This window comes from Chryseobacterium sp. S0630, from assembly GCF_024158915.1.
Lineage (GTDB): Bacteria > Bacteroidota > Bacteroidia > Flavobacteriales > Weeksellaceae > Chryseobacterium.
On record NZ_JAMZGF010000024.1, the window covers coordinates 1 to 57671 of the forward strand.

Annotated in this window: 52 protein-coding genes (1 of these 52 running past the window's edge); 9 read left to right on the forward strand and 43 right to left on the reverse strand. The window is 36.8% G+C overall.

What is annotated here, in order from left to right:
• Window positions 1–247: 247 nt before the first annotated feature.
• Genes NK356_RS12305 through NK356_RS12315 form a run of 3 tightly spaced genes read right to left on the reverse strand, consistent with a single transcriptional unit; the run spans window position 248 to window position 2042 of the window.
• Complete coding sequence (locus NK356_RS12305) at window positions 248–781, reverse strand: hypothetical protein (protein ID WP_253317101.1); 534 nt, start codon at window positions 779–781, stop codon at window positions 248–250.
• Between the two features lie 37 nt (window positions 782–818).
• Window positions 819–1121 (reverse strand): chaperone modulator CbpM, encoded by a 303-nt coding sequence (locus tag NK356_RS12310; protein ID WP_079242769.1) that lies wholly within the window; start codon window positions 1119–1121, stop codon window positions 819–821.
• A 3-nt stretch (window positions 1122–1124) separates the two neighbouring features.
• Window positions 1125–2042: a DnaJ C-terminal domain-containing protein gene (locus NK356_RS12315; protein WP_253317102.1), complete on the reverse strand. Its 918-nt coding sequence runs from the start codon at window positions 2040–2042 to the stop codon at window positions 1125–1127.
• Between the two features lie 93 nt (window positions 2043–2135).
• On the opposite strand from NK356_RS12315, the gene NK356_RS12320 reads away from it, so the two are divergent.
• Together NK356_RS12320 and NK356_RS12325 are read left to right on the forward strand one after the other, a co-directional pair.
• A complete protein-coding gene (locus NK356_RS12320) occupies window positions 2136–3335 on the forward strand; it encodes a dicarboxylate/amino acid:cation symporter (RefSeq protein ID WP_253317103.1) in 1200 nt (399 codons plus the stop codon).
• 28 nt (window positions 3336–3363) lie between these two features.
• Window positions 3364–3876: a hypothetical protein gene (locus NK356_RS12325; RefSeq protein WP_253317104.1), complete on the forward strand. Its 513-nt coding sequence runs from the start codon at window positions 3364–3366 to the stop codon at window positions 3874–3876.
• 29 nt (window positions 3877–3905) lie between these two features.
• On the opposite strand, the gene NK356_RS12330 is transcribed toward NK356_RS12325, so the two are convergent.
• The 3 genes from NK356_RS12330 to NK356_RS12340 all read right to left on the reverse strand — a co-directional run bounded on the left by NK356_RS12330 (window position 3906) and on the right by NK356_RS12340 (window position 7220).
• Window positions 3906–4289: a DUF779 domain-containing protein gene (locus NK356_RS12330; RefSeq protein WP_062674311.1), complete on the reverse strand. Its 384-nt coding sequence runs from the start codon at window positions 4287–4289 to the stop codon at window positions 3906–3908.
• Window positions 4290–4447: 158 nt separating this feature from the next.
• Window positions 4448–5482 (reverse strand): alcohol dehydrogenase AdhP, encoded by a 1035-nt coding sequence (gene adhP / locus NK356_RS12335; protein WP_034695142.1) that lies wholly within the window; start codon window positions 5480–5482, stop codon window positions 4448–4450.
• A gap of 208 nt (window positions 5483–5690) precedes the next feature.
• The gene (locus tag NK356_RS12340) at window positions 5691–7220 is read right to left on the reverse strand and encodes an aldehyde dehydrogenase family protein (protein WP_034695141.1); all 1530 of its coding nucleotides are present in this window, start codon (window positions 7218–7220) and stop codon (window positions 5691–5693) included.
• Window positions 7221–7403: 183 nt separating this feature from the next.
• On the opposite strand from NK356_RS12340, the gene NK356_RS12345 reads away from it, so the two are divergent.
• Window positions 7404–8327: an AraC family transcriptional regulator gene (locus NK356_RS12345; RefSeq protein ID WP_051934302.1), complete on the forward strand. Its 924-nt coding sequence runs from the start codon at window positions 7404–7406 to the stop codon at window positions 8325–8327.
• A gap of 67 nt (window positions 8328–8394) precedes the next feature.
• Here the strand turns inward: NK356_RS12345 and NK356_RS12350 are convergent, their stop codons facing one another.
• From NK356_RS12350 to NK356_RS12400, 11 genes are all read right to left on the reverse strand, one after another.
• Entirely contained in the window at window positions 8395–10074 is a 1680-nt protein-coding gene (locus NK356_RS12350; RefSeq protein WP_034695138.1) for a RagB/SusD family nutrient uptake outer membrane protein, read from the reverse strand.
• Between the two features lie 12 nt (window positions 10075–10086).
• Entirely contained in the window at window positions 10087–12939 is a 2853-nt protein-coding gene (locus tag NK356_RS12355) for a SusC/RagA family TonB-linked outer membrane protein (RefSeq protein ID WP_034695136.1), read from the reverse strand.
• Window positions 12940–13563: 624 nt separating this feature from the next.
• A complete protein-coding gene (locus NK356_RS12360) occupies window positions 13564–14892 on the reverse strand; it encodes a hydroxymethylglutaryl-CoA synthase family protein (RefSeq protein ID WP_253317105.1) in 1329 nt (442 codons plus the stop codon).
• Window positions 14893–15061: 169 nt separating this feature from the next.
• On the reverse strand, window positions 15062–17572 hold the full coding sequence (locus tag NK356_RS12365) for a M1 family metallopeptidase (protein WP_253317106.1): 2511 nt from the start codon (window positions 17570–17572) through the stop codon (window positions 15062–15064).
• A 24-nt stretch (window positions 17573–17596) separates the two neighbouring features.
• Window positions 17597–17815 carry a hypothetical protein gene (locus NK356_RS12370; protein ID WP_253317107.1) on the reverse strand — a complete coding sequence of 73 codons (219 nt, stop codon included), beginning with the start codon at window positions 17813–17815 and terminating at the stop codon, window positions 17597–17599.
• 227 nt (window positions 17816–18042) lie between these two features.
• Window positions 18043–18837, reverse strand: a complete 795-nt coding sequence (locus NK356_RS12375) for a thymidylate synthase (RefSeq protein WP_253317108.1) — start codon at window positions 18835–18837, stop codon at window positions 18043–18045.
• Window positions 18838–18972: 135 nt separating this feature from the next.
• Window positions 18973–19413 (reverse strand): hypothetical protein, encoded by a 441-nt coding sequence (locus NK356_RS12380; RefSeq protein ID WP_034695125.1) that lies wholly within the window; start codon window positions 19411–19413, stop codon window positions 18973–18975.
• A 122-nt stretch (window positions 19414–19535) separates the two neighbouring features.
• Window positions 19536–20885: an alpha-amylase family glycosyl hydrolase gene (locus NK356_RS12385; RefSeq protein WP_253317109.1), complete on the reverse strand. Its 1350-nt coding sequence runs from the start codon at window positions 20883–20885 to the stop codon at window positions 19536–19538.
• A 195-nt stretch (window positions 20886–21080) separates the two neighbouring features.
• Complete coding sequence (locus NK356_RS12390) at window positions 21081–21680, reverse strand: hypothetical protein (RefSeq protein WP_034695121.1); 600 nt, start codon at window positions 21678–21680, stop codon at window positions 21081–21083.
• Window positions 21681–21814: 134 nt separating this feature from the next.
• Window positions 21815–22846, reverse strand: coding sequence for a cell wall metabolism sensor histidine kinase WalK (locus NK356_RS12395; protein WP_034695119.1), 1032 nt, complete (start codon window positions 22844–22846; stop codon window positions 21815–21817).
• A 48-nt stretch (window positions 22847–22894) separates the two neighbouring features.
• Window positions 22895–23569, reverse strand: coding sequence for a response regulator (locus tag NK356_RS12400; RefSeq protein ID WP_002977493.1), 675 nt, complete (start codon window positions 23567–23569; stop codon window positions 22895–22897).
• A gap of 325 nt (window positions 23570–23894) precedes the next feature.
• On the opposite strand from NK356_RS12400, the gene NK356_RS12405 reads away from it, so the two are divergent.
• Entirely contained in the window at window positions 23895–26684 is a 2790-nt protein-coding gene (locus tag NK356_RS12405; protein ID WP_253317110.1) for a TonB-dependent receptor, read from the forward strand.
• 44 nt (window positions 26685–26728) lie between these two features.
• The gene (locus NK356_RS12410; RefSeq protein WP_034695116.1) at window positions 26729–28138 is read left to right on the forward strand and encodes a hypothetical protein; all 1410 of its coding nucleotides are present in this window, start codon (window positions 26729–26731) and stop codon (window positions 28136–28138) included.
• Between the two features lie 476 nt (window positions 28139–28614).
• Here NK356_RS12410 and NK356_RS12415 read toward each other — a convergent pair whose 3' ends face one another.
• The 7 genes from NK356_RS12415 to NK356_RS12445 form a co-directional block, all read right to left on the reverse strand.
• Window positions 28615–29853: an amidohydrolase gene (locus tag NK356_RS12415; RefSeq protein WP_253317111.1), complete on the reverse strand. Its 1239-nt coding sequence runs from the start codon at window positions 29851–29853 to the stop codon at window positions 28615–28617.
• Between the two features lie 79 nt (window positions 29854–29932).
• The gene (locus NK356_RS12420; protein WP_253317112.1) at window positions 29933–30778 is read right to left on the reverse strand and encodes a helix-turn-helix domain-containing protein; all 846 of its coding nucleotides are present in this window, start codon (window positions 30776–30778) and stop codon (window positions 29933–29935) included.
• Window positions 30779–31018: 240 nt separating this feature from the next.
• Window positions 31019–32350, reverse strand: coding sequence for an amidohydrolase (locus NK356_RS12425; protein ID WP_253317113.1), 1332 nt, complete (start codon window positions 32348–32350; stop codon window positions 31019–31021).
• A 445-nt stretch (window positions 32351–32795) separates the two neighbouring features.
• Window positions 32796–34085, reverse strand: coding sequence for a glutamate-1-semialdehyde 2,1-aminomutase (gene hemL, locus NK356_RS12430; protein ID WP_253317114.1), 1290 nt, complete (start codon window positions 34083–34085; stop codon window positions 32796–32798).
• Window positions 34086–34159: 74 nt separating this feature from the next.
• Window positions 34160–35218, reverse strand: a complete 1059-nt coding sequence (locus NK356_RS12435) for a glucosaminidase domain-containing protein (protein ID WP_253317115.1) — start codon at window positions 35216–35218, stop codon at window positions 34160–34162.
• A 15-nt stretch (window positions 35219–35233) separates the two neighbouring features.
• Window positions 35234–36142, reverse strand: a complete 909-nt coding sequence (locus tag NK356_RS12440) for a 1-aminocyclopropane-1-carboxylate deaminase/D-cysteine desulfhydrase (protein WP_253317116.1) — start codon at window positions 36140–36142, stop codon at window positions 35234–35236.
• Window positions 36143–36490: 348 nt separating this feature from the next.
• Window positions 36491–36817 carry a hypothetical protein gene (locus tag NK356_RS12445; protein WP_034695097.1) on the reverse strand — a complete coding sequence of 109 codons (327 nt, stop codon included), beginning with the start codon at window positions 36815–36817 and terminating at the stop codon, window positions 36491–36493.
• A 40-nt stretch (window positions 36818–36857) separates the two neighbouring features.
• On the opposite strand from NK356_RS12445, the gene NK356_RS12450 reads away from it, so the two are divergent.
• The 3 genes from NK356_RS12450 to NK356_RS12460 all read left to right on the forward strand — a co-directional run bounded on the left by NK356_RS12450 (window position 36858) and on the right by NK356_RS12460 (window position 39710).
• Window positions 36858–37037 (forward strand): DUF5522 domain-containing protein, encoded by a 180-nt coding sequence (locus NK356_RS12450; protein ID WP_034695095.1) that lies wholly within the window; start codon window positions 36858–36860, stop codon window positions 37035–37037.
• A 5-nt stretch (window positions 37038–37042) separates the two neighbouring features.
• Window positions 37043–37570: a DUF4136 domain-containing protein gene (locus tag NK356_RS12455; RefSeq protein WP_034695094.1), complete on the forward strand. Its 528-nt coding sequence runs from the start codon at window positions 37043–37045 to the stop codon at window positions 37568–37570.
• A gap of 349 nt (window positions 37571–37919) precedes the next feature.
• The gene (locus tag NK356_RS12460) at window positions 37920–39710 is read left to right on the forward strand and encodes an endonuclease (RefSeq protein WP_051934300.1); all 1791 of its coding nucleotides are present in this window, start codon (window positions 37920–37922) and stop codon (window positions 39708–39710) included.
• Window positions 39711–39894: 184 nt separating this feature from the next.
• Here the strand turns inward: NK356_RS12460 and NK356_RS12465 are convergent, their stop codons facing one another.
• The 17 genes from NK356_RS12465 to namA form a co-directional block, all read right to left on the reverse strand.
• Window positions 39895–40614, reverse strand: a complete 720-nt coding sequence (locus tag NK356_RS12465) for a hypothetical protein (protein WP_253317117.1) — start codon at window positions 40612–40614, stop codon at window positions 39895–39897.
• Between the two features lie 106 nt (window positions 40615–40720).
• Entirely contained in the window at window positions 40721–41374 is a 654-nt protein-coding gene (locus tag NK356_RS12470) for a hypothetical protein (RefSeq protein ID WP_034695091.1), read from the reverse strand.
• 17 nt (window positions 41375–41391) lie between these two features.
• Complete coding sequence (locus NK356_RS12475; RefSeq protein ID WP_034695089.1) at window positions 41392–41769, reverse strand: hypothetical protein; 378 nt, start codon at window positions 41767–41769, stop codon at window positions 41392–41394.
• Window positions 41753–42226 carry a LemA family protein gene (locus NK356_RS12480; RefSeq protein WP_253317118.1) on the reverse strand — a complete coding sequence of 158 codons (474 nt, stop codon included), beginning with the start codon at window positions 42224–42226 and terminating at the stop codon, window positions 41753–41755. Before NK356_RS12480 ends, NK356_RS12475 begins: the two co-directional genes overlap by 17 nt.
• Before the next feature lie 86 nt (window positions 42227–42312).
• The gene (locus NK356_RS12485; RefSeq protein ID WP_034695085.1) at window positions 42313–43095 is read right to left on the reverse strand and encodes a hypothetical protein; all 783 of its coding nucleotides are present in this window, start codon (window positions 43093–43095) and stop codon (window positions 42313–42315) included.
• A 68-nt stretch (window positions 43096–43163) separates the two neighbouring features.
• Complete coding sequence (locus NK356_RS12490; protein WP_034695083.1) at window positions 43164–43934, reverse strand: hypothetical protein; 771 nt, start codon at window positions 43932–43934, stop codon at window positions 43164–43166.
• Between the two features lie 3 nt (window positions 43935–43937).
• A complete protein-coding gene (locus tag NK356_RS12495; protein ID WP_253317119.1) occupies window positions 43938–44525 on the reverse strand; it encodes a hypothetical protein in 588 nt (195 codons plus the stop codon).
• A 10-nt stretch (window positions 44526–44535) separates the two neighbouring features.
• The gene (locus tag NK356_RS12500; RefSeq protein ID WP_034695080.1) at window positions 44536–47328 is read right to left on the reverse strand and encodes an OmpA family protein; all 2793 of its coding nucleotides are present in this window, start codon (window positions 47326–47328) and stop codon (window positions 44536–44538) included.
• Between the two features lie 11 nt (window positions 47329–47339).
• Entirely contained in the window at window positions 47340–47828 is a 489-nt protein-coding gene (locus NK356_RS12505; RefSeq protein ID WP_034695078.1) for a DUF4280 domain-containing protein, read from the reverse strand.
• 29 nt (window positions 47829–47857) lie between these two features.
• Window positions 47858–48901, reverse strand: coding sequence for a hypothetical protein (locus NK356_RS12510; RefSeq protein ID WP_253317120.1), 1044 nt, complete (start codon window positions 48899–48901; stop codon window positions 47858–47860).
• A gap of 57 nt (window positions 48902–48958) precedes the next feature.
• A complete protein-coding gene (locus NK356_RS12515) occupies window positions 48959–50371 on the reverse strand; it encodes a DUF2235 domain-containing protein (protein WP_253317121.1) in 1413 nt (470 codons plus the stop codon).
• Between the two features lie 34 nt (window positions 50372–50405).
• A complete protein-coding gene (locus tag NK356_RS12520) occupies window positions 50406–51380 on the reverse strand; it encodes a DUF2931 family protein (RefSeq protein WP_253317122.1) in 975 nt (324 codons plus the stop codon).
• A gap of 61 nt (window positions 51381–51441) precedes the next feature.
• Window positions 51442–51612, reverse strand: coding sequence for a hypothetical protein (locus NK356_RS12525; protein ID WP_156106421.1), 171 nt, complete (start codon window positions 51610–51612; stop codon window positions 51442–51444).
• Between the two features lies 1 nt (window position 51613).
• Window positions 51614–53545, reverse strand: coding sequence for a type VI secretion system Vgr family protein (locus NK356_RS12530; RefSeq protein ID WP_034695071.1), 1932 nt, complete (start codon window positions 53543–53545; stop codon window positions 51614–51616).
• A 147-nt stretch (window positions 53546–53692) separates the two neighbouring features.
• Complete coding sequence (gene tssD / locus NK356_RS12535; RefSeq protein WP_034695070.1) at window positions 53693–54097, reverse strand: type VI secretion system tube protein TssD; 405 nt, start codon at window positions 54095–54097, stop codon at window positions 53693–53695.
• Window positions 54098–54380: 283 nt separating this feature from the next.
• The gene (locus NK356_RS12540) at window positions 54381–54656 is read right to left on the reverse strand and encodes a DUF2752 domain-containing protein (protein WP_034695069.1); all 276 of its coding nucleotides are present in this window, start codon (window positions 54654–54656) and stop codon (window positions 54381–54383) included.
• A 29-nt stretch (window positions 54657–54685) separates the two neighbouring features.
• On the reverse strand, window positions 54686–55738 hold the full coding sequence (namA, locus tag NK356_RS12545) for an NADPH dehydrogenase NamA (RefSeq protein ID WP_253317123.1): 1053 nt from the start codon (window positions 55736–55738) through the stop codon (window positions 54686–54688).
• A gap of 100 nt (window positions 55739–55838) precedes the next feature.
• Between namA and NK356_RS12550 the strand changes: the two genes are divergently transcribed.
• Window positions 55839–56321 carry a cytidine deaminase gene (locus tag NK356_RS12550; RefSeq protein ID WP_034695067.1) on the forward strand — a complete coding sequence of 161 codons (483 nt, stop codon included), beginning with the start codon at window positions 55839–55841 and terminating at the stop codon, window positions 56319–56321.
• Window positions 56322–56916: 595 nt separating this feature from the next.
• On the opposite strand, the gene NK356_RS12555 is transcribed toward NK356_RS12550, so the two are convergent.
• A complete protein-coding gene (locus tag NK356_RS12555) occupies window positions 56917–57228 on the reverse strand; it encodes a barstar family protein (protein ID WP_034695066.1) in 312 nt (103 codons plus the stop codon).
• On the reverse strand, window positions 57225–57671 hold the 3' portion of the coding sequence (locus tag NK356_RS12560; RefSeq protein ID WP_253317124.1) for a Zn-dependent protease. 177 nt of this gene lie beyond the right edge of the window; the window shows 447 of its 624 coding nt (coding positions 178–624); its start codon lies beyond the right edge, outside the window; it ends in the stop codon at window positions 57225–57227. Before NK356_RS12560 ends, NK356_RS12555 begins: the two co-directional genes overlap by 4 nt.

The following is a 57671-nucleotide window of genomic DNA, read 5'->3' on the forward strand; positions in this document are numbered from 1 at the left end:
GGCTTCTTATCCCGATTTATTTTTCATGCAGGAGTTTTTAGATCTGTTATGATTTATAAACCTAACAGGTTTTTAAAGCCTGTTAGGTTTAATTTATTCAACCCTGTTATGCAGTTTCTGTTGAAAATTCCTCATACCCAATTCATACATTCAAAATTTCTGTTTTTTATAGAGATGAACCTTAAATTTCAACCTGAGAATTTCTCGCATAAAAAAAGACTGCCCTTTTGGGACAGCCTCTTTGTTTTTATTGATCGATGTTCACTCTCTCTTTCAATGTATTCTTGAGAAAACTGTATTCTTTCTCATTCATTGATTTTCTGGGAAACATATAACTGTATTTTCCTTCCAGAGAAATAAATTCATGGGTGCTGTCGAAATATTCAAAATCTTTCCATTCGCTGGTTTCTTTTTCGCCATCAATATTCACTGTGAAAAAGTTGTTATCAAATCTTATCTCGTATACTTTACATCTTTCAAGTGTGCTCAGATAATGATTCACCTGTTTTTTCCATCTTGAAACTTTATTAACGCTTACAGATAAGAAAACAGCACAAAGCAAAAATATAAAACTCAGGAAGTATAAAACGCCTGCGTTTTCTTTACTCATAAAGTCTTTTAATAGAAAAACAATGAAAACGATGACTGCAGCAGCTATGGTAATGATAGTTTTACTTTTCGTAGTAGGTGAAAAAAGCAGACTTCCCTGATTACCGCTAAAATAAATATCTTCAAAAATCTTCCTGTCCGGTTTTAGTGTAATCACCTTTTCTTCATTCATAATTATAGAGTTTGCTTTAAAAAGCTACAAAACTAAACTAAATATCTTCATATTGATCACTTATGGCAGAAAGTTTATTCATCAGTTCTCTGTTTCTTCGGTTCAGGGCATCCAGTTTTTTCAGCATATTATGAATCACTTCCAGGCCAGGTAGATTAATTTCAAGATCATAATGCCAGTTGGCAAATTTTTCCAGATCGGGCAGATCTTCATACATCAGATAATGAATATTATTTTCAATCTGAATATTCAGCAGCCCATAGTCTACAAGCTCATCAAAAAAAGTAATTTCTATATTATAGATTTTTACGAGTTCTTCCCGTGATATTCTTTCACTCATAGCTTAGGAATTTTTTAGTTGTTCAAAAAGTTCTTTCTGCTTTTCGGTAAGATTGGTTGGCAGTTTCACTTCATAGGTTACAAAAAGATCACCGTGTTCTCCTTCTTTTTTATAGACAGGAAAACCTTTTCCTTTGAGTCTTACCGTCATTCCGGTTTGGGTTTCCGGTTTCACTTTAAGGTTTACACTTCCATTGAGAGTATGTACTGTTACTTCGCCACCTAAAACGGCTGTATACAGATCAATAGTCACTTTGGTCTTCAGATCATCACCTATTCTTTCAAAATCCGGATCAGCAGGAATATTAAAGGTGATATATAAATCTCCGTTCGGCCCGCCATTTACTCCGGGATTTCCGTGTCCTTTTAATTTAATCTGCTGTCCGTCATACACCCCTGCAGGAATGGTGATTCTTACTTTCTTTCCATTGATTTCAAAAGTTTGCGGATGGGTTGTTGCAGCGTCTCTTAAATTGAGATTCAACTCGGCAGTTATATCCTGCCCTTTGAATTTACCGGAAGCTCTTCCTCTCGAACTTTTACCAAATCCACCGCCTGCACCGCCAAACATATCCTGGAAGAAATCTGAGAAATCTTCACCTCCACCAAAGTCTGCCCCGGAATATCCTCCGTTATAACTACTTTGCTGTTGATACTGTCTTTGCTGTTGCTGCTGGGCTTTTTCGTATTCTTCGCCGTGCTTCCAGTTTTCTCCGTACTTGTCATATTTTGATCTGTTTTCCGGATTACTCAGAACTTCATTAGCTTCATTCAGTTCTTTGAATTTCTTTTCTGCTTCTTTGTCTCCGGGATTGAGATCGGGATGATGTTTTCTAGCCAATTTTCGGTAGGCTTTTTTAATATCATCCTGTGTTGCGCTTTTATCTACGCCTAAAATTTTATAGTAATCTATATAAGCCATAGAAATGAGGTTTACCCAAATTTATGAATTTTAGGTCTGAAAATTGTATAACAGAATGTTAAAAATAAACCTATCTTTGATAAAAAGCCATACATGAAAGATGTATTGAAAAACTACTCCGGAATCATATTTTTACTTTTGGGAATCACTATTGGAAGCATCATTGGAATTGTTGCACCTGGTATTGTGGAATACATTAAACCTTTGGGAGATATTTTTCTGAATCTTCTTTTTGTGAGTGTAGTTCCTTTGGTATTTTTTGCCGTTTCCAATTCTATTGCTTCTCTGGAGCAGCAATCAAAATTCGGTAAAATCATTCTTGTAATGGCACTTACCTTTTTGTTCTTTATTCTTACGGCAGCAGTCTTTACGATCTGTGCTGTGTATCTTTTTCCTGTTTCCGGGGTCTCAGGAAGTTCTGAGATGATTGCAGAAGCAGCCAATGAGGATACATGGGGCAACAGGATTGTAAGTTTCTTTACCGTGGGAGAGTTCACGGAGCTTTTCTCAAGAAGAAATATGCTGGCACTTTTGGTATTTGCTTTTCTGACAGGATTTGCAGCCCGAAAAACAGGAGAAAAAGGACAGCCTTTCAGAGTTTTTATTGCTTCGGGGTATGAAGTGATGAAAGAGCTTCTTTTGCTGGTGATGAAGCTTGCACCCATTGGTTTGGGAGCGTACTTTGCATATCAGGTAGCGACTTTAGGACCACAGCTTTTTGGATTTTATGCTAAACCGTTGGGGTTATATTATATTGCTGGAGTTATTTATTTCCTGGCGTTTTTTTCTATCTATGCATTCATGGCGAATGGGCAAAAAGGAGTTAAAAGTTTCTGGACGAATGCCATTTACCCAACTTTAACTGCAATAAGTACCTGCAGTAGTTTTGCAACAATGCCAGCTAATTTACAAGCTGCTTCTAAAATCGGGATTCCGAATTCTATTGCCAATCTGGTGATTCCTATCGGGACTACTTTGCATAAAAATGGATCTTCAATGTCTTCTATTATTAAGATCTATGTGGCTTTTTTAATTATTGGAAAAGATTTTTTTGATCCTGCCAACCTGCTTTTAGCTTTAGGTATTACAGTCTTTGTGAGTATTGTGGCTGGTGGTATTCCTAATGGTGGATATATTGGGGAAATGCTGATGATTTCTGTTTATAAACTTCCTCAGGAAGCTATTCCTGCCGTGATGATCATCGGGACTTTGGTAGATCCTCTGGCTACCGTTCTGAATGCTGTGGGAGATATCGTTGCCGCTATGTTTGTCAACCGGTTTGTGAAAGTCTGATTACAGTTTAACTATCTTCTTTTAACCCATGAACTCATTTTTTAAAAGCATTGGCTTATACAACAGCCTCATTATTGATCTCAATATCAATAGTGCAGAACTTGTACAGAGATTAATGAAAGTAACTTATAAAACCAATACCACTTTCATCTCATTAGAAAAAGACAGTACAATTCCTACTCGGTTTGAATACCGGGGAATGATCGATGCAAACAGTTTTACAATCAAAAGAAGAGGAAGGCTGTTTGATATGAACAGAAGTAATCCTGTGTTTCATGGAACTATTTCTGACAAAAATGGGATATCATCTGTAGCGATAGAATTTTTTCCATCAGGATTTCAGATGTTGAATTGGTTTTTTATTCTGTGTTTTTGCTTTTTAATAGGATTCGTCAGTATTACAGGAGGTCAACAAGGTCTTATGGTCGGGGCAGTCGCTTTCATAATAGCAATCACTCAATATTTTATCTTAAAAAGAGGAATTTCGAGAGGGAAATATGAATTTGAAAGAGAGCTTATTTATATTGCACAAAAGCCTTGATTCTTTACCAACACTTGATTTCACAGCTCCTATTCACTACGTTTCACGGGCTCTAAATTTTCATATTCTTCAGGGGTGAAAAGTCTGTAATGAACTTTAAACGTTTTTCCTAAAGGAGTTTCCAGCGAAAAACCACCAGGTCCGAAGCCATCAGTCACGTCCAAGGTAAAATGTGAATATTTCCAGTATTCAAAAAGGTCACGGTCTATCCAGAACTCATGCCCGTTAATAGTACCGATCATGGCATCATTCATTCTGGGAAAGAATCCTCCTTTTTCGAAACATTGTGGCTGGGTTCCTTCACAGCATCCGCCTGCCTGATAAAACATCAGGGGACCATATTGCTCTTCCAGCTTGTCAATTACTTCAAGCGCCTGTTCCGTTGCGGAAAGTCTTGATATTTTTGTTTCCATTGTTTTTATTTTGGTTTAATGCCAACTTTATACAGCCACAAGAGTCACAAAAGCTTTCATTGTAAAACACTTTAGCCTACTTAAAAGTTTAGAGGGCTTCACTGATAAAAGATCCCGGTAAAATAAATTCTAACCGGGATCAGCAACACATCATCAAATTAATTTGAGCCGGCAATATCTAAAACGATTCTGCCGTCAATTTGTCCTTTTTTCATTTTATCAAAAACATCATTGATATCTTCTAATTTTGCGGAAGTGACTGTAGCTTTCACCAATCCTTCATTGGCAAAATCCAATGCTTCCTGCATATCTTTTCTTGTTCCTACAATGGAACCTCTTACGGTAATTCTTTTCAGAACGGTTTCAAAAATAGGAAGTTCAAAAGATCCGGGAGGAAGTCCATTGAGGGCAATCGTCCCTTTTCTTCTTAAAACATCTATTCCCTGCTTGAAAGCGATAGGTGAAACTGCGGTAATCAAAGCACCGTGCATTCCACCAACTTCTTTATGTAAATATTCTCCAGGGTCTGTATTCTTTGCATTGACTACAAGGTCTGCACCTAATTTTTTTGCCAGTTCAAGCTTATCGTCTGCTACATCAATAGCGGCTACGTGCATTCCCATTGCTTTTGCATACTGAACAGCTACATGTCCCAGTCCTCCGATTCCTGAAATGGCTACCCATTCTCCGGGTTTTGTTTCTGTTTCTTTCAATCCTTTATAAACTGTGACTCCGGCACATAAAATAGGAGCAATTTCCAGAAAGTTGACATCAGATTTCAAATGCCCTACATATCTTGAATCTGCAATAACATATTCAGCAAATCCGCCATCTACACTGTAACCTCCATTTTTCTGGGCTTCACAAAGGGTTTCCCATCCCGTAATACAATAATCGCAGCATCCACATGCACTGTACAGCCATGGAACTCCTACAGCATCTCCTTCTTTTACAAAAGCTTCGGGTCCGCAGGCTACTACAATACCTACTCCTTCATGTCCCGGGATCAGCGGCATCTTGGGTTTTACAGGCCAATCGCCATCTACCGCATGTAAATCTGTGTGACAAACTCCACAGGCGATGACTTTAACAAGTACTTCATATCTTCCGGGTTCTCTTACAGGTACTTCTTCTATTTTCAAAGGTTGACCGTAGCCCTGAACTACCGCCGCTTTCATTGTTTTTGGAATCATATCTTATTTTTTGGATTGAGTTATTTGGGGTTATTTGTTTTTATCTCCGTGTTTGAACAGGAAATTTCCCTGCGTGAGGGATAGGAAGGGCGGCGAGGAACGAGCCGGTGCGGAATGAAATGGAGCACCGAAACGAAGTGCAGCCCGGGATAGCCCGACCGGTTTGCCCTGGATAAAGCCAAGGCAATCGGGCACGTCCTAAATAATATTAAAAGAAACCTAACTTATTCTTATTGTAAGAAATCAGCATGTTTTTGGTTTGACGGTAATGATCGAGCATCATTTTATGATTTTCTCTTCCGATTCCTGATTGTTTGTAACCTCCGAAAGGTGCTCCGGCCGGATAAGAGTGATATTGATTCACCCATACTCTACCTGCTTCAATCTGGCGTGGAATATTGTACAACTGGTGAGCATCTCTCGTCCATACTCCAGCTCCAAGTCCATAGATGGTATCATTGGCAATTTTTACGGCTTCTTCTTCATCTTTGAAAGTGGTAAATGCCAGCACCGGACCGAAAATTTCTTCCTGGAAAATTCTCATTCTGTTGTTTCCTTTGAAAATGGTAGGCTGGATGTAGTAGCCACCTTCCAGATCTTCTCCCAAGTCGTTAACAGCTCCTCCTACAAGCACTTCTGCTCCTTCTTCTATTCCCAACTGAATATAGGAAAGGATTTTATCTTTCTGAATCTGTGAAGCCTGCGCTCCCATCATCACGGTTTTATCCAGTGGATTTCCAACTTTGATGGCTTTTACTCTTTCGATTACTCTTTCGATAAAGGCATCTGCAATACCTTCCTGAACAAGAAGTCTTGAAGGACATGTACAGATCTCTCCCTGATTCAGGGCAAAAAGGACTGCTCCTTCTATGGCTTTATCTAAAAATTCATCATCGGCATCCATCACCGAATTGAAGAAAACGTTCGGCGATTTACCTCCCAATTCCAGCGTAACCGGAATGATGTTTTCTGTAGCATATTGCATTACAAGTCTTCCTGTAGCCGTAGAACCGGTAAATGCTGCTTTGGCTACTTTCGGATTGGTAACAAGAGCTCTTCCAAGTTCTGCTCCGAATCCGTTGACAATATTAATAACTCCTGCAGGTAAAAGGTCACCGATCAATTCCATTAAAACCATAATGGAAACAGGGGTACTTTCTGCCGGTTTTAATACGACACAATTTCCTGCAGCCAATGCCGGAGCCAGTTTCCAAACTGCCATTAATATTGGGAAATTCCATGGGATAATCTGTGCAATGACTCCAAGAGGTTCGTGAACGATTAAGGAAACGGTGTCTTTATCCAATTCGTTATGCGATCCTTCATCAGCACGGATCACCGAAGCAAAGTATCTGAAATGATCAATGGCTAAAGGTAAATCTGCTGCCAATGTTTCTCTTACAGCCTTTCCGTTATCTATTGTTTCTACTGTAGCAAGATATTCTAAATTCTGTTCTATTCTGTCTGCAATTTTATTCAGAATGATACTTCTTTCTGTGGAGGAAGTATTCTTCCATGTCTGAAATGCTTTTTCAGCTGCATCTACCGCTAGCTCCAAATCTTCTTTGGACGAATGTGCTACCTGAGTAAATTTTTTCCCATCAACTGGGGAAACTACATCAAAATATTGTCCTTTAACAGGTGGAGTGAATTTTCCATCAATATAGTTATCGTATCTGTTTTTGAACTCCGGACGCTGTAAAAGTGTCGTTGATCTTGGTTCTGTAATAGTGCTCATATTAGTATTGTTTTTATTTTTTCGATACTACCAAATTACACTGAGAAGCCAAAAAGAGTATAGCACAATCGTATAAAAAAAGTGGAAAATAGTGCAAGGGGTTCAATTTTAGTATTTTATTAACAGCAACATACTCTCAAATTTTCTATATTTGAGTTACCTCCGATTCAAAAAATTTTAGAAATGAATAACAATAGTAAGATTTTATTAAATACTCCTGAATTACGTAAGGAAAACCAACTATTGAGTCTTGTTGAAAACCAGACGAAATTCAATCTAAATAATTGTGAGTTCAGTATTTATGAGACTCATAAGGCTGCTTTTGATGTAAAGCTTCATTTTGAAAATATTGCGTTTACGGCAATGCTGAGAGGTAAAAAACATATGAAACTGGATAACAAAACCAGTTATTTCGATTACTATCCGGGGGAAAGTATTCTTGTAGCACCGGGAGAAACTATGGTCATTGATTTTCCTGAAGCGGATGAAACGCCTACACAATGTATTTCTTTAAGTTTAAATCCTGATTTCATTGAGGATTCTCTTAATTATCTCAATTATCATCTTCCAAAGGTGGATGAAACTTCACAATGGAATATTCAGCTGGATGAGTATTTTCTGTTTAATAATAAAGCGCTGGCTTCCGCTACCAACAATATCATGAGAATTGCGATGGATGATAACTCTCAAAAGGATATTATGGCAGATTTTGCATTGAAAGAGCTTCTGATCAGGTTGATGCAGACCCAGGCAAGAGGCATGGTGGAAAAAAATATTGTTAAAAATAAATCCAGGATAGGTTTTGTGGTAGATTACATTAAACGAAATCTGCACCAGAAATTGTCTATTGACAGTATTGCCAAACTGGCTTATGTAAGCAAGTCTAATTTCTTTAAAATGTTCAAAGATGAGCTGGGAACTTCCCCAAATGATTTTATTCTGCAGGAAAGAATTACAAGAGCAAAGGAATTATTAGCCAGCCAGACCAGCATCAAGGAAACTGCTTTTCAAACCGGATTTTCAGATACCAACTATTTCACAAGGGTATTTAAGCAACTGGAAGGAGTGACTCCGAAAAGCTATCAGGATAGGACCTTCATCAGATAGCTTCACAGAAATAAAAAAAGAGCCCCATTACTGGGACTCTTCTTAAAAAATATATTAAAATTAAATCTTAATATTTGTCATTCTGTTTAACGTTCGGGTTAGCAGAAATTTCTTTAATTGGAATAGGTAATGTATATCTGTAATCACCATTTGGAAGATTTTTCACATCGATAATATCATCTGTAGGGTTTCTGTCCATAGATACATTAGCCGATACCGCAAGTCTCTTAAGGTCGATGAAACGGTGTCCTTCAAGTGCTAATTCTACTCTACGCTCTTTCAAGATATCTGCATAAGCTCCTTGCACAGATGAATAAGTAGGTGTTGTTGCTAATCCCTGGAAATTTCTCGCCTCTCTCACCTGCTGAATTTTATCATGAGCTGCCGCAAGATTTCCTGCTGCTACCTCAGCTTCTGCAATAATGAAGTACATTTCAGATAATCTGAAAACTTTAACATCATTTCTTGTAGATGTGCTTAATTTTCCTGGATATTTGTCAATAACCAATCCATCAGTTCTGGTATTTCCAGCTGTTGCAGAAGCATAATCTGGATTTGGTTTTGATGAAGGGTCTACATAAGCATATTTTCTGATATCTCCAGGAGTATTTTTAAATATGTTATATAAGTTTCTTCCCCAGAACCACATTGGCGCTCCTGTAATATTAGACTGGTTGGTATTCCATTTTCCACCTATAGCAGCACCTGCTCCCAGCGGAAGTCTGTTAAGAGAGAAAATAACCTCTCCATTCTCAGTATCAGCCCACATTCTTCTAAATGGATTGAAAGAACCTCCTGCGATACCATTTCCATTACTTTCATCAATTCCTCCATAGAATGCAATATTCCATTTAGCACTAGGTTCTTCTGTGAAAGGTCCCGATTGGAATACAGAACCATCAGCTTCAGTTACAGGAACTGCAGCATTGGTACCTGTGATTGGTGTTGCAGCTGTAAGAGAAAGACCAGATCCAGCAATTACCAATTCTGCATTTTGCTTAGCTAATGCCATTTCACCTCTGTAAAGGTTAAAACGAGCAGCAAGAGCGTTTACAAAATTCTTATCTACCTTATATCTTCTTGGAGTTGTAGAGTTTCCTAAGATACTTCTTGCATAATCTAAATCAGCATTGATAAAGTCGTAAACATCCTGATTTTTAGCTCTTGGCAATTGCGCTTCTGTAGAAGGAACATCTTTCAAAAGGATAACTCCTAGAGCATTAGGATTCTTCATATCGCTAGAGAAATAAGCTTCAAGCTGCACGTAGCAATATGCTCTGATGGCTCTAGCCTGTGCTAGAATAGCATTGTATGTATTCTTCTCATCAGCGGAAGTAGGTGTAATTCTCTTTGCCCCTTCAAGAAGTCTGTTAATTCTGTTGATAACTTTATAGTTATTCATCCAGATTCCATCACTTGCAACTGTACCTACAGTACCTCCTGTAATAACAGGACTGGACGGATCAAGGAAATGTCTGTGTAGAGTATATTCCTGCCCTCCACTACCAGATCCTGGTTTTACTTCGTCTGTAAATACTGCTGTGAAGTAGATTTCATCAATTGGATCTAACTGAGCGTATACAGATCCATTTAAAACTTCATTAAGGTTTGCAACACTTGTATACAGGTCTTGCTCCTGTAATTCTCCTGCCTGCTTTATATCAAGTGCGTCCTGGCAGCTGTTCAGCATAAATGCTGCAGATGATAAGGTCGCTACAACTAATATTGTATTTATAATTCTTTTCATAATTCTTCTCTATTAAAAATCAACATTTAAACCTACAGATACGGTTTTTGGGTTAGGGTAAACATTTAGTGAATATGAAGTAATTGGTTCCGGATCAAATCCTTTCCAATCTGTCCATGTATAAAGGTTTTCTGCCTGAACAAATACTTTGATTCCTTTTACTGGCAGTTTACCTAACTGACTTTTGCTAAAGTTGTATCCAACAGAAATATTTTTAAGTCGGATAAAGTCGGATCTGTGTAAGAATCTGTCCGAAGATCCTAAGCTTAAGTTACTTGCTTTTAATGCAGGTATATCAGTATCTCTGTTATCAGGAGTCCAAGCATTTAATAAGTCAGCTGAAAGGTTTCTTGTAGCTGCTGCACTTGGGTCCATAATCCATGATTGTAAGTTATCATAGATCCATCCCCCTTGTTGGAAAGAGAATAAGGTATCAAGGAACCATCCTTTGTGCTGTAAGTTGAATCCAAAACCTCCTGTAAACTTAGCATATCTTGATTTTCCAGTCAATACTCTGTCTGCAGACGTTGGAGCCTCAGTAATGTTTCCGTTTTTGTCAAGGAATTGTAAGTTTCCGTTATCACGGTTTACACCAACATAGGAATATAGCTGATATTGACCAGCAGGTCCTCCGATTGCATTCACTACATCTCCAGCAAGGTTTTCGCTGTTCATAGAAACGATTTTGTTAGAGTTGTATGCACCGTTAACAAAAACAGAGAATTTTGTATTTTCGTTTCTGATCACGTTGTACTTGATCATCCCTTCAATACCTTTGTTATCAAGAACCCCGTCGTTCCCTCTGATTGAGTAATAACCTGTAACGGATGATTTTTGAAGATCATTGAACATTCTTGACGTTCTTTTCTGATAGTAATCAACGCTACCTTCAACCAATCCTTTATAGTTGAAATCCAATCCGATGTTGCTTTGTTTTACCTGCTCCCACTCCAGGTAAGGATTTGATAAGTTAACAAAGTTATATCCTAATAGATTCTGGTATCCTGAGAAACCGTTATAAAGATCAAGGAAGTTGTTTGGAAGAAGTGCTAACGGGTTAGCGTTATCACCAGCAATTCCTAAGTTCTGGTTACCTGTAGTACCGATTGAAGCTCTTAACTTCAATAATCTGAATCCGGAATTAGCCATGAATTCTTCTTTGTCAATATTCCATCTAGCTGCTACGGACCAGAAAGTCTCCCATCTGTTAGTAGGAAGGAAACGGTAAGAACCATCTCTTCTTACAACTCCACTTACACCATACTTATCTTTATAGTCATAGTCTGCTGTTGCAAAGTAAGCTAATGTACCTGCAGTTACTTTGGTAGCACTGTTAGAAGGTCTGTAGATGTTTGGTGTATCCGGATTGAAAGGAATATAGCCAGTTCCTGCACCAAATTCCCACTGTAATGGATTAAGTCCGTTTTGTCTTTGTGAAGTTGAGCTCACGTGAGCTTTGATGTAATCTAAGTAAGCACCAGCACTAATCGTATGATCTCCAAAAGATTTATTGAATGTAATGTTCGTAATACTGTTGAATGTCAGATCTCTTGTTGTTGAGAAATCTTCGAACCCACCATATGTAGAACCATCTCCTTTAGCAACACTGATAGCAAGGTATCCTAGTGGTGATCTTGCAAAGTTTCTCTCGTATTGCTTGTATTCAATCCCTGTTCTGTTTCCAACGCTTAAATAGTCTGTAATTTTATAGTTTACATTGGCATTGGCAGAGATACTTAATTCTGTAAATCTGTTTCTGATCCCTCCATTGATGTTATCTTGAAGGATCCAGTGTCTGTTATTAGTAGCATCTCCTTTAATAGCATTATATAACTCCTGTCCATTTGCATATGGAGAAGGTGTTGCATATGGTAATGAAAGAACACTTCCAAATAAAGGATTTTGCAGTGTATTATTGGAAATCCCTGTGTTTGTTTCATCATCCAGCTGATTTCTTCTGGAATATCCTAATCCCATGATAGCCCCAAAGGTTAATTTCCCATCCTTAGACTTACCATTAAGGTTATTTCTCATCGTAAATCTTTTGAAGTCTGTAGATTTTACAGTTCCTTCACTATCAAGATATCCTAGAGATAAGAAGTTATTAATATTTTCACCACCACCAGTAATTGAAAGGTTGTGCTGCTGAGAAATACCGATACGGGTAAATTGCTTACTCCAATCTGTATTAGTACCCCAGTTATCAATGTCTTGTTGCGTTAAAGTTTTACCTTTACCAGTTTGTAAGTTCTTTTGAAGTTGTAAAAGTTGTCTACCGTCTGACATGTTATAGTCAGAAGTAGGCAATTTACTGAACGAAGTTAATGCATCGTAAGATACCTTAAGTCCAGAGTTAAATTTTCCTCCTTTCGTCGTAATTACAACAACTCCGTTCGCAGCTCTGTTACCATAGATCGCAGTTGCCTGAGCATCTTTCAGGATACTGAACGTATCAATGTCATAAGAGTTCAGGTTTCTGAACTGAGAACCTGAAGTAATTACCCCATCCACAACATATAGAGGGTCCGTAGAACCATTAAGGGAACTAGCACCTCTAATCAAAATATTGAATTTTCCAGAACCTGGAGATCCAGATGCTGAATTCACTACAATCCCGGGAGCAGTACCCTGAATAGAGTTCAGTACCGAGATATTAGGTCTGTTTTCTAAGGTTTCAGCACCAACAGTTACTGAAGATGTAGTCGTTTTAGCTTTAGTAGCAGTCTTGCTATATCCTAAAACAACAACTTCCTCAAGTTTTGTCTCCTTGTCCTTACTGTTCTTAGAGTCCTTTTCCTGAGCTAATACAGTCTGTCCTGTAAAAAACAGAACTCCGACTGTCAAAACGCTTAATTTCACATTCATATTAACAGATTTTAATATATTCAAGGGACAAATATGTCAATAAATATCTGTAACATCAATTCATTAAACTCTGAAAACAGGCTTACAGAAAGGAGAGATTCACACTCATACTTAAAAAATGATGGAGAATAATTTTAATTACATTTAAAAAATTAACAAAAAATAAATCAATTTATACATTAACGGAATTTTAATAAATTCTAAAATTAAAATCAATTTACATTAAAAAATAAATTTCAATTAAAAAAATAAACTAAAAAAAGTAATTATAACGAAAAAAATAAAACAAAGCTTATCTTAATTTTCAGGAAAATGGAGAAAAAAATGACCTTTTTTCTTAAATTTTATATAAAAAATCCCTCTTTACATGCTCAAAACCCTGTTTTAAAAAAAGTATCGCAATATTAAAATTAAAAAACTGTTAATTTACCATTTACAGAATTTAGTTAATACATAAGAAGTATACCTACATGTTACCTGTATTTTTTTAACCATTTCACTAATAAAATTAAAAATAATCCAAGTATAAAAATCATGAAAACCAACAGGCTTTTTTCTATTGATAAAAAAAGAAAAGCATCTCAAAATATGAGATGCTTTCATACGATTTAATAAAGGATAATCTTACTTCTGATAACTATAATACCTAGCGCCAATTAAAACCGGATTTTCAGTTTCAATAGAAACAAGTCCAAAACCTTTATATTGATTATTTACAGATTTCTTCAATTGTTTTCTGTGAAGTTTTTCATAGGTATCAAAATCAACAGAAGTTCTTTGGTTTAGTTTTTCGAATAAATCCCATTTCTCCACTACTTTTCTCCAGCCATCAGACACCTTACCTGCAAAAATCTTTGATTTTGAACCACTTCCATAACCTACAAAACCAATTTCTGTTCCTGTAAGTTCTTCATTTTCATTAAAAGAAGTCTGTAATGCAGAAAGAAACGCCATAAAGATAGATGCAGTATACATGTTCCCGATCTCAGAAGAAGCTCTTTGTGTTTTTTCTATCTTATCATTAATAAGTTTCAGATAGTTTTCTGATTTAGCAACAGCTTTTTGTTCATCTGCTGTTTCGTAGGAAAGATCGTTCTCAAGGCTATAGATTTCTGTAAAAACCCTTTTCCCATGGAAGGCATAAGGAAGATGGAAAATAATGTATTTCCAGTTTTCATACGGCTTTTCCTGCCCTGTTATTTCTTTATAATGATTGTAAGCTTCTCTTATTCTGTCCTGATAGCACTGGTTAGAATATTGTCCGTCAAAAACAGGCTCATCTGTAAAAATTTCAATGGTGTCAGGATATGCTTCCGGAGCTCCATTCAAGTCTTCTTTCTTATATGCTCTTCTCGGTTTGAAAAAATCAAAAACACTTTCTGAAGCTATACCCCAATTATTTTCTATTTCAAGAAGATCCGGTTTTGAGGAAATTAAAAGAGCAACAGCACCGCCTCCTTGTGTATACTCTCCTGATGAAGCCAATTCGTATTTTGCATAGTCACTCGCAATTACAACGGCTTTCTTATCAGGATTTACTCTTACAAAATCCAGCGCGTTATGCAAGGCATCTACTCCTCCTACACAGGCAAAAGTCATATCCAATACGTCACAGTTTCTGAAACATCTTGTTCCAAACTCTTCTTCCAATACTTTTTCTACCATTTGTACAGCATAGGAAGCTGTAGGTTTTGCAGCATCCACCGCGCTTTCTGTTCCAAGGTATACTCTTGCTATTTCTTTAGGATTGATTTGATAGTCTTTTATAAGCTTTAGTAATGCTTCTGCTGCAAAAGTAGCAGCGTCTTCGTGAACATCAGAAAGTCCCATTTTATGAAGACCTAAGCCTTTTTCCAATTTTGCTGGTTCTATTCCTCTTTTTTCTGCTAAATCCTTAATTTCCAAATATAAACCAGGCACATAATAACCCGCTGCTTCAATTCCAAAACTCATAATTGTCCAAATTTTAAACGAATTTATGAAAGATAATGCAAAAAACAGTCGTAAAAAATGCTAATTTTTGCAACATCGTTAAAAACCAATGTATTTAAAAATAAAATCCGACAATTTAGGTACACTTAATGATAAAAATAAAGCCTGCAAATCTGCAGGCTTCATTTTTTTACTTATAATTTTCAATTGCTTTATTGATGACATCGATTTGTTTGTTGATACTTGCAGCATTTTGTGGATTCTGTTTCAGCAGTTCCATTTTTTTACTCAAACCATCTTTCAGCATCTGAACCATCATCATTTTAGCCTGTGGATTGTCTGCCATCTGATTTTTGGCATATCCAGCTATTTTCGTAATACTTTCTGTTGCTTTCAGGTTATCAGAAGTCATGATCCAATTGAAGCCGTCTTCTGCTGCTTTTCCCAATTCCGGATTCTGGAATTTAATGAATGGGTAAAAAGTAGCAAGAGGGGCAATATTTTCTATCTGAGAGGTAATCTTATTTTTAACAATAATTGGAAGCAATTGTGCTCTGAGTTCGTCTGATGCTCCTTTCATATCAATTTTATCAGCCAGACTATTGGCTCTTGACGGATCAATAGAAAGAAGCGCACTCATAGAATTTCCTTTTACAGCATTGGAAACGGCATTTACTCCTTTTTCAAATAAAGGAAGGTATTTTTTATCTTTTGTCTTTCCTAAAGCAGCAATAGCTGCAGCTTGAGTCAATGTTTTCGGATCATTGGAAGCCAGTTTTTCAACTTCAGCACCCAGCGCTTTCATTTGTTCAGGATTAGTAAGGTCCATTAAATTCAAAGCTTTTATTCTTACTCTGAAGAAAGGATCTTTTAATGCGGCAGCCAGTAATTTTACAACAGCAGGGCTTTTCCCAGCCTGATCTTTAATTCCGTTTAAAGCCAGATACCTGCTTTTGAATTCTTTGGAATTGGTAAACTGCATCAGGTTCTGTTCCGGGGTTTTAGTATCTGTAATATCAGCCAGTAACACTCCGTCAGCATTGATATTGATAAGATCCGGAGACTTGGAAACATCAAAATTGAAAGTATTTTTAGCTTCTGCATTTACCCAGACATTGTATCTTTTAGGCTTTCCGTTGTCATACACATCTATAGCCAGAGGAAATTCAAATGGTTTTTCCTGAGTCTGATTAATAGTCACAGTAACCTGTTTTTTCACAGGTTCAAAAGTAGACGTATAATTTATCTTCGGGTTTCCGTTTCCAAAATACCATTGATTAAAGAACCAGTTCAGGTCTTTTCCTGACACTTTTTCAAAAGACAGTCTCAGCTGATGTGCTTCTGCATTCTGATATTCGTTGGTTTTCAGATAATCATTCATTCCAGCGAAGAATGCGTCATCTCCAAGATAATTTCTCAGCATATTTAAAATTCCTCCTCCTTTCTGATAGGTTACCAGATCAAAAACATCCTCACGGGATTCATAATTGAACCTTACCAGGTTTTTATTAAAATCAGTTGGATTGTGAAGATAATTATTTACATCAGTCATCAGGTGATAATCTGCCTGATCTTTTCCGTACTTGTATTCATTCCAAAGATATTCGGAATAGTTGGCAAAGGATTCATTGACGGTAAGATTACTCCAGCTTTCTGCAGTTACAAGATCTCCAAACCAATGATGAAACAGTTCGTGAGCAATGGTATCTTCCCATGTATTTTCATCGATAAGCTGACCCGGTTTCTGAAGGATATCACTTCCATGAAGTGTGGCGGTTGTATTCTCCATAGCACCACTTACATAATCTCTTCCGGAAATCTGAGCATATTTTGCCCAGGGATAGTCATAGTTCAGTTTTTTGGAGAAGAAGTCGATCATTTCCGGAGTATTTCCGTAGATCTGCTTAGCATAAGGTTCGTATTCTTTTTCAATATAATAATCAACCGGGATATTTTTCCATTTGTCTTTTACCACAGCATATTCACCTACTCCCATAAAGAAAAGATAGGTAGAATGTCTTTTATCCATCACCCAATGATCAGTTCTGAGCCCATTGGATTCTTTTTTGGATTCTTTCAGAAGGCCGTTGGAAAGGGTAACATATTTATCAGGAACCGTCATATAGATTTCCTGTGTTGTCTTTTGGTTGGGTTTATCAATCGTTGGAAACCATGCGGAAGACGATTCTGTTTCTCCTTGTGTCCAGATTTGCGTAGGTTTATCCGGTTCTGTTCCCTGAGCATTAATGAAATACAATCCTTTTGCATCATTGATTGCCATACTTCCTTCCTGTTTCACTTCGTTCGGACGGGAAGTATATTTGATATAAACGGTATAATCCTGATTTCTCTGATAGGTTTTATCCAGAGTAATTTTCAGAATATCATCTTTGTATTCGTATTTTAAAGGAGACTTTTTGCCGTTATTATCAAGAGCCACTTCATGAATCAACATTCCTTTTGCGTCAAGAGTAAGCTCATTGGTTGCATAGAAGTAAGGTGAAGCGGTGAGCCATTCTTCTCCATTCATCTGTTCTTTCTGATAATCAAAATTTACTTTTAGCTTGGTGTGTTTAAGTTCTGTTACTTTGGTATGGGTAGCTCTGTATACTTTTTCCCTTCCTGAAGTTTCAGTTTGTGCTGATACATTGGCGGAAAATAAGATTCCAAGTATTGCAATTGATAAAATGGCCTTTCTCATAGGTCTACTTTATTATTTTTAGAATTATTTTTTTATGATGATGTCGAAAATATCATTGACTAATGTTTCATAGTCTCCTGTTTTAAGCTGTTCCTTAGTTTTTGCAAAAGCTTTTTTGAGTTCGCTTTCCGGGTTTTCGTCATCTACTGTTTCTACAGATGCCACTCCTTTCAACTGAAGTACTGCATTTTTCAGTGCTTCAATATCTGCATTTTCTTCTATATTAATTTTTAAATACTTCATAATTTATTTTTAAGCATTTCAAATTTCTGATTTACTACCAGTCAATGAACTCCTTAATAAAAGAATCCAAAGAACCAGAGTTGTTCTTTCAAATGTAAGAAACAATTGTCAAAAGAAAGTGTGCTGAAGTATTTATATTCTGATTCCCCAACTTATCGGCACAGATAATATCATCTATTAATGTTAAAATAATAGAAGTAGTAAAAAATAAAGTGATAATAAGAATATTAAATGGCTACAGGAGCTTTGATCCCTGGGTGCGGATCATAATTTTCCAGCGTAAAGTCTTCAAAATTAAAATCGAAGATATCTTTAACCTCAGGGTTCAGTTTCATTGTAGGAAGTGCTCTTGGCTCTCTTCCAAGCTGTCTGTTGACCTGCTCAAAGTGATTATTGTAAATATGAACATCTCCAAAACTGTGAACATAATCTCCTACTTCAAGATTACAAACCTGTGCTACCATCATCAAGAGTAATGCATAGCTTGCAATATTGAAAGGTACTCCAAGGAAAACATCCGCACTTCTCTGGTACAACTGCAATGACAATTTACCATCAGCAACGTAAAACTGGAACAAAGCATGACAAGGTGCCAAAGCCATATTAGGAATTTCTGCCACATTCCAGGCTGATACAATGAGTCTTCTGGAATCCGGATTTTTTTTGATCTGGTCAATTACTTCGGTAATCTGATCTACCACTTTTCCATCCGCACCACTCCAGCTTCTCCACTGTGCTCCGTAAACAGGTCCAAGATCTCCATTTTCATTAGCCCATTCATCCCAGATACTTACTCCGTTATCTTTAAGGTATTTGATATTGGTGTCTCCTTTTAAGAACCAAAGCAACTCATAGATAATGGATTTCAAATGCACTTTTTTGGTGGTTACCAAAGGAAATCCTTTTGACAGATCATATCTCAGCTGATATCCGAAAACACTTCTTGTTCCAGTGCCGGTTCTGTCGGTTTTATCAGTTCCGTTGTCTAAAATATGCTGTAAAAGATCCAGGTAGTTTTGCATTTTGAATGAGATTTTAAGTTTCAAATTTAGTAAAAACCAACAAAAAAAACACTCACTTTTATGAATGCTTTTTATAGGTCTGATGTCTATTTTCTATTAAACAACTGTATATCTGTACTCTAACATGTATTAATTTTACCATATATTTTCAATAGTCTGATGAATGGTATTGACAGTGAAATTTTCTCCAGCTTTTTTACCATACATAACTTTCACTAAAGGAGATTCTGCAGAAACTGTCATGATTTTCTGATTTTCAAAAACGATTTCTCCCATAGAAACGGCTACGTAAAACAATCCTTTATTGGTTTTTACCAATGCTCCGTTCTGAACTTTTTCTGAAGGATCGGAAGTTATTTTCTGCAAAACAGCCTGTTGATTCAATACTTCATTAAGCTGTCGCTGAAGATTATTGATTTCCTGCTGAAGCATTTCTCTTCCGGTTTCATATTTATCTCCCATTGAGCTTTTTGTATCATTGTTCGAAGCCCTTGTTTCTGCAATAAGGTTTTCAAAATACTGGATTTTGTCTGCTGCTTTTGCTTTAATGATATTGATTATTTCCTGTTTGTTCATTCGATGATTGTTTTTTATTGTGAGTGGTAAAAACCACCCCGTCAAAATCACAGATTTTGACACCCCTCCGGCGAAGGGGAATTAATTATCTTTAAAGATGAGTCGTTAAGATTTATTACTCCTTATTTTTCAAATACGGCATAATCAGAAACTTTGAAACTAAAGTCTTTTCCGTTGCTGAAATCTCTTTTTGTTTTATCAAAAACATTTCTGAATATTCCTGATAAATGTTCATCTTCAATTGAAAAGTTAACAGCTTCTTTAGACATATTGAGAACGACCAATACTTCATCTTTTCCATTTTTCCTTACGTAAGCAAGAATTTTATCATTGGCCGAAGTGTTCAACAGGTAGGTGGTTACATTAGAATCTCCTCCTCTTAAGGCAGGATTAAAAGCTTTTAAATCAAGTAATGTTTTATAGAAATCAGCAACCTGATAGGTATTGGTCCATTTGATGACATCTTTTTCGAAAAATTCCAATCTCTTCATATTGGGAAGTTCCTGTCCTGAGTATAATAACGGAATACCATTCCATGTTGCAGAGAATACTGCCATAGGCTTTGTAATCACTCCATATTTTTCATATTCGGTTCCGTTCCAAGAGTTTTCATCATGATTTGTGGTAAACCAGGCTCTCATTGACGTATCTCCGATATTGGAATATTGTCTCAACAGATCTTTTAGTTCCTGAAGAGGTTCATTATTTTTGTAATAGTCAGCAGATTTGTGCATCCATTTCCAGGAATAACTGGCATCAAAAACTTTTCCATATTCCGGACTTTCTAATTCATCAAATTCTCCCAGCCAGAAAAGAGGCTTCACTTTTTCCACTTCAGGGCGTGCCTGTTCCCAGAAATCAACTTCTACCCATGAAGCAAGATCACATCGGAAACCATCAATATCAGCTTCCTGCACCCAGAATTTCATGGCATCTATCATAGCATGGCGCATTTCCTGGTTTTTATAATCAAGTTCAATAATATCGTCCATTCCAGAAGCGATATGGAATTTCCCATCAGGATCTTTCAGGTAAAATTCAGGGTGAGTTTTTGTCCAAACGTGATCCCAGCCTGTATGATTGGCTACCCAGTCTATAATTACTTTAAATCCTAATCTGTGTGCTTCATTCACCATGTCCTTAAAATCCCGCAGTGTACCGAATTCCGGATTGACAGAGGTGTAATCTGCAGCGGCATAAGGACTTCCCATACTTCCTTTTTTATTCTGCTGTGCAATTGGTGTGATGGGCATGAACCAAAGGGTTTTTATTCCCATGGATTTCAGGCGGGGCATTTCTTTTGCAAATGCTTTGAAAGTTCCTTCCTGAGTATATTGTCTTATGTTTACTTCGTAGATATTTGTATTATGTTTCCAATCTTTTGGCAGTTCTGTCATCTTCCGGATATTTTTTTGAGTGGTACAGGAAACAATTCCCAGACCAATTACAGCTAACAAAATTAATTTTTTCATTAAACTATTTTTAACAAAAGTAAGGATTGTTTTTGGAGAGAAGAGGCAAAAGAACAAAATTGTAAAGAAGGTAAAAATATAAAAAGGGTAAATTTGCGAGAGATTATTTATTGAAGAGATATGGAAGACTGATCAGATTTTTTTTCGACATAAAAAACCCCGGGTTACAACCCAGGGCTCATATATTTTTATTGACTATCTTTCATCATCATTGTCATCTTCCTCATCAAAGACATCGTCATTGTAGTCTTCTTCTTCATCATCATCAAAGTTGTCATCATCTTCATCTGAAAAGTTTCCTCCAGCTCCGAAATCATCCTCAAAACCAAACTCATCATCTACCAACGGCATTGCTGATTTCTTTTTGCCACCTCCTGCACTTCCGTTTTTGCTAGGAGCCTTTAATGGAACATTTCCAAATCTGTATACTGTGATTGGATAGTTCACACCTTTTGTTTCTTCGATCACTTCAATAAGCTCACAGAAGAATTCCCAAAGATCAAGAAGTCCATACTGGAACTGTGCTTTGTCACCTACATTTTCAAAAGCCTCATCAATGTAAACATCTGACATAATTTCGCCGTCACCATCATCACTCATATCTTCCAATGGGACACTTTTTACGATTGTTCCGTCATCTTCTAACAGATTAAAAGTAGAAAGCTCGTCTCCTTGCAGACTGAATGCACTTTTAATTCCTAAATGTAAGTTCCATAACGTTTGTTTTCCCTTAACTTCGATATCACGGAAAATATCCTCTTTCGCATCTAATATTACGCGGATTTTGTAAACCATATCAGTTTCTTAAATTACTTTTTTGCCTTTATAATTATGATAAATCTCTGTTGCAAATATATAATAAATGACATGTGACAAAAAAATATTTCAGGATTTTTTAAAATATTTTTTTTTCTTACATTTTGCCGGAATTATTTACTTTTTTCGAGCATAAAACTGAACTTCGTCCCTTCAAGGTAAACACTTTCCACGGTAATGTTTTCATTGTGTGCTTCAAGGATGTGTTTTACAATGGCCAGACCAAGTCCTGATCCGCCTTCTCTTCGGCTTCTGCTGGTTTCCACACGATAGAATCTTTCGAAGATTCTTGGAAGAATTTCAGATTTGATTCCCATTCCGTTGTCTATCACCTCTATCAGTACCTTATTTTTCAGTACACTGGTTTTTACAATCACTTTTGCTTCCTGTCTGTTGGCATAATGAATGGCATTGGAAATCAGATTAATGAAAACCTGAGAAATTTTCTGTTTATCTGCTTCCACAAAAATCTGCGGATGAAGGGTTTGAATCTGTAATGTTGTATTTCTTTTTTCAGCTTCAAGATCAAGAAGGTCGAAGATTTCCTTGATGAGAAGATTAACATCAAATTTTGAAACGGTAAGATTGATTTCACCAGCTTCCAGCCTGTTAATCATATCAAGATCTGTTACAATAGCGATCAGTCTTTCTACCGATTTATCAATTCTTTCAAGATATTTATCACGGATGGTAAGGTTATCTACTCCACCGTCTCTTAAGGTTTCTACATATCCCTGAATAGAAAATAAAGGAGTCTTCAGTTCATGGGAAACATTTCCGATGTATTCTTTACGGTAACTTTCCATCTCTTTCATCATATCAATTTCTGATACCTGTTGTTGATTGAGATCTGAGAATCTTTCACCTAGTTCTTTAATGGTGATATTTTCGTCATGATTCTGCACTATTTCCTGCGGCAGAAATCCGGAAAGACCTTTAACCTGTTTTCTGCTGTAGTAATTGAAAAGGAGTTCCAGTACTACACAGTTGATCAGGAAGATCAGGATAATACAGATGAAAAGACCCGTTTTGAACAAAGGGGTCTCATAATAGATATCTTTCAGCGAATCGAATACGACACCTAAAAGGAGCATTACCAGTGTCAGCAGACAGGAGGCAACGAGGGTAAGTCTGTAAAATTTCAATTTTACAACATTTTAATGATTGAACGTAAAGTTAAGATTTTTAAATAATTAAACGATCAGTTTATACCCAATCCCTTTTAATGTCTGAATCGTATTGATTCCCAGTTTTTCTCTCAGTCTTCTGATGTGAACATCAATGGTTCTTTCACCTACAATCACATCATTACCCCAAACCTTTTCCAGAATCTCTTCTCTTTTGAAAACCTTTTCAGTATTGGAAGCCAAAAGGTAAAGCAAATCAAATTCTTTTTTGGGAAGAAGAAATTGCTGTCCGCTTTTGGAAACTCTGAAGTTATCTTTATCAATAACAAGATCTCCGATTTCAATAAGTTTAGCATTGTCAGACACCTGAGAGGTAAGCTGTAATAATGCGTTTACTTTAGAGATAAGGATTTTCGGTTTGATCAGTTTTACGATGTAATCATTGGCTCCCGCCTGAAAACCTGCTAGCTGAGAAAACTCTTCGCTTCTTGCAGAAAGGAACACAATAAGTGTTTTTTGCAGTTCTTTCACTTTACGAAGTTCCTGACAGGTTTCTATACCATCTTTTTCAGGCATCATGACATCTAATAAGATAAGATCCGGAACAATTTCCTTCGCTTTTTCTATACCTTCGTTACCATTGGTAGCTGTATAGATATCATACCCTTCCTTTTCCAAATTGTAAGACAGAATCTCTAAAATGTCCAGTTCATCGTCTATTAAAAGAATTTTTTTGCTCATCTTCTAGTTTAAGAATTCCCACAAAATTAATTATTTCAATTGATTTCATCTATCTGCCAAATGTTAACTAATTATTAAAAAATAACATTTTGAACATCAATTATAAAATCAATAAAAAAATTAACAAACAATTATACACAAATCAAATATAAGGAATAATATTTAACATTAAAACAAAAATTATAATTATATAAATTAAACATCGATAAATATAAAATCCACGCTCCTGTTAATACAAACTTCATAATTAATTAAGATTCTCCTAAAGTTTTCTTAAAAACTTAGCCTTTATTTTGCCCTTGAAAAAGAAGTAAAAGAAGTAATAATGAAAAAACAACTCCACAAGAGCATCATGCTACTTGCCTTGTTTTCTGCTGGCTATGCTTTTGCACAAAGTCAGATTTTGGAAGGTAGGGTATTGGACGAGAAAGACAATACTCCTATAGAAGGGGTAAAAGTAAAAGTAAATGGTCAGGAAGTAACTACTGACATTTCCGGATACTACTCTATCAACCTTTCTCCCGGTGCCAATTACATTGTAACGGTAAGTTCCAACGGGTATAACAGAAAAGAGATCAGTGAAGTTATTATAAAGAATGAAGGTAACACTCATCTTGATATCGTTCTGGATAAGCCATCTACCAAAGAAAAAGAAATTGAGGGAGTTGTCATAAAATCAAACGCAAGAAAAGAAACCATAGCCTCTACCATCGGTTTACAAAAAAACGCAGGTGTAGTTTCTCAGGTTATTGGTGTTGAAGCCATCAAAAGAAGTCCGGACAGAAACACGGGTGAAGTTCTGAAAAGAGTTTCCGGGGTGAGTTTATTTGACGGAAAATATATTGTAGTAAGAGGGTTATCAGACCGTTATAACCAGGCGATGCTGAATGGTATTCAGTTATCCAGTACGGAACCTGACAGAAAGACGTTCTCTTTTGACCTTTTCCCTGCTAACGTTATCGAAACCCTTGTCATTAACAAAACGTTCATTCCTGAATATACAGGTGAATGGGGAGGTGCATTGATTCAGGTAAATACTAAAGATATTCCTAATAAAAACTTCTTCAATGTACAGGTAGGTGTAGGTGGAAATACCGCTACTATGGGACAGGAGTTCCATATGCAGAAAGGAGGAAAGTGGGACTTTTTAGGAATTGATGACGGTTACAGAAAACTTCCTACCAATATGCCTGCAAAAAATGCTTTCAGTATTCTGACTGAAGGACAGAAAACAGAGATTGGTAAAGGATACACAAAGAATCTTGGATATAACAGTATCGGTTATCCTGAAAACTTAAGTTTACAACTTGACGGAGGTTTTAACACAAAATTATTCGGAAAAGATTTAGGAGTAATTGCTGTTTTAAACTATAGCAATAACAAAAGAAGAACTGAGTCTACCAACCGTTTCTTTACCATCAACAACCAACTTGCTGATACCAACTTTGATTATTTTACAGAAAAATACAGCAATGATATTATTTTAGGAGGGATGTTGAACCTTTCTTTAAAGCTGAACAACAACAATAAAATTTCCCTAAAGAATATCATTACCAACAATACAGTGAACCACATGTCCTTCAGAACAGGAAAGGACTTTGAATTTGATCCGATTAACGGAACAAATATCATAGCAAGGGAAATTGGATTTAAAGAAACAACGTTCTATAACTCTACCCTTTCCGGTAATCATAAAATTGATGTTCTTGGTGGATTAACCGTAAACTGGTACGGAAGTTTCGGAATCCTTGATCAGTATATTCCTTTGCTACAGCGTTTACAGTATAACCAATATACGAATATGCCGGGAAGTCCTTATTTAGCATTGATTTCTAATGGTCTTTCTCAAAAATCAGGAAGTGTATTCTACTCTACACTAAGCGACTATCTATATAATGCAGGAGGTGACGTATCCAAGACGTTTACGATGTTTGGACAAAAACAAACGATCAAAGGAGGGTATTTATTCCAGGTAAAAGACAGAATATACAACTCAAGACCATTCTCTGTAAGACTTGAAAACTTCAATCAGGGATTACTTTCTCAGCCTTTCGAAACCATCTTCAATCCTGGTAATTTCGGAACTAACGGAGGGTTTACATTTGATGAAATTGCTGGAAATCAGTACAGATATATTGCCAACACCATCCTTAACGCAGGATATTTACAGTTTGACAATAACTTCACACCATGGTTAAGAGCGGTTTGGGGATTAAGAGTGGAGAACTTTGATCAATTGGTAGGAAGCACGAAAAAAAGCGATGACCGTTTTGTAAATACACGTGTTACAGACTTCTTACCTGCTGTTAACTTAACATTCAAAGTAAATCCTAAAATGAATATCCGTCTTGCAGGTTCACAAACAGTGGTAAGACCGGAATTCAGAGAGGTTTCTCCTTTGGCATATTATGATTTTGACCTTGGAGCAACTGTAATCGGTAACAAATCTATCGAAAGAACTAAAATCACGAGTGCCGACCTTCGTTGGGAATTCTACCCAAGAAACGGAGAAATTATATCCGTGGCAGGTTTCTATAAAAACTTCAAAAAACCGATCGAATTATACTTCAACCAATCAGGAGTAGGAACGAGTAACACTTTCAACTACCTTAACGTAGATAAAGCTGATGCTTATGGGTTGGAAGTTGAAGCCAGAAAAAAACTGGATTTTGTAAGTGCTCTTAAAAACTTTACCCTGGGTGGAAACGTAGCATTAATCAAAAACAGAGTAACAGACGAAGCTACTAATATTGACAGACCAATGCAGGGACAATCTCCATATACTGTAAACCTAAGTCTTCAGTATGACACTGAAAAATCAGGATGGTCTTCAACATTATTATTCAACATGATCGGAAGAAGAATCCTTTACGTAGGAAACGATCAGGTTCCACCAATCTGGGAAGCACCTCGACCTCTTCTGGATTTCCAGCTTGCTAAAAAACTATGGAGCAACAAGGGAGAGATCAAGCTGAATGTTTCAGATATCCTGAACCGTCGTGCTAAATTCTACCATGACCTGAACGACAATGGTAAGTATGACAGCAAAGATGCTCTTGCTATTGAAAGACTTACAGGAACCAATATCAGTTTAACACTGGGATACAATTTTTAATTCACTCAACAAATAATCTAATAAATAATTTAATTCTTTATAACATGAAAAAGTTCGTTTTATATTCTTTAATGCTTGGCGCTCTAGTATCAACTACCGCATGTAGAAATATAGAAGAAGATGGACCTACCATTATTCAAAATGGAGGTAACGGAAACGGAGATACTGAAAACCTTATTCTTTCAGGAAAAATCACTTCCAATACTACGCTTAAAGCAAATAAAATCTATAAGCTAAGAGGACTAGTATATGTAACTAACGGAGCTACTTTAACTATCGAGCCAGGTACAAAGATTGTAGGTGAAGCTGATAAAAACGGAGCTTTAATTATTACAAGAGGAAGCAAAATCATGGCAGAAGGAACTGCTGCTAACCCTATTATCTTCACTTCTGAGAAAGCAAGTCCTAAAAGAGGAGACTGGGCAGGTGTAGTAATTTTAGGAAATGCTCCTACTAATGCATCTTTCGGAGGAACAAACGGAGTTGGAGAAATTGAAGGAGGTATTAATAACTCTGAAGGTCTTGGACTTTATGGAGGAAATAACGCTGCTGACAACAGTGGTGTATTAAAATATGTAAGAATAGAATATGCAGGATATGCATTCTTACCAGATAAAGAGATCAACGGACTTACATTCGGTGGTGTAGGTAACGGAACTAAAGTAGACTACGTAGAAGTTGCTTATGCTAACGATGACAGTTTTGAATGGTTCGGAGGAACAGTAAATTGTTCTCACCTTATTTCTTACAAAGGACTTGATGACGATTTCGATACTGATAACGGTTTCTCAGGAAATGTACAGTTTGGTATCGCAGTGAGAGATTCTCAGGTAGCCGACGTTTCTGGTTCTAACGCATTTGAATCTGATAATGATGCTAACGGTTCTACTTTAACGCCTCAAACTTCAGCTACGTTCTCTAACATGACGATTATCGGGCCAATCAACTCTGCAGCTCCTGGAACAATCAATGCTTTATTCCAGAATGCATTACAGATCAGAAGAAACTCTTCTATCTCTGTATTCAACTCTGTATTTACAGGATTCCCGGTTGGTTTATTCATTGATGCTACTAAAGGATCTCCAACGGATAACAACATCGTAGGTAACAAATTATTCTTTGAAAACAACGTTTTAGCAGGAAATACAACTCCTTTAAAATTCGGACCATCCACATCTACTCCTACAACATATACATTAAATGATCTTACGACTTGGTTTAATGCTAAAGGAAATACAATCCTTGCTTCTACAGTTGATGTAAAACTTGCTGGTGCATGGGCTCCTGCAGGAACTACACCAAACTTTACTCCTAGTGCAGGTTCTCCATTATTAACAGGTGGAGCATTTACAAACCCTAAATTAGCGACTTGGTTTACACAGGTTACTTACAGAGGTGCTGTAAAAGATGCCACTGATACTTGGTATGCAGGATGGACTAACTTCAACTTATAACATATCATCATATAATTACCTAGATTTAATTTCAAATAAAAGGTCTTCGGAAATATTTTCCGAGGGCTTTTTTTATCGTTATTATCCGGTATGATGTTGGTTTCACGAAATTAATATTAAGAGGTGTTCATATTGTAAAAATAGAAAAAGGGAATATGAACAGTAATTTTTTGGGTTGAACACAGATGTTCTTTCATAAGTTTTGGCTAAAGCCTGAGGAATATTTTTTTCCATTCAAACGGGCTAAAGCCCGTTCCTATTGAATATAAACAATCTCGAAATTCACAATCTGAATCTCTAACCCGGAAAAACAAAAACCCGGATCTCGAAAACCCGAATCACGAATCTCAAAACCTCGAATCCTACACCTCACATCCCAAAAACCCCAAACCCGCACCCCATTCAAAAAAAGCCACCAGAAAAGCTTCCGATGGCAGTTACAAAAAACAAGTGTATAAAAATATATATACTTCACATTAATTTCTCCAGAATAAATTCCCGTCATTCATCAGGGCTTTTATTTCAGACATTCTGGAAACAGCCTCTGCAGAACATGAAGCATCCGTCAGAACAACTGCTGCTTCATCACCAGCCTTAGGCCATTGCTGATTTCCTTTTTCATCCAGAGGAAGAGTGCTTTGAGTCGCAAACTGCAAAGCTCTTGATAAGGCATATTCCGTAGCATAACCATACAGTTCTGCAATAAGATTCGCTTTCTGCAACATATTTCCGGATCCGAAAGTACTCCAGTAATCCTGTACATTATCATTTCCGATTAATACATTAACCCCATATTTTTTCAGCGTTGGAATGGGCATTATTTTTCCTTTGAAAGGTACCGAAGAAGCAATTCCTACTTTTCCGGCAGCCAGTCTTTCTGCAATCTGCTCTGTTTCTTTGGGTGAAAGATGGGCTAAAGCAAATGCATGGCTTACAAACGTTTTTCCCTGCAGCGCAGGGTTTTCCATCGCTTTATCAATCAGATAATTGATCGTTTTCATTCCGGACTCTCCTGCTTCATGCAGATGAATATCAATTCCTTTATTGTGATCCAAAGCCAGCTGAACCGTAAAGTCCATTACTTTCTCTATACTTCCGTCAATACTCAACGGATCCAATCCACCAATGAATGCTACACTTTTCAACTGTGCTGCCTCTTTCATCAGTGGAGCCGATTCTGTATAATACACTCCATGTTGGGGAAAAGCAACCAGTTCGGCTTTGAAAGAATCTTTTTTATTTTCAAGAGCCTGTTCAAGATGTTCCAGAGATTTCAATCCAGAGGTAGGATCAATATTAAAATGAGTTCTCGCAAAATGGGTTCCGTAATGCTGTTGCAGGCTGATCAGCTGTTCTGCTCTGCTTACAGAAGTTTTCAGCAATTCAGGAATGATTTCCTGTTCATAGGCAATCATATCCTTCACGGTTCTTCTTTTCGGAGAAAGAGCCTGCCATGGAAGTCCGTATAATGTTTTATCCAAATGGATGTGCATATCTCTGAAAGCGGGAAGCATCAGATATCCTTTGGCATCTATCGCTTTGGAAGCAGGATCATTGGCTTTTACTGTTTTTATTTTTCCGTCTTCAATTTCAATACTGAAAAGGTCTGTTTTTGTTCCGATAACCTCTTCATTTTCGTATTCAAAGCCAGTTTCCAGGCGGACATTTTTAAGGGAATAGCTTCCTTTTGCAGTTAATTGATAGGGAAATTGCATGATTTAAAATTTAACAATACAAAATTAACCCGTGTTGAAGGTAAAACCGGTGTATCAATTATGTCTTGTTTTGTACAGATTATTCTTTAAACTGGGAAGGTGTCATTCCTGTTTGGGCTTTAAAGAATTTGGAAAAGCTGGCATGATCATAGAACCCGAGATCATATACAATGTCTTTCACAGACATTTCGGAAACTTTCAACAGTCTTTTGGCTTCCAGTAAAATACGGTCCTGAATAAGAGATGATGCCGAAGAGTTGAGATTTTTCTTACAGACAATATTGAGATAATTGGCAGAGATATTCAGTTTATCTGCATAAAAGGAAACGGATCTTTCTGTTTTGAAATGCTCATCAATAAGATGCAGGAATTTTGAAATAATAGGATTGGAGTTATAAACTTCAAAATCTTTGAAAGCGCCTTCCACTGATTTACTTACCAGCAAACCGATCAGTTCACTTCTTTTCTGAATCAATTCCCAAAATACTTTTTCTCCGTTCAGTTCTTTCTGAATAGCCTGGAATTCATATAGAAAAGTTTCAAAAACTTCTTTGGAAAGATTGATCACCGGATGATTCTGGTAATATGAGGCAGAAAATCTTAATGACGGCAGAAAACTTTCAAACCAATCCCTGCTGATCATCAGCTGATATCCAATAGTTTCTTTTTCAATCACCCACTGATGTACCTGATCCGGAAAAACAAGATGAATCTGATAATCTTTTACCTGATATTCTGTAAAGTCTATGGTATGCGAGCCTACTCCATGCTCAAAAAGATTGATGATAAAAAAATCATGTTTGTGCGGATCATCAATGGAGCGTGCTCCGGAAAGTTCATTGAACAGCAGATTACAGCCTTTCAGCTGATTTTCACTAAATTCCTGAATTCCCAAAATAGGAAAATGATCTGTATGGTAAGCCACTCTGCCTGATTTTCTCCTAAAATTACTAAAATTTATGAGAGAAAAAACTAAAACAACCACAAAAGGAACAAAAGCTTTATCTGCATCACTCTATCTTCAGTTTCCATCTTCATTCAGTGACTGTCTCTAAAAATTACAACAAATTTTCAAGGCTTCCCTCGTAAAGCTTTCATACCATTTGTGGTCGAAAAAACACAACTAGATTATATATTAATTTATTTAATCCTTTTTTATTTTAAATTAAAAAACAACGTTTCCATCATGCACTAAAGACTCCACATCTGAAATTCTTGAGACTGCTTCTGCAGAACAGCTTGCATTTATCAGGACAAAGTCTGCTTTATCTCCGGATTTGGGCCATTGTTGAACACCTTTATCATCCAACGGAAGAATATTTCCTGTTGCCAGTTTTAAACTTCTTGACAATAAAAACTCTGTTGAATATCCATACAATTGTGCCATTAAATTGGCTTTCTGAAGCACACTTCCCGTTCCGAAAGTATTCCAGTGGTCTACAATGCTGTCATTCCCGGTAAGGATAGTCACGTTATGTTTGTAAAGCGTTGGAATAGGCATAATCAGTCTGCCGAAAGGGATTGTAGAGACAATTCCGATCTGTGCATCACCTAATTTCTTGGCAATTTCTTCCTGTTTCGCCGCTTCTAATTTTCCAAGAACAAAACAGTGGCTTAAATAAGTTTTTCCCTTAAGTGCTGGGTTTTCATTCACTTTTTCAATCAGATATTCTACCGTTTTCAATCCGGAATCTCCGGTTTCATGCAGGTGAATATCTATTCCTTTTTTATTGTCTAAAGCAAGCTGTACCGTGAAATCCACCACTTTTTCAATATCTCCATCGATGTTGAACGGATCTACTCCACCGATAAAATCGATGTCCATCTTCGCTGCTTCTTTCAGATAAGGTACGGAATCCGTATAAAAAACACCATGCTGTGGGAAGGCTACCAGCTCAGCTCCAAAGCCTTTCTTTTTATTTTCTAACGCTTTCTGCAGATTTTTTAATGACTGAAGTTTGGAAGTAGGTTCAATATTCACGTGACTTCTGGCATAGGAAGTTCCTTTAGATTGTAATAACTCAATCAGTTTCTCCGCTTTGAAGGTTGAATTCTTCAGCATCTCCGGAAGCATTTTCTGCTCCAGTTCTATCATTCCCTTTACGCCTCCGGTTCTTTTTCTCACGGCCTGCCATTGATCTCCATAGAAGGTTTTATCAAGGTGAATGTGCATATCTTTAAATGCGGGAAGCATCAATAGACCTTTTGCATCTACCGCTTTAGCATTCGGTTGGTTGGGTGAAATCTTTGTGATTTTTCCGTTTTCAACTTCTACATAAAAAAGATCTGTTTTGGTAGAAGACACTTCTCCATCCTGGTAATCAAAACCTGTTTCCAGACGAACATTTTTCAGGCTCATTTTTCCTTTTACTGAAATATTTTTCTCTTCGAAAGGTGATGCAGTCATGATATTGGGGATTAAAGTGAGTCCCGCTACAGCCAACGCTGAGTTTCGGATAAAATCTTTACGGGAGATATTATTGTCTGAGGTCTTCATTTCCAATCTATTTAAGGCAAAATTAAAAAGAAGTGCTCTGAACCAAGTGTATGGTTTATTACAAAATCTGTATGATTTATGCTTTGTGGTAATTATTTGGGAGAATACTTTATCATTTCCTTAAATTATCTTTTCTATACTACAATAAAGAAAATATCCACAACGCTTGTCATTCCGTAGAAATCCCAATTATGCTGTTTTTACGTTGCTGAGACTCCTACTGAATGACAAATAGACTGGCTAAACTATCTGTATCAAGTATATTTAATATAAAAATATTCACAACGCTTTTCATTCCGCAGGAATCCAGATTATGCTGTTTTTACACTGTTGAGACTCCTAAGGAGTGACAGAGATTGCGTTGATTTTTTTCAATCCAAACTCGTCAAATCCATTTTCTTTTCCATAAAAAAACCGGATTTAAAAAATCCGGCTTCATGTATTTTTATTTATTTGAATATTCAAATTTTCTTACTGCTTCCAGTGTCATATCAATTTCTCTATCCTTGATGGCATCACTGATGAAATATGTTTCGTAGCCGCTTGGCGGAAGGTATACTCCATTCTGTAACATTTGATGGAAGAAATTATTGAACAATGGATGGTTTGCTTCCTGCGCTTCATCAAAGTTGGAAACACTATTGATATGGAAGAATACCGACATCATAGAACCTTTTCTGTTGATTCTGTGAGCGATTCCTTTTTCATTCAGAATTTTTCCGATTTCAAAATCCAATGTTTCCGTTGTTTTTTCCAGTCTGTTGAAAAATTCAGAATCATTTTTAATAAGTTGAAGGGTTTTTAATCCGGCTCTCATGGCTAAAGGGTTTCCACTTAATGTTCCCGCCTGGTAAACACCGCCTTTTGGTGCAAGATGATCCATGATTTCATTTCTACCAGCGAAAGCTCCTACCGGAAGCCCTCCACCGATTACTTTTCCGTAAGTCACCAGATCTGCTTTTACGTTGAAAAGCTCCTGCGCTCCCCCAAAAGCTAATCTGAAACCGGTCATTACCTCATCAAAGATTAATAAAGCTCCGTTTTCATCACAGATTTTTCTCAGATTCTGTAAGAAATCATTTTCTGGCAATACACAGCCCATATTCCCCGCAACCGGTTCTATAATTACCGCTGCAATTTCTCCATGATTGTGACGGAATAAATCCTCCACCTGTTCGAAATCATTATAACGGGCTAGCAAAGTATCCTTGGCCGTACCCTCTGTTACTCCCGGAGAATTTGGATTTCCGAATGTTGCGGCACCACTTCCCGCTTTGATCAGAAATGAATCTGAATGCCCGTGATAACAGCCTTCAAATTTTACAATTTTATCTCTTCCCGTATATCCTCTTGCCAGTCTGATTGCACTCATACATGCTTCTGTTCCTGAAGAAACCATTCTGATCTGGTCAATATTCGGGACATTTTCAATGATGAATTTTGCAATTTCTGTTTCCAGTTCTGTAGGAGCTCCGAAAGAGAATCCTTTCTCTGCCTGTATTTTCAGTTCTTCCAATACTTCAGGATGGGTATGTCCTAAAATGGCTGGGCCCCATGAGTTGATATAATCGATGTAAGTATTGTCATCTGCATCGGTAAGGTAAGCACCTTTTGCCGATTTCATGAAAACGGGCACTCCTCCTACGGATTTGAATGCTCTTACCGGAGAGTTTACACCTCCCGGAATGTATTTGTAGGCTTCATCAAATAAAGCCGAACTTCTTTGATATTTCATATATACTTAGTTGCTGTTGACAGTTGCGGGTTGGCATTTAGCTGTCAACGGTAGACTCTCAACAAAAAATTAAATTAGTTTCGTGGTTTTTTGTCTATTAAATAAATCAGCTGTCCTGCTGAAGGCTGCTGTCCTTCATCCATTCTGTTTTTAGCATATAATTTATTTAACTTGATTCCGAATTTTTGTGCGATATCATGCATATCTTCTCCGGACACCGCTTTATAGGTTGCGGTATTTCCTGTAGAATTTTTTGATTCAAGGAAAACAATATCATTTTTCTTTAAAGACTCATTTTCCAGTTCATTCCACTTCATCAGTCTGCTTTCGCTTACTTTGAATTTGTTGGCAATGAATTTCACATCCGTGTCTTCAGGAATGATAATATACTTCAGCCCGTCATTCGGGTGACTTTTGATCAGAATAGAATTAAGAATTTCAGCTTTCGTTTTGATTCTTTCTACTCTTTTTTGCTGTTGTGCATAAGAAGTCTGTTTGTAAGGAACTTCTACCGTTACCGGCTCTTTCACTTTTCTGGTTGCTTTTGAAGGTTCCAGTTGTGCCATGAAAGTTCTGTCATCTTTCAGATCCGGATACATTTTAAGAACAGCATACAATACTTCATTAGAATTGGTATTGTCGTATTCGTATAGCTTATACTTTTCAATTTTGGTAATAAGAATAGAAGCATAACGTGGATTGGTAGCATAACCTGCTTTTTTTAAACCGGTTGCCCACGCTCTGTAATCTTTCATATCCAATTTGAAAAGGTTGGCGTAATATTTTCTTGTGGATAAAAATATAGAATGGTCTTCATAAGACTGTCTTGGATCGTCGTACACGCGGAAGCATTCGTTAGGTGCATCATCGGTATGTTTCATTGTTCTACCGGTCCAGTCTTCTTTACATTTTATACCGAAGTGGTTTTTACCTTCCTGTGCCAGTCTGCTCTGCCCGCCCCCGGTTTCCAGCAATCCCTGGGCAAGGGTAATAGAAGCAGGAATTTTATATTTTTCCATTTCTTCTACGGCATATTTAGCAAACTTTTGAATATACTGATCTTCGGTGGCCCAAGCCTGGGCTGAAAATTTTGATAAAACTAAAAGGCTTATGGATAGAAAAAGTCTTTTCATGTTTTTCAATTTTACTTATATAATTAAATTTCTATTCTGTTTTTCTAACAGCAGATTCGCTCCTTCAATTCCCTGTAATCCACCAGTGTGAAAGCATAAAATCTTACTGTTTTCAGGAAAATATTCTTCTTCTATCAATTCAAAAACCTTCTCCATCATTTTCCCTGTATAAATCGGCTCCAAAGGAATACCGTACCTCTCCTTGAAATCATTGATAAAACGGACGTTTCCATCACTTATTTTACCATAACCTCCAAAACATGAATCTATTAGATTAAAATTATGTCTCAAAGTTAATTCAAAAATTTTATTTTCCAGTGAAGCATCGTTAACGGCCTTAAATCCTATAACTTTCTGATTCTCTTCACAAAATTTTGAAATTCCTGCAATGGTACCTCCGGTTCCAACTGCGGTGCAAAGATAGTCAAAATCTTTTGTTTGTTCGTTGAGCATCATTTTCACCCCTTCTACAGCCTCTTCATTAGTACCTCCCTCAGGAACTATTAATGCTTCAGGAAACTCCTGCTGAAGGAATTCCGTGAGTTTTTCTTTGTGTCGGTATTCTTCGCGGGTGACAAATTTCAGGTTCATTCCATTTCTTTTCGCAAAAAGTAAAGTGGGGTTATCCCGCCATTTATTCGCAAGCTCTTCTCCTCTGATAATGCCCAATGTTGAAATCCCCGCCAGACTTCCTGCAGCTGAAACTGCGGCAATGTGGTTGGAAAAAGCGCCGCCAAAAGTGATGATATAAGGATTATCAGGATTCTTTTCCAGATAGTGATTTACATTGTGAAAGAGTTTCCAGTATTTGTTTCCTGAAATTAACGGATGAATCTGATCTTCCCTTTTAATGAAAAGCCTTACTTTTTTATGAATTGGAATTTCCTGGATGGAAACAGGTTCTGTGGGAAGTTTTAATAACATTTCAGTTTTACGACTCAAGGTTTATTCTTTGCAAAATTAGGAAAAGATTTATTGTTGTGAGGGTTTTCTTTTCTCCCACAGATAACACGGATTTTCACAGACGTTTTTTTTTGATTTTTTGTGATGCGGATTATTTAGTTGTAAGCTTTGGTTAAAACCGAATGAATATTGATTTATTTGATAAGCGGGCTAAAGCCCACTCCTACTGAATATTAAATGTTGACTACAGAGAATATTGAAATTAAAGTATAAAATATAAATTCCAAAACCAAGTTCCCAAAACTCAAACCTCAAAACACGAAACTCGAATCCCGAAAACACGCAACTCATCATTCATAATTTATAATTTCAAAGGTATTTTCTGAAGTTCCAGAATTTTCTTTTTTTAAGGTAATTCAGGTTATTTTCATTAGTGTAGGCTTCTCTTTCAAAGGAAATTCTTCTGTAAGCAAGGTAGCCGTCTTTGAGTTTGAAAAACCAGTAATAATATTCAATAACATAGAAAATGTAGAAGAAAATAATGAGCATTTCCAGTTGTTGCCGTAAATGGATTTTTTCGTGATTGATCAATACATTATTTTCCTTATCTTCGGGTTTCCTAATGAAGATAAAGGGAAAGAGAGCAATGCCATTAATTTTTAATTTTTTTAAGGGCTTTTGGCATACAATTATCATAGTAACAAATATAAAAAGTTTTTTGACTAGCATTTAACTTATGGCCCATTATGACATCAAAGAAGGTGAAGACTTCTACTATAATGAACAGGGGTACAAGGTTTTTACAGAAAAATTCCATCTGAAAAGAGGATATTGCTGTAAAAGCGGCTGCAGACACTGTCCTTACGGGTACGATAAAAAGACTGATACATTCATTAAAAGTGATAAAAAAAAATAAATAAAATGAAAAAATATATTTTTATTTTGTTGGCATCTGCTACTTTAGGCTTAACTTCTTGTAGCCCATTTCAGGTACGTTCAGATTATGCTGAAACCGCCAATTTCAATTCTTATAAAACGTATAAAATAAGAATTGATGATCTGAAACTGAATGATATTGATAAAGACAGAGTGCTGAATGAACTGTCGAGACAGCTTCAGAGCAAAGGACTTCAGTCCGGAGAAAACCCTGATCTGATTATCAACGTAAAAGCAAATCATAAAAAAATCACTGACATCAATTCTTCTTCTCCTTACGGAATGTGGGGATGGGGCGGACCATTCGGATGGGGTGTTGGCATGAACAGAACATGGACAACGAACTATAACGAAGGCGCTCTGATTGTTGATCTTATTGATGCAAGAAGCAACAAATTGGTTTGGCAGGGTATCGGAAGCGGAATTTCTGTAGATTCTCCAAAAGCAAAACAGAGACAGATTCCTGAGATTATGGCTGAGATTATGAAAAATTATCCACCACAAAGAAAATAAGATTTAAGTCATCCATTATATAGCCGGTATTTTGTACCGGCTTTTTTTATGTTGGCTGTTTTCTCCAATAATATGGGCGTTCTCAGATTAGGCTTTTTGGGATTTTAATGAACTGAGTAATAAGTTTTAAGTTTTGGCTGAAGCCCTATGGATTTTAATTTATATGATGAATGGGCTAAAGCCCATTCCTATTGAATTAAAAACATATACCGATATTTGATCACAGCATTACTCATTACTCATTACTCATTATGTATAGCATACAGTGCATTCAAAATTAACAATTTTGTAATTTTTTATTCACAAAAATTGTGGTATTCTTGCTGAAACTTTATATTAAATATTAATTATGAAAAAAATCATTTTATTTTCTGTATTTGCAGGACTAGCCCACGCTCAGGCTCCTGCAGGATACTACAATTCTGCCAATGGACTGAGTGGCGCAGCACTGAAAACGGAATTAAGCAGTATTATCACCAACGGACATATGGATAGAGGTTACAGTGGACTTTGGACAGCGTACAAAACCACTGATATTGATAAAGACTACGAAAATGACGGGACTATCCTTGATATTTATTCTGAAAAGCCTGCAGGTAGTGATCCTTACACCTATACTCCAGGATCTGATCAGTGTGGAACGTATTCTACTGAAGGAAATTGTTATAACAGAGAACATATTGTTCCTCAAAGTCTTTTTAATCAGGCTTCACCAATGGTTGCGGATATTCACTTTATCAGAGCTACAGACGGTAAGGTAAATGGGATGAGAAGTAACTATCCTTTTGGAAAGGTAGGAAGTGCTACTTTTACTTCACTGAATGGATCAAAGCTTGGAACTTCTGCTTCTTCAGGATATTCAGGAACGGTATTTGAGCCGATTGATGAATTTAAAGGAGATGTGGCGCGTATGATTTTTTATTTCGTAACACGTTACCAAAGCAAGCTTTCAACGTTTTCATCAGGAAATATGTTAGGAAGTTCTACTTTCCCGGGATTACAGACTTGGGAACTGAATGTTCTACTGGCATGGCATAATCAGGATCCTGTTTCTCAGGCTGAGATCAAAAGAAATAATGCTTCATATACTTTCCAGGGGAATAGAAACCCTTTCATAGACAACCCGAATTATGTTAACCTTATCTGGGGTTCTCAGCAGCCTTCAGGTGACACTCAGGCACCTACTGCGGCGACAGGTCTGAATGTTTCAGGAACAACTTCAAGCAGCATTTCTCTTTCATGGAATGCTTCTACCGATAACGTAGGCGTAACAGCTTATAATGTTTACATGAACGGAAGTCTGCAAACTACTACGGGTTCAACTTCTACAACCATTTCAGGACTTACTCCTTCCACAACTTACAGTTTCTACGTGGTAGCGAAGGACGCAGCTGGAAATTCTTCATCGAATAGTTCAACGGTTTCCGGTACTACTAATTCAGGAGGTACTACTCCAGGAACGAACTGTGCCAATGAAAATTTTGAAACAATCCCTGCAGCCAATTCTACGTATACAACCAGAACATGGAGCAACGGAGGTATTTCCTGGACAGCAACGGATGCAAGAACAGATCAAACTATTAACAATAAAGCGATTACGGTAAGAAACGGTTCTTTAACTTCCGGAAGCTCTGCGAATGGTATTGGATCTTTAACAGTGACTACACAACTTAAATTCTCAGGAACAAATGGTACTTTTGATGTAAAAGTAAACGGAACTACCGTAGGAACCATTCCTTACAGTACTTCATCTACAACTACGACCATTAACAATATCAACGTTTCCGGGAATGTAGTGGTAAGTCTGGTTAATAGTTCTGCAAGTAACAGAGTGGCTATTGATGATCTTGCATGGACATGTTATTCCGGATCAAGTGCAAGAATGGCTCAAAGTACAGCTACTGAAACAACTTCTAACAGTTTTAAAATTTCTCCAAACCCTATTACCAACCAGGAAATTTTTGTAAAAGGAGATCTTCAGAAGGTAAAAAAAGCTGAGATTTATAATCTTCAGGGGAAAACTCTTCAGACGATTGACCAACCTTTCAGAAATGGAAATTCTATTAAAACAAGAAATCTTGGTCAAGGAGTTTATATTTTGAAGCTGGATCAGGTGACGATGCAGTTTCTTGTAAAATAATTCAAATACTGATTTGATATAAAAATGCCGGTTCTTTTTGGACCGGCATTTATTTTTTTAAACTCTTGCAGATTTTGCTGATTGAGCAGATATTTTATTTTTCTAATGTTTTATTTTAGAGGGCAAAGAGGAATCAACCAAGTGATTTGACTAAGCGAATGTCCTAATTTCTTTGCTATATTCTTTAGTTCAGGGAGATTTTATCCAAATCCGGATAGCCTGATCCTTTCAGAAGGTCTTTCCATTCTTTATTTTTGAATACGAAGAGATTGCAACGGTATTCGTCCGGTTTATTATCTATTTTGGTTTCGCAATAGTAATAGAGCATATCTCTGTTTCTCCAGATGGCCACTTCCTGTCTGAATTTATTATGAGTCTGAATGATCTCATTGTCTTTAACTTCAGATTCAAATCCTTCACGGATGGTATCAAAGCAAGGTTTCTGAAGTGTTTTATTCAGATTATCCAGGAGTGCTGTTTTTTCCTGCTCTGTATAGATATCAAGCTGATACATTCCCAGCTCATCTTCTTTTTCGTTAGCAAGCGGGCCTATTTCCTGATCTACTTTTCCAAAATGCAAAAGGACTTTATTGATATTTTTATTATTCTTTCCTTCTAAATCTATCCCGTTAAAATGTAATAATTCTTTTGATGAAAAAGCCAGCTTTTCATTTCCGATCAGCGTAACGTCAGTGGTACGTACAGCATCCTTAGCCGTTGCTCCGGCAGATTTTAGGATTTCATTGATATTTTGTCCTACAGCAACTTTAGCAAGATTGAAGGGTTCTGTCTGAGTACTTCCCTGTGTTTCAACTAAAGACTCAGTCTCTTTATTTTTCTGATGGCCGCATGAAGCAATTGCCAAACAGACCATTGGTATTACTATATATTTCAATCTTTTCATAATGTTAGTGTTAGTATGCAGTTATCAATAATAGAACAGAAAAAAATTGATTCAAGTATCCACAGATGCTTTTTTATTTATTGCTTTCTGTTTTCAAACCCTGTATTTAGTTCATATATTTATACCATGGAGAAGCAGGAGGTGTAGGATATTTCAATCCAAAAACTGCATTATTACGGTAAGCATCTTTAGTCACAGAAATGTATTTATTTCTTATTTTCCCATCATCTTCAATAGAGATACTTAATATGGAATAGTTTTTCCCGTCATCCCAGAAGAAAGAAGTAGGATAGGTAAAGGAATTTTTCTCATTTTGATTCCAAGACACTTTTTCCGGAGAAAGTTTTTTAAGCTTTTCAAAAATAGGTTTTACCAGTTTAGCATCTACTGTTGCTTTATCAGTAATAGAAGCGGTAGGATTCCCATTCTTTTTTACTATTTTTTCTACAAATTCCAAAGAATATTTTTCGGCAGCATTGGTGTCCAGAGCTCCTACTTTTCCTTTGTATACGGTAATCCTTGTACCCATGGTATGATCTAATGGTATATTTCCATAGGTTACTCCTTTGTTTTCATCAGCATAATATTGAATGATATCGGCTTTTGCAGCATCTTTCAGAAATAAGTCTTTGTTTTCAAAATCATACTTCTTGGCATCTTCACCTAAGGAAACGGATGACAGATCAAATGATTTATTTCCACAACAGATATTGATCAATACTACAAAAATCAATACCAGCACTCTTGCTTTTTTCATCATGTTATATTTTTCTAAAATTACTGATTTTGTCTTTCCTTAATTATTTTAGACCAATCACTAAACATTTTGGTGATAGTATTAGCATTGATTAAACTGAAAAAAAACATTCCCATAAGTATCGTAAGCCAGCAATAGGTCAGCTTCACTCCATTTTTATCGGTAATAAAGAAAAGGATAAATATGGTGAGTGTTCCTACTATAAATGTAAAAAGCAAAGTATACATCAATACATGAATGATGTACATATTGAATTTCAGCTTTCTAAAGATCCATCCTATCACTGCCATCGGAATAAGCAGCAAAATGGGTACTAACATCGCTCCGAAAATGGTTGCTTCCGGGTAAGCAGCTATTTTGTCTTCTAATCCGAAAAAAGTATTAAAACTGAACTCCATTATATTGTTTTTCAGAATCTGTTATTTCCAGTAGTGTTTTGTCTTTATATGCCAATATTTTTGCCAGTATCACATTGGGAAATTCATGAATTCCGATATTATAAAGATTTACACTGTCATTGAAAAATTCTCTTCTGTCTGCTATTTTGTTCTCCAGGTCGGAAATTCTTTTCTGCAGTTCAAGAAAATTATTATTAGATTTCAGCTCTGGATAGTTTTCGGAAACTGCAAAGAATGAGGAAAGCGCTTTTGAGGTTTCATTGGCAATCTCGGTTCTTTTATTGGCATCAGTACTGTTATTGTAAAAAGTTCTGAGCTCTGTAAGGCGGGAAAGAAGCTTTTCTTCATAGTTCATAAAGTGTTTGGCAACGGTGACAAGATTGGGAATCTCATCTGCGCGTTGTTTCAGCACTACATCAATATTTCCATAGGATTTATCAACATTAAATTTGAGCATGATCAACTTGTTGTACAGATTGATCAAAAAACTTATAATAACTACCCCAAGCAGGATAAGTAATATAATTGCAACAGTCTGATTCATTATTGTATAAGTATATAAATAATTATTAACAGGATAACTGAAAAGGTGAACATAAATGATCTCAACAATGGCTGATATTTATTCCAAACCGTAATTCCTGATGATGAAGTAATCCCGAGGATTTTATAATGTTCATCTTTTCTGATGAAAGGGATTCCGTTTCTGGAATCGGCATAGCCCACCAAAAGCATCTTCTGACCATCTTTTAAAAGAGTTTCTTTGTACCTTTTACCGCCATGGCTGCTTACATTGGTTTCTTCCAATAAAACCAGCTCTATTCCTTCCGGTTCTACTTCTATGATTCCTGTGTCATCTTTTACCCGGAAGACATTGCATTTCGTTTCCCTGTGAATGGTTCTGTAACTTTCTTTACCGTCTGAATCTCTGTCAATATCTTCAATGGTATAATAATATCCGATGCAGGATTCATTATTTACTGGTGAAAATAAGGGATTCATCACCATTAATGTTCCTTCAATCTCTGCCAGTCCTTTTGCTACAGAATGGATCTTAGAGGTTGGCAGTGAGGATTGCAGGCGTAAAAAACGTTTTGAAGCAGTAGGCTTCATTAAAACAATAAAGATGAAAACAAAAAAAAGTAAAGGAAAAAAAACGAGGGCTTTTTCCGCATAGCTGTCATAATTATTGGAAATTTCAGAAGCATATTCATGCAGCGGCATTCTATCTTTGAAAATAATCCACAGAATAAAATAAATAAAGCCTGCAGCAATTATTCCTAAAATACTATATGCAATGTATGGTTTTCCCTTTTTTACTTCCATCTATTTTATTCTAAAATCTGGTGGAAATATCTGAATTTTGTTTCAGTATTTCTTTCTATTAAAGATTGCTATATAATCTCAAACTCATCCTTCCCCTCTGGGATATAAAATGTTATGGGCAGAACTAATTCCTCCTCACTTTCCGGATTTTCCAGACGTAATGCAGACATCATATCTGTACATTTTAACGCGGCCAACTTTCCATATGCTGAATATTCTACCTGAATATCATCCGGAAGGCTCTGTGCTTTGTATCCATTCTGCATATCCGAAATGATACTCTGCATCCTGCCTTCTGCCTGGCTTTTGCTAAGATACATGGCTAAAGCGTTATTATTTTCTCTTTTTTGATATTGTGCTATGAACGAACTGTAATTGCCGCCATTAATCAGCTTTATAATTTCGTTATACTTTCTGATTAGTTTTTCTTTAACGTCGAACTTAACGTCTTTAAGGTTCATTCCGTTTTGCCATGCCTCCAATTTATAAGGTACATCTGCTTCAAATGTACTTGCATGTCCTATAAAAGGTATGTTTTTATCGGGTTTTTTGGTAAAATATTCATCAAACTGTTTTACAAAAGCGTATTCTCCGGAAGCCATATCATAGAGATTCACTCTGTATCTTATGTAAGAATCTTCGTGTAACTCCTGATGCCCGTCCATGGGAAGTCCTTTCACTTCAATCGTTTGTTTACCTCCTTCCAGAATAAGATGATTGATGGGAAAATCTGATCGGGTTTGTCCCTCAATACTCAATGAAATTAATTCCACATCATTAATTTTGATCTGAAATGAACACATTACCGCACTAAAATCTATTTCGTAATAAGGTTTCATTTTTTATTTTTTAGGATAAGCAAGGGTAAAACTGTCTAAGATGGAGAAAGTGCCGGCATCTGAAGAATTCTCCACTCTGGTTCCTTTCTTTACTACAATCAGTTTGGTATTGGTATATTTTGTATTGTCCTGTGTCAGTTCCTGAGTTTGGGTTAAAAATATCCATTTATTTTTAGCTGATGCATCCCAGAAATAAGCAATTCCTGTTTTATCAGTGGATCTTTTTTCCGGGTTACCATAGGTTTTAGTCAAATAATCAATCAGCTTTTTCCCTTCGTCTTCTTTAGCAAGGTTCAGTATAAATCCCAGATATTGATTATTCTGATAAGAGTTTACAAAAAGCGCAAGGTTGTTGTTGGAATAATCATATCCTTTGGGTACGGTATATTCGGAAAATGATACTGTTCCCAGCTTATAGTTTTTAATATCAGCCTGTTTATATGATAATAACCCGTAATTGGCTTCTGTTTCTTTTTCTCCCTTCGTAATATTATCCGATACTTTTTTATCAAATTTTAAAGATTCCAGATCGGTTTGTCCGTTGCAGGACACAATAGCCAAAAAGCTAAATAATAAGATAAGATTTTTCATTGTATGAATATTAATCATTTTTAATCAACGGAATATTTGCACTTATTCCAAATAAGGACTCTAATTCTTTTATCACATCAAAAGGAGGAATTACATTTTTAAAGTCCCCTTTAGCAATTTCATATTTCCCATTTCTGCTTTCCTCCACTTTATGTTTATTTTTTGCAATTTTAATAGCAAGACCTACACTTATTGTGACTACATATTGGGCATCAAGACCGTCAAATCCGAGAACAGGACGGTAATAAAGTCCTTTTTCATCATAGTTGATACCATGTCCATAGGTTATGGAAGCACTTCCGGATGCTGATGCTTCAAAATAAGCTTCTGCTTTTATAACAGCCAGTGAAACTTCTCCCTGAATTTTCACTCCTACTTTCAATTCCAGTTTAAGTTTACTCTTACTTGAGACTTTAAATTCGGAATCTTTGAGTTTTCCTGCCGTATTAAATTTAAATTCGGATTCCACTTCTATCGTACTGGAAATAATAAGGTCCATAAAGATATCAACGGATGCCTTAAAGCCTGCATTATCATTCCCTACATCAATTCCGGATTTCAGTTTTCCCTGAATTTCCTGATACAGTCTTGTTACTCCCGGCGCAGCTGTTCCTCCGCTTACCGCTCCGGAAATACCAAATACCAGAGCTCCCAGAAGATCAACTGTCATTTCCAGACCAATCAGCGGATTTGCTTTCAAACTTATAGCTACATCTGTACCAATAATGGCATTATTATCTTTAGGATGCTTTAAAAGCCAATTACCGGACAGCTCCATATTGGGAGGTTTCACGGCAAAACTTACCGGAATTCCCTTAGGAGAAATGGAACGTACTTTTCCTTTGGCCTGATTAAGAACTCCATCTGACAATGCTCCTATGGCAGCAAATGTATCATATATTTTTTTAAACTTGGTTTCGTATTGATATTTTAGCTCTTTTTCCTGCTGATCATTGTTCCATTTTGCCTTTAAACTAAATGCCAGTGAAGCGTCTTTTTGTTTCCATCTTTTTTCTGCTCCCATTTTGCCTGCTCTTTTCTGCAGTTCTTTATGTTCATGGGGATCCATATTCATCCACTTTACGCTAAGATCATTGGTAAGGTTCAGCGTAAAGCTCAAAGTCCAGTTGATATCCGGATAGGCTTTTATCAATACCGTGGTCCTTTTCTCATTGCTATAATATCTGCAGGTATGAACATGCAGATGAAACTGATTCGGATTTGTCCCTGCAGGCCAGATATATTGTATAGGAAGAGCATTAAATTGAGATAAATCTGAATATACTCCATAAGTAAAGGAAGGTGTCGTAAATGTTTTTACGGTATCTCCTTTATCGATTGCCTGTCCTACATCTACAACCTGAATCTGTTTTTTATGTTTTCCTTTGCTGTCTCTGAAACACTCATTGGTTTGAAAACCTGTGACATCAATGATCAGGTTTTTCTTTGTAGAGACATCTGGTGCTGTTACTTCATAATGGATGGTCTGTGCATCATGGGCATTAAAAACAAATGAGATATCTACTCTACGGTTATTTTCATAGTCTTTCTCATTTTTGTATTTGATATTGTCTCTTCCCATTTTATCATCGGTAGGATCTACTTCTCCTTTTCCTACTGAGATTATTCTTCTGGGATCTAATCCACCATCGGCAAAGAATTTTTTGACAACATCTGCTCTTCTTTGGGAAAGTCCTTTGTTGTAATTTTCTTTTCCTATGACACAGGCATAGCCGCTGAGATTCATGGTGGCATCTTTATGTTCCAGAAGGAATTTAAGGACATTATTAAGAACCGCAACGCCATCTTTATCAATGACTGTGGAATCAAATTTATAATAGATTGTTCTCTGAATATGTTCCTGAAGGGCAGCAGACTTTAGCAATTTGACACCGTTTCCATTGTCAAACACTTTAACGGTTGTATTGCTGGCTTTTCCGTCCTTGGTTTCATTTTCAGTAATCTTGATCACTTCAAACTTACAGGGCTCAAGTCTGACAGAGTTTACATCCGGTTTATAGACTTTGGTTGGCGTCTGGTTCTGTGCTCCATTGGTATTGGTAGTAGCCACTTTATTTTTTACATTCAGATAGATGGCATGAAGGTCATCACCCAATTTATCTTTGATGTATTGTTTGGAAGCAACATCTTTCACTTTAACATAGAATTCCTCTACATTCTGGATATTATCTACATAGGCCATCCAGGCGAAGGTATTTTCTATTTTCAGATTGACTTCACCATCTATTACCTGTACATTATTGTAGGTATGGACCAGTTTATCTGCTTTTGCTGTCTGCTGATTCCAAAGTTCGATACTGACTGTATTTCCATTCAGACCTTCTGTCATCAGGTTCAGGTGTACAATGTGTCCGTAGGAAATGTATTCGCTCTTTTTATTGTTTTTGATGCTTTTGCTGTTTTTCTGTGTAGACCATTTGCTGCTCACAATTTTGGGGTCACACCAGCCTTTTACAAATATCCCTGTGTTACTTTTAGTATCTCTTACTCCAGAAAGACTGGCTTCAATATAAAACTGATAGCTTCCACAGAACTGTTTGCCAATTAAAAATTTATATCCGGTAGCAGAAGTGATCTGATTGATGATAATTTTTTTGCTGCTGTTCTGTCTCATCCAGGTGAGCGGTTTCTTTTTGTCTGCATCTGTAGTTCCAGGCAGCCAATCATCAACCCCGAACTGTACCCACTGATCCGGCTTAATGGTAATCCTCTGTCCTAATACAGACATTTTGGGATAGTACAATCCGCTTACAACTTTTATTTTTTTAACGCCTTTTGCCATTTTCTTATCATTTAGATTGCACCATCCTGCCCTCCTCCTGAAGGCTGTTCGTTATACATTTCCTCGGAATCTACCAACGGATTGATCTGCTGCTGAACGTCTTTGTCAGCATTTTTAAAGTTCTGCTGGCTGGCTTCTGCTCTCTGCCCATGGTCTATAATCTCAATGCACGGCGTTCCGGCAATAGCACAAACGGCCTTGCTGTCTTCTACAATGATGTATCCGCCATTGCTGAGCTGTACTTTATCATAGAACTTCTGCCATTCTGTAACCATAATTTTGCATGGAGGTGGTGGCACTCCCATTTTGGTACAGTTTCCGAATGTATTTTTTTCAAATGTGGCGGCTCCTATTTCTTTCGTAGTGACGATCAGTTTTTTGGAAGCGCTTTTATCATTGGCATATTCTTTTTGATGTGTAAGTACTTTCAGCTTGTCCGGCATCTGCCCGAACTGGCATTTGCATAGGGCGCCCTGTACTACAATATGTTTTTCTGCCATATTAATTTTATCTTTAGTGAAATGGTAATTTAGTTTTCATCAATTCCTGAAACTGATACTGAAATCTTTTTCTCTTCCTGCAGCATGATACTGCATTCCAGGTAAAGAGATTCCGGAAGTGACGTTTCTCCTTTCAGATAACTTATGAGTCTGAAAGTTCCTTCTTCATTCATCACAGGGTCGTCTTCTATGATCAATGAAAAAGGTGATCTTCTTATAAAATCATCAATATTTCTTTCTTCATATAATTTTCCTGACCCTTCTATGGTGATCAGGCCTGTTTCCTGTTTTAACGGATCTGTTTCCAGTATCAATTTATAGCTGGGTTCAATCGCATTGTCTAGTACAGGAAAGGTTGTTGTTATCTCTGTTTTAAATTCCTTTCCGAAACTTTGATATATTCCAAAGAATAAAGTACGGATGAAGTAATCATTTTTAAGGTAAAGACTGATCGCTTCAGACTGGCTGATTACTTTTTCAATCTTTCCGCAGTATTCGTCTACGGTTTCGCCTTCAAATTCTTTATATAATTCTTCTTTTACAGCGGTCCATCTTTTAGAAAATTCCTCAGCATTTTCTACTGTTTCGAATTTCCCATGTTCATCTGTGCTGATCTGTAAAGGATATAAAACCTTAGATGTTCTGTACGCCAGCAGATCTGCAATTTCATTCACTTCCTCTTCGTTAAGATAAAGGTTGGACGTTCTGTCTATCTCAAAAAAATGATGTCCTTTTTCTGTTTTCAGCCAGCGAACTGATGTTTCATATTTTAATTCGCTTTTATGTTCTCCTTTTTCAATGGTAATGACTACGCTGTATCTTCGCACTGAAGTTTCCGGCTGAAGAGTAAGACTGTTTCCTCTTCCGAATTTTACTAAAAGATTTTTATCTGCCACTGCAGTTCTCGGAACAAAAAGTTCTTTCTGCCCGTTAAGATTGATCAGAATCATATCCTTCACCGCACAGTGGTTATTATGGAAGTGTTTTAATGCATCTTTATCAAGTCCGTACAGCGAGGCTATACTTTTTAAAGTTTCATCTTTCTGGACGGTATGTATGTTATATTTCTGCATAAAATGTTCCTGCTTCAAATTCTTTCTTTGGATAGTATCTTTTTTAAAAATTTAATTCTAATGGATAACTCTTGTTCTGTTCGGTCTCGGATCCATACCGATCTTTTCCCTTCTTGCTGACCAGTGAAGGTAATGAAGACGAAGGAATCTCAAATCGTTCTGTTCTTTTACTTCTTTCTGATAAGCATCCTGACGGTTTTCCGGGACTTCGTTTCCACCATAGGCATCACGCAGTGCTTTAAAATGTTTGAAGGCATAAGGTTTGCCATTTCCCATCACATACGTTCTGAGACGGTCTTTTATTCCTATTAAAAACTGATCATTCAAAATGGAATATTTATCATCAGTCATTTTTTTTAAGATGATAGGAAGATTTTTCTCAATGCCGTATTCAGCCATAAAATGTAGAGGAATATAGCTGTAAGTTTTCAGCAGGTAACGGGATCCTCTCAATGATAAATAGAATCCGGGAGTAATGGTAAGCATATCTTTTTCATACCAACCTTCGGATACAAGTTCTACTTTTAATGCTTCTAATTTGGAACTTGTTGTCCAGGACGTTTCCACCTCTTCCCATGTTTCCTGTCCGTTTTCATAAGCTCCTCCAACGTCACAGTGTACACCAGGAAATGTTTTTTCAGTTCCGATATGTACTCTTGTAAGGTCAAAGTTTTCTCTGTGTTCATTTTCTGCGATGAAGTGAACTACAGTCTGGGCTTTTCCGATATCGTTCAGGCTTAATTCTTCTACGTCATTGCTGAAATTGGGCATTGGTGACAGATATTTTGAATAAGAAGAAACGGTATCGTAAATTCCCAGAAATCTTACTTTCAACACATCTACTTTGAGTCCTGCTTCTTCGAGTTTAAGGCCAAGATGTCCCCATTTTGGAAGTTCTTCTGAAGCAACACTTTTTCCATCATCATCGGAATATGTTGTCACTGAAACCGCTTCGTTGGCAACTGTGCGTGAAGTGGCTTTATATTTTGCTCTTCCGATTTCGTATACAAAATTACGGGCAGCAGCGGCTCCACGGCTGAAACCGAATACATCGAAAGTAAGAACCGCAATTTTATCAGCTTTTTTTTCTGCTTTAATGGTTTTCACCTTCTTTACAATCTCTTCACAGCCTTTTCTCACCTTTGCTCTGATCCCGGTATCTCCGGTTCCGAAAGCATATCCAAGGGTAGCATCTCCTTCTTTATCCTGTGTACCGATTCCTTCTATATAAATCCCGAAGTTTTTATCATAGTTATCCCACATGCGGGCAACATTACTCCAGTCATTATTATAACTGGTATTGTCTGTATCTTTTCCACCGTGTTTTTTATGGGCATCTGTTCCCTTTTTTCTTTCGTCCGTATTGGTTTTATTATTCAGGGTTCCGTCAAAAAAAATCCCAATGGTAATATCCAGTACTTCCTCTTTGGATACAGATGGTGTATAACTTCCAAATTGATTGTTGTGCATAGTTCTTGTTTTTAAATTGACTGATTGAATGTAATTATTCTATCTTACGGGATACCCTGATTTTTGCTTTGGTAACGGCCAGTTTTTCTTTTTCAGATTCTAAAGACACTAAAACTTTGGTATTGTCTTCGTTTACTTTAATGGTCAGATCAATATTTTTGTCTTTTCCTGATTTCTGAAACAAATCAAATATTTCTTTATCATCAAAAGCGTCTATCCATACTGCATATCTGTTGTTATTTTTATCTTTCCAGTAAAAACCACAAAATCTTGGTACAGCTCTGCTTTTATAGGTATTCTCTTTTAAACTTTGGTCAAAAAGATTTTCCTGTTCTCCGTTATAATTGGTAAAACCGAAATCGATCCACGTGGCTCCTTCAGGAAGCTCCACAGCAGGTTTCCAGTTGTATTTCTCTCTGTATACATTATAAATATCTGCTGCAGGATAGCCTTCTTTTTCAATTTTCTCACGGACTTCCGGCTTGAATGTCTTGTAAGAAGGATCTTTAAGCATTCTGTCTGCAAAACCTTCCTTCAACATATACTGAGCATTATCGTATGCTTTTTCTTTGGTAATAATGGTATCATGAGCCTGAAAAGCACCTATTTCTTTCTGGTTTCCGGGACCTTTCATCCAAAGCACTACTCTTCCCTGCGGAGCTAGTCCTACCACAAAGGAATTGTAAGTGGATTTCTTTTTCGTATCCTGATCTACAAATCCTTCATCAAAAAGGCTTTTTATCTTTTCTTTATCCAGATTCCATTTTCCGGTGTAGAATTTATTTTCTACCAAGGAATACCATGTGAATTCCAGCTCATGAGGAGCATCCATTCTTTCGGTATTGACGTTCATGGTGCCTCCTTCTTTTCCCCATCCTGTATTCTGTGTTCCCCAGATGGCATCAAAGCCGTAAGTAAAATCATCGGCAACAATAGCTCCTTCATACACTTCCATCGGGTATTCCTGCGGTGCAGAAACGGTTCCCAGCCAACTGTATTTTTCTTCCATTTTTTTATTCTGACAATTCGTTAATGAAAAACACCCTATTAAAAGAATCAGCAGGTTGTACTTACTTATGACCATGGGACATAATCTTCTTATTACTTGCTAAAACCAGGTTATCTCTATGTGCTTCCACATTGATTTTCTTTGCTATTTTCTCAACCTTTTTTCCTACGCTCAGGTGGTAAGAATCTTTCACTGTGATGCGCAGATTGGTTGCTGTTTTGATGATCGCCATATCAGAAAAGTTTTGATTTTTCAGCACTGTTGAATTCTACAATCTTTCCGCTCTGCATGGTCATATTTTCCAGTTCGCTGAACATGGAAATTTCCCCTGCTATCTCGTTGGATGTTTCAGACTGTCTCTTGAATTCTTTTTCAATCATTTCCGTTCTGGTGTCGGAGGTTTCCGTAATGTCTCCCGAAGCGGTAAGTTTCATATCTTTTCCTGCTATGGAAACAATGTTATCATTCGCGGTACTGGTTATACTTGCTCCTGCTCCTATTGAAATTTCTTTTCCTGCAGTGATATTGATATTATCGCCAGCGTTTAAAGTAAAATTTTTAGGGGCTTTCATGCTTATATTCCCCTGTCCGTCCATGTAATAGGTATTTCCGCTTGGATCAAGGATGGTTACGCTTCCTTCTTCATCATTCATTAGAATCCTGATTCCGCTTCTGGTCTGGATGGATTTCAGATGATTGTTAACACCACCTCCTAAAGCAATGCCTCCGTGGAACATTCCTCCCATTACAAAAGGTCTGTCCGGATGACTGTGTACAAAATTAACCATCACCTGGTCACCTACTTCGGGAATGGCTACATAACCACGGTTTTGGGTAATCTGATCCGTTCCTCCTGCATCAGGGCTCATCATACGGATAAAATGAGTGGTATCATTGGTCTGCCAGTCAAATCTTACCTGGATTCTTCCTTGTCCTTCAGGATCTGTGTTGGAAATTACCGTGGCAGTCTGTGGCTCTGCTTTCGGAATGGTGTATTCCGGTTTTGGAAGAAAACCTGTATCTGCCGCAATTCCTACAAAACTTCCCTTGTAATGACCGATGGTATCAATTTCATGTTCTGCTTCAGTAATCATAATCCTTGTGAAATACGAGGTTTCATTAGAATCCTGTTTACGCATCTGGACATCTGCCACGCAACCTGGGTGCAGGAAAGGAACTGTTGTATTTCCTGAAATAGAAAAAACATTGACCGCTTCACTTCCAGATGCACTTTTCTGAGAGTATTCCACATCTAAGTGGGTAGTGGCTTTGATGGGAGCCATCTGTAAAGCCGGAGTCTTATAAATAGTTTCGTTATGACTGTATGCTGTTTTTGCAAGATCGCTTACATGCTTAATGGGTGTAGAACCGGAAGTCAGCCTTTCATTTTTATTACTGTTGTAACCGTAGAATTGAGGTTTCGTATGTACAGCTTTCAGCTCAACTTTTATTTCATTGGCACTGCTTCCGTAGGTAAGAATAATAGGTTTATTCTGAGTGGGAAGCTTTCCGAAATGTAAAACTTCACCATCATAGTAAAATTGTTCACTATAGGCCTCAGCCATTCTTGCCAGATAATTATAATGTGTTTCATCATACTGACTGCTATAGATAATCTGAGAAAAGTTATTGGCATCTACTCTGACATCAAATCGGCTTTTATCAATTCCCTGTTTGATTACTTCTTCAGCAATAATTCCTACGTTGACTGATTGATTACCTCCAAAACTCTGGATATGCGGTGCTCCGTCAAGAAGGATGGTAGGGCTAAAACCTGTAAGCACAATATTTCCTAAGCTCATATGCTCCTGACTGAATCCTACTCCGGTAATTACTCCTACAAAGGTTCTCTCCGGGCTGTTGTCAATATCTTTATAAGAAATAACGGCTGTAAGTCGTTTTCCAAGGAATTTATTGGCTTCTTCCAATGAATGGGTCTGTCTGTCTCCCAGAGTATCGTGTGCCAGTGTCAGCGTAAATTCGTGATGTCGTCTGGTACTTTGCTTAAGCTTGAAATGCTTATAGTACTTGATAATTTTCCCTTCTATGACAAGAGAGAGTTTTACCAGACGGTTGATACCTGTGTGATGGTTTTCGGAAATACCATCTGCATTCTGCGTCGGACGAAAAGACGTCGCTTGTGAGTTTCCAGGTGTATTTGACATATTTTTAGTGATTTGATTAGTTTTCTAAACGATTATTCAACAGAAAGAGAGTTTAAAAATGAAAACAAAAGATCCTGCAGAATATAGTCTTAGGTAAAAAAAGACCGTCTTATAAGGACAGTCTTTTATTTCTTACTCATGAAAGACTTAGCTCATTGGCCAAAGTCCGTCATAAGATGAATTTCCATACGTAATGCTTTCAGCACTTATTACAAAGCTGATCAGCATATTATTACTATCAATGGCATCGAAGTCTACTTCATGCTGGATTACATATCCGTTTTCCCATTTCAAAGAAATCAGTGTTCCTTCTTCATGAGATTTATTAAAGTTGATTTCTCCGCTTGTTGGTTTATATTTACTGTTTAATAAACTTTCTAACACATCAGATTTTTCTGTTGCTTCAATTGTTACTTTGATCAATGCGTTTGACGGGTCAGATGCTACACGTCCTGAAACATCTGTAGATCTTGACACGCTATAGTTAAGCTTTAACAACTTCTGACCTTCACCTCCATTGAATTTTAAGATTCCTCTTGAATTTCCTGCCATATTCTTAAATTTTAATCATTAACGACTCTTCCCTGATATAGGATTTATATAACAAAGATAGAGTTCATGTTCTAATTTAAAAAGTTTTTAGGGCACTGTTTCAGAAATTGTAGTAGTTCTACGACATTTTAAAATTCTATCCAACAAAATAATACAGGAATTTTAATCTAAGAAATCATATTTTATATTAAAATTTTTCTACACAAACTCCCATTAATCCATACAAGACAGAAAGTCAAAACACAAAACAACACTCACAACCAAATACTTAAACTCTTATAATTTAATGTTTATATATATACCCTGCTACCATAATAATAAGATTAACAATCACTAAAATCATTAAAATATTACCGTATTTTCTTTTTTTATCGATGAAACTCGCGCCAAGGATCAAAAAGAATAACAATAAGGTGTATACCGCCGGATACATTTGAAAAGCTTCTGAAAATTTCCCTTCAAATACCAATACGATTGCTCTCTGTGCACCACAGCCCAGACATTCTATCCCTAAAAACTTTTTACTGGGACAGGTAAGCATAAAATCATTGATATCCATTTCTGAGTTTTTTATGAATTTTCCATTGTCTAAGAAGAAATTTTGGCTCGGGTATACTGATGTGGGAAAAAGCAGTCTGCTTTCATTTCAAAAGACCCCTGAACAGCAATATATGGATTTCTAAGGATCTCTCTTGCCACAAAAATAAGATCTGCGTCGCCTTTCTGAAGGATTTCCTCAGCCTGCTCCACATTGGTTATCAATCCTACAGCTCCTGTCTTTACACCTGCTTCATTTCTCACCTGTGATGAAAAAGGAACCTGATAGCCATCAAAAACGGGAATTTTCGCTCCATGAATATTTCCGCCGCTGGATACATCCACAAGATCTACGGAATGTTCTTTTAAAATTTTTGCCAGTTCTACGCTACTATCTATATCCCAGCCATTTTCAGCATATTCCGTTCCTGAGATTCTTACAAAAAGGGCTGTATTTTCATCCAGTTCTTCGTTAACGGCATCTATAATTTCGATCAGAAATCTGATTCTGTTTTCAAAGCTTCCTCCATATTCATCTGTTCTGATATTGGAAAGCGGCGACAAAAACTGATGAATCAGATATCCGTGAGCTCCGTGAATTTCGATGACATCAAAACCTGCTTTTACGGCTCTTCGGGCTGCTTTTTTAAAATTCTGAACAATTTCCTTTACCTCATCTGTACTCAATACATGCGGAATTCTTTCCGTAGGATGATAAGGAATAGGGCTTGGAGCTACAGTTTCCCAACCTTCCTCCACAGGAATCTGTATATTATTCCAGGTTGACCCTTTTCTTCCGGCATGAGCCAGCTGAATTCCTATTTTACTTTCTGAGTTTTTATGGACAAATTCTACAATTCTTTGTAATTTCTCTGCCTGTTCATCATTCCAGATTCCCATGCAGTGATTGGTAATTCGTCCTTTCGGTTCTACTCCTGTAGCTTCTACAATCAAAAGACCGGTACCGCCCTGAGATCTGCTTCCGTAGTGTACAAAATGGAAGTCGTTTGCTTCTCCGTTTTCACAGGAATACATGCACATAGGTGACATGACCCATCTGTTTTTCAACTCTATATTCCTGAATTTTATTGGTGTGTATAACATTTTTGCTCTTAAAAAAATTGAACTTTTTGCCGGGAGAATAAAATATTGCCCACTTCATTAAAAAGAACTAATTTTACCCCCCTTTTTTAGTTGACAATATATGAAAAAAGACATACAGATCAGTTACGAATATTTTAAAAATAGCAGTGAGCTGAGTGATATAGAAAATAAACTATTTGAAAGAGCCAAAGAGGCTCGTGAGAATGCTTATGCACCTTATTCTCAATTTTTGGTAGGATGTTCCGTGTTATTGGAAAACGGAGAAATCTATTCCGGAAACAACCAGGAAAATGCCGCTTATCCATCAGGACTCTGCGCAGAAAGAACAACTCTGTTTTGGGTCGCTGCCAATTTTCCGGATGTGAAAATAAAAAAGATCTTTGTTGTAGGTGGTCCTAAAGAGTTTCACGAAAAAAATCCACCGATTCCTCCTTGCGGAGCTTGTCGCCAGAGTTTGATTGAATACGAAACCAAGCAGAATGAGAATATTGACCTTTATTTTTCAAGTATGAATGAAGAGGTTGTAAAAGTAAGTGCAGTAAAAGATCTGCTTCCTTTTTATTTTGATTCTACGTTTTTGTAAGAAAAAGCAAAAAGAATGCTACGGCAAAAAACACAAATCTATTTTTAGACTTTATGGCTTGATATTAAGTTTGTATTTTCTATTGCCAGATTTGTATAATAATATTTAGTTTAAAACCTGCAGTAATTCTGTAGGTTTTTTTATTGCTTTTTGTTGGAAATACGCAAGGATGCAAGGTTTTTTTGAGTTCTAAGTATTTTTAAGGCGCAAGAAAATCAGAGATTTTAAGTAGGGTAAAAGTATTTTTCATTACAATAGAAAATGTATTTCTAAATTTTATCGAAGATAAAATCTTTGCGCCTCTCAACATCATATATTTTACAATTTTTGCGTCCTTGCGTTTTACCAACATTAAAACACTCGTAGATTATACAGATCTTGTAAACCCTGCCCAAGTTTGAAACCTTGACAGGTTGTGAAGCAAAACTTCACATTGACTAGCCCTAAATAAGCGCTATAGTTAAATAAGATAAGAAACCTAACAGGTTTTGGAAACCTGTTAGGTTTGTATGTTAAAGAATAAAGATTTGAATGCTATAGAATAAGGATCAGCATAAAAAAAGCTGTTTCATACGTTGAAACAACTTTTTTATTATTATTCTTCAGATTCTACATCCTCATCGTCTTCATCTTCGTACTGCTCGAGATAGTAGCTAAAGCTGAAGTCTTCAACCTCTTCTTCCGCATCTTCCAGCGTGGTCAGCAAGTCTTCAAAAATCTCAAGCTGATCTACAGTCATGTTGACAAATTCTAAATGGAGGGGCATTTCCAGATCACCGCTAATGGTATCAAAAAGTGCATCAAGATTATCACCAAAATGCTCCGGAAGCTGGATTTTTTCCTTTAGCTGGGCGTAAAAATCTTCATAGTCACCTATGTCTGTAAAATCTATATATACTGTCTTCATATTGAATTAAATTTCCAATTTTTATTAATTAAAAAAGTTTTGCATTTTTTGCAGAAATCCGTTTCTTCATTGGTTGGATTCTTACCTTCTGCATCTCTCATAAAACACATTTTTTCCGGGCAATGTGGCAGCCCTTGTGTATGACCAAGCTCATGAATGGCTATTTTGTAAAACTGTTCATCCCGGTTTTCTTTGCTCAATCTGAAATTTGAAGCCACGCAAGCTTTTCCTGGCCTATACCCCAACCCCATGATTCCAAAGTCTTTTATCTTTCCTCTGGTAGCACTGATATCCTTTGCTGTAAGACCAATGGTAACAAAGCCTTCTTTTGTTTCCTTATTCAAAAATTTAATGATTGAATCAGCTCTATACCGGTTTCTCTCTTTATAATAAGTATTTTCAGGAAAGTCTATCGCTGCCAGAACTTTTACGTTCGGATATAC

Excerpts from the sequence above, each read along its gene's own strand:
- namA (WP_253317123.1), bottom strand. The coding sequence starts at position 55,738 with ATGTTATACACACCAATAAAATTCAGGAATATAGAGTTGAAAAACAGA.
- NK356_RS12465 (WP_253317117.1), bottom strand. The coding sequence starts at position 40,614 with ATGAAAAGATTGAAATATATAGTAATACCAATGGTCTGTTTGGCAATT.
- NK356_RS12555 (WP_034695066.1), bottom strand. The coding sequence starts at position 57,228 with ATGAAGACAGTATATATAGATTTTACAGACATAGGTGACTATGAAGAT.
- NK356_RS12390 (WP_034695121.1), bottom strand. The coding sequence starts at position 21,680 with ATGGTTTACAAAATCCGCGTAATATTAGATGCGAAAGAGGATATTTTC.
- NK356_RS12480 (WP_253317118.1), bottom strand. The coding sequence starts at position 42,226 with ATGCTCAAATTTAATGTTGATAAATCCTATGGAAATATTGATGTAGTG.
- NK356_RS12330 (WP_062674311.1), bottom strand. The coding sequence starts at position 4,289 with ATGGAAACAAAAATATCAAGACTTTCCGCAACGGAACAGGCGCTTGAA.
- NK356_RS12495 (WP_253317119.1), bottom strand. The coding sequence starts at position 44,525 with ATGAAAAATCTTATCTTATTATTTAGCTTTTTGGCTATTGTGTCCTGC.
- NK356_RS12510 (WP_253317120.1), bottom strand. The coding sequence starts at position 48,901 with ATGCAGAAATATAACATACATACCGTCCAGAAAGATGAAACTTTAAAA.
- NK356_RS12490 (WP_034695083.1), bottom strand. The coding sequence starts at position 43,934 with ATGAAACCTTATTACGAAATAGATTTTAGTGCGGTAATGTGTTCATTT.
- NK356_RS12370 (WP_253317107.1), bottom strand. The coding sequence starts at position 17,815 with ATGAAGTATTTAAAAATTAATATAGAAGAAAATGCAGATATTGAAGCA.
- NK356_RS12485 (WP_034695085.1), bottom strand. The coding sequence starts at position 43,095 with ATGGAAGTAAAAAAGGGAAAACCATACATTGCATATAGTATTTTAGGA.
- NK356_RS12425 (WP_253317113.1), bottom strand. The coding sequence starts at position 32,350 with ATGAAGACCTCAGACAATAATATCTCCCGTAAAGATTTTATCCGAAAC.
- NK356_RS12325 (WP_253317104.1), top strand. The coding sequence starts at position 3,364 with ATGAACTCATTTTTTAAAAGCATTGGCTTATACAACAGCCTCATTATT.
- NK356_RS12360 (WP_253317105.1), bottom strand. The coding sequence starts at position 14,892 with ATGAGTTTTGGAATTGAAGCAGCGGGTTATTATGTGCCTGGTTTATAT.
- NK356_RS12525 (WP_156106421.1), bottom strand. The coding sequence starts at position 51,612 with ATGGCGATCATCAAAACAGCAACCAATCTGCGCATCACAGTGAAAGAT.
- NK356_RS12515 (WP_253317121.1), bottom strand. The coding sequence starts at position 50,371 with ATGCACAACAATCAATTTGGAAGTTATACACCATCTGTATCCAAAGAG.
- NK356_RS12520 (WP_253317122.1), bottom strand. The coding sequence starts at position 51,380 with ATGGAAGAAAAATACAGTTGGCTGGGAACCGTTTCTGCACCGCAGGAA.
- NK356_RS12385 (WP_253317109.1), bottom strand. The coding sequence starts at position 20,885 with ATGAAAAAATTAATTTTGTTAGCTGTAATTGGTCTGGGAATTGTTTCC.
- NK356_RS12345 (WP_051934302.1), top strand. The coding sequence starts at position 7,404 with ATGAATAACAATAGTAAGATTTTATTAAATACTCCTGAATTACGTAAG.
- tssD (WP_034695070.1), bottom strand. The coding sequence starts at position 54,097 with ATGGCAGGAAATTCAAGAGGAATCTTAAAATTCAATGGAGGTGAAGGT.
- NK356_RS12405 (WP_253317110.1), top strand. The coding sequence starts at position 23,895 with ATGAAAAAACAACTCCACAAGAGCATCATGCTACTTGCCTTGTTTTCT.
- NK356_RS12500 (WP_034695080.1), bottom strand. The coding sequence starts at position 47,328 with ATGGCAAAAGGCGTTAAAAAAATAAAAGTTGTAAGCGGATTGTACTAT.
- NK356_RS12380 (WP_034695125.1), bottom strand. The coding sequence starts at position 19,413 with ATGAACAAACAGGAAATAATCAATATCATTAAAGCAAAAGCAGCAGAC.
- NK356_RS12455 (WP_034695094.1), top strand. The coding sequence starts at position 37,043 with ATGAAAAAATATATTTTTATTTTGTTGGCATCTGCTACTTTAGGCTTA.
- NK356_RS12445 (WP_034695097.1), bottom strand. The coding sequence starts at position 36,817 with ATGATAATTGTATGCCAAAAGCCCTTAAAAAAATTAAAAATTAATGGC.
- NK356_RS12350 (WP_034695138.1), bottom strand. The coding sequence starts at position 10,074 with ATGAAAAGAATTATAAATACAATATTAGTTGTAGCGACCTTATCATCT.
- adhP (WP_034695142.1), bottom strand. The coding sequence starts at position 5,482 with ATGATTCCAAAAACAATGAAAGCGGCGGTAGTTCAGGGCTACGGTCAA.
- NK356_RS12475 (WP_034695089.1), bottom strand. The coding sequence starts at position 41,769 with ATGGAGTTCAGTTTTAATACTTTTTTCGGATTAGAAGACAAAATAGCT.
- hemL (WP_253317114.1), bottom strand. The coding sequence starts at position 34,085 with ATGAAATATCAAAGAAGTTCGGCTTTATTTGATGAAGCCTACAAATAC.
- NK356_RS12440 (WP_253317116.1), bottom strand. The coding sequence starts at position 36,142 with ATGTTATTAAAACTTCCCACAGAACCTGTTTCCATCCAGGAAATTCCA.
- NK356_RS12320 (WP_253317103.1), top strand. The coding sequence starts at position 2,136 with ATGAAAGATGTATTGAAAAACTACTCCGGAATCATATTTTTACTTTTG.
- NK356_RS12550 (WP_034695067.1), top strand. The coding sequence starts at position 55,839 with ATGAAAAAAGACATACAGATCAGTTACGAATATTTTAAAAATAGCAGT.
- NK356_RS12460 (WP_051934300.1), top strand. The coding sequence starts at position 37,920 with ATGAAAAAAATCATTTTATTTTCTGTATTTGCAGGACTAGCCCACGCT.
- NK356_RS12415 (WP_253317111.1), bottom strand. The coding sequence starts at position 29,853 with ATGCAATTTCCCTATCAATTAACTGCAAAAGGAAGCTATTCCCTTAAA.
- NK356_RS12400 (WP_002977493.1), bottom strand. The coding sequence starts at position 23,569 with ATGAGCAAAAAAATTCTTTTAATAGACGATGAACTGGACATTTTAGAG.
- NK356_RS12315 (WP_253317102.1), bottom strand. The coding sequence starts at position 2,042 with ATGGCTTATATAGATTACTATAAAATTTTAGGCGTAGATAAAAGCGCA.
- NK356_RS12340 (WP_034695141.1), bottom strand. The coding sequence starts at position 7,220 with ATGAGCACTATTACAGAACCAAGATCAACGACACTTTTACAGCGTCCG.
- NK356_RS12540 (WP_034695069.1), bottom strand. The coding sequence starts at position 54,656 with ATGGATATCAATGATTTTATGCTTACCTGTCCCAGTAAAAAGTTTTTA.
- NK356_RS12375 (WP_253317108.1), bottom strand. The coding sequence starts at position 18,837 with ATGCAAAACTACCTGGATCTTTTACAGCATATTTTAGACAACGGAACT.
- NK356_RS12305 (WP_253317101.1), bottom strand. The coding sequence starts at position 781 with ATGAATGAAGAAAAGGTGATTACACTAAAACCGGACAGGAAGATTTTT.
- NK356_RS12505 (WP_034695078.1), bottom strand. The coding sequence starts at position 47,828 with ATGGCAGAAAAACATATTGTAGTACAGGGCGCCCTATGCAAATGCCAG.
- NK356_RS12310 (WP_079242769.1), bottom strand. The coding sequence starts at position 1,121 with ATGAGTGAAAGAATATCACGGGAAGAACTCGTAAAAATCTATAATATA.
- NK356_RS12530 (WP_034695071.1), bottom strand. The coding sequence starts at position 53,545 with ATGTCAAATACACCTGGAAACTCACAAGCGACGTCTTTTCGTCCGACG.
- NK356_RS12410 (WP_034695116.1), top strand. The coding sequence starts at position 26,729 with ATGAAAAAGTTCGTTTTATATTCTTTAATGCTTGGCGCTCTAGTATCA.
- NK356_RS12365 (WP_253317106.1), bottom strand. The coding sequence starts at position 17,572 with ATGAGAAAGGCCATTTTATCAATTGCAATACTTGGAATCTTATTTTCC.
- NK356_RS12450 (WP_034695095.1), top strand. The coding sequence starts at position 36,858 with ATGGCCCATTATGACATCAAAGAAGGTGAAGACTTCTACTATAATGAA.
- NK356_RS12355 (WP_034695136.1), bottom strand. The coding sequence starts at position 12,939 with ATGAATGTGAAATTAAGCGTTTTGACAGTCGGAGTTCTGTTTTTTACA.
- NK356_RS12435 (WP_253317115.1), bottom strand. The coding sequence starts at position 35,218 with ATGAAAAGACTTTTTCTATCCATAAGCCTTTTAGTTTTATCAAAATTT.
- NK356_RS12470 (WP_034695091.1), bottom strand. The coding sequence starts at position 41,374 with ATGATGAAAAAAGCAAGAGTGCTGGTATTGATTTTTGTAGTATTGATC.